The 57,671-nt window shown below is 69.9% G+C and carries 47 protein-coding genes and 3 pseudogenes (2 of these 50 running past the window's edge); 33 read left to right on the plus strand and 17 right to left on the minus strand.

The annotated features are described in order from the left end of the window. Both ACFVV1_RS01495 and ACFVV1_RS01500 read left to right on the plus strand, forming a co-directional pair. On the plus strand, window positions 1-550 hold the 3' portion of the coding sequence (locus ACFVV1_RS01495; RefSeq protein ID WP_389982763.1) for an IPT/TIG domain-containing protein. 197 nt of this gene lie to the left of the window's left edge; 550 of the gene's 747 nt are visible here — the last part of the coding sequence; its start codon lies beyond the left edge, outside the window; the stop codon is at window positions 548-550. 334 nt (window positions 551-884) lie between these two features. Beyond that, entirely contained in the window at window positions 885-1,994 is a 1,110-nt protein-coding gene (locus ACFVV1_RS01500) for an IPT/TIG domain-containing protein (RefSeq protein WP_389982765.1), read from the plus strand. 193 nt (window positions 1,995-2,187) lie between these two features. On the opposite strand, the gene ACFVV1_RS01505 is transcribed toward ACFVV1_RS01500, so the two are convergent. The 3 genes from ACFVV1_RS01505 to ACFVV1_RS01515 all read right to left on the minus strand — a co-directional run bounded on the left by ACFVV1_RS01505 (window position 2,188) and on the right by ACFVV1_RS01515 (window position 6,618). Beyond that, a complete protein-coding gene (locus ACFVV1_RS01505) occupies window positions 2,188-2,628 on the minus strand; it encodes a cation:proton antiporter (RefSeq protein WP_389983888.1) in 441 nt (146 codons plus the stop codon). 72 nt (window positions 2,629-2,700) lie between these two features. Next, a complete protein-coding gene (locus tag ACFVV1_RS01510) occupies window positions 2,701-5,334 on the minus strand; it encodes a discoidin domain-containing protein (protein ID WP_389982768.1) in 2,634 nt (877 codons plus the stop codon). 186 nt (window positions 5,335-5,520) lie between these two features. Further along, window positions 5,521-6,618, minus strand: a complete 1,098-nt coding sequence (locus tag ACFVV1_RS01515; RefSeq protein WP_389982771.1) for a threonine synthase — start codon at window positions 6,616-6,618, stop codon at window positions 5,521-5,523. On the opposite strand from ACFVV1_RS01515, the gene ACFVV1_RS01520 reads away from it, so the two are divergent. From ACFVV1_RS01520 to ACFVV1_RS01545, 6 genes are all read left to right on the plus strand, one after another. After that, a complete protein-coding gene (locus ACFVV1_RS01520; protein WP_389983891.1) occupies window positions 6,595-6,810 on the plus strand; it encodes a proprotein convertase P-domain-containing protein in 216 nt (71 codons plus the stop codon). The genes ACFVV1_RS01515 and ACFVV1_RS01520 overlap by 24 nt on opposite strands. Window positions 6,811-6,960: 150 nt before the next feature. Then, a complete protein-coding gene (locus tag ACFVV1_RS01525) occupies window positions 6,961-7,713 on the plus strand; it encodes a GntR family transcriptional regulator (protein WP_389982774.1) in 753 nt (250 codons plus the stop codon). A 297-nt stretch (window positions 7,714-8,010) separates the two neighbouring features. Then, a complete protein-coding gene (locus ACFVV1_RS01530; RefSeq protein WP_389982777.1) occupies window positions 8,011-8,193 on the plus strand; it encodes an SPOR domain-containing protein in 183 nt (60 codons plus the stop codon). A gap of 68 nt (window positions 8,194-8,261) precedes the next feature. Next, window positions 8,262-8,663 (plus strand): NUDIX domain-containing protein, encoded by a 402-nt coding sequence (locus tag ACFVV1_RS01535; RefSeq protein WP_389982780.1) that lies wholly within the window; start codon window positions 8,262-8,264, stop codon window positions 8,661-8,663. A gap of 277 nt (window positions 8,664-8,940) precedes the next feature. Beyond that, the gene (locus ACFVV1_RS01540; RefSeq protein WP_389982783.1) at window positions 8,941-9,369 is read left to right on the plus strand and encodes an ATP-binding protein; all 429 of its coding nucleotides are present in this window, start codon (window positions 8,941-8,943) and stop codon (window positions 9,367-9,369) included. A gap of 205 nt (window positions 9,370-9,574) precedes the next feature. Next, window positions 9,575-12,145, plus strand: a complete 2,571-nt coding sequence (locus ACFVV1_RS01545; RefSeq protein WP_389983894.1) for a SpoIIE family protein phosphatase — start codon at window positions 9,575-9,577, stop codon at window positions 12,143-12,145. Window positions 12,146-12,187: 42 nt separating this feature from the next. Here ACFVV1_RS01545 and ACFVV1_RS01550 read toward each other — a convergent pair. From ACFVV1_RS01550 to ACFVV1_RS01580, 7 genes and pseudogenes are all read right to left on the minus strand, one after another. Next, a pseudogene (locus tag ACFVV1_RS01550) lies at window positions 12,188-12,381 on the minus strand (PspA/IM30 family protein); the annotation flags it as partial. 163 nt (window positions 12,382-12,544) lie between these two features. After that, a pseudogene (locus ACFVV1_RS01555) lies at window positions 12,545-13,387 on the minus strand (TPM domain-containing protein); the annotation flags it as partial. 435 nt (window positions 13,388-13,822) lie between these two features. Further along, entirely contained in the window at window positions 13,823-15,313 is a 1,491-nt protein-coding gene (locus tag ACFVV1_RS01560) for a glucoamylase family protein (protein ID WP_389982786.1), read from the minus strand. A 276-nt stretch (window positions 15,314-15,589) separates the two neighbouring features. Then, on the minus strand, window positions 15,590-16,792 hold the full coding sequence (locus ACFVV1_RS01565; RefSeq protein ID WP_389982788.1) for a glycoside hydrolase family 1 protein: 1,203 nt from the start codon (window positions 16,790-16,792) through the stop codon (window positions 15,590-15,592). 89 nt (window positions 16,793-16,881) lie between these two features. Continuing rightward, window positions 16,882-17,790, minus strand: a complete 909-nt coding sequence (locus tag ACFVV1_RS01570; RefSeq protein ID WP_389982791.1) for a carbohydrate ABC transporter permease — start codon at window positions 17,788-17,790, stop codon at window positions 16,882-16,884. Next, window positions 17,787-18,779 (minus strand): carbohydrate ABC transporter permease, encoded by a 993-nt coding sequence (locus ACFVV1_RS01575; protein ID WP_389982795.1) that lies wholly within the window; start codon window positions 18,777-18,779, stop codon window positions 17,787-17,789. The genes ACFVV1_RS01570 and ACFVV1_RS01575 overlap by 4 nt, the downstream gene beginning before the upstream one ends. 5 nt (window positions 18,780-18,784) lie before the next feature. Continuing rightward, window positions 18,785-20,035 (minus strand): sugar ABC transporter substrate-binding protein, encoded by a 1,251-nt coding sequence (locus ACFVV1_RS01580; protein ID WP_389982798.1) that lies wholly within the window; start codon window positions 20,033-20,035, stop codon window positions 18,785-18,787. 263 nt (window positions 20,036-20,298) lie between these two features. On the opposite strand from ACFVV1_RS01580, the gene ACFVV1_RS01585 reads away from it, so the two are divergent. Continuing rightward, window positions 20,299-21,288 (plus strand): acetylxylan esterase, encoded by a 990-nt coding sequence (locus tag ACFVV1_RS01585; protein WP_389982801.1) that lies wholly within the window; start codon window positions 20,299-20,301, stop codon window positions 21,286-21,288. Window positions 21,289-21,635: 347 nt separating this feature from the next. Here ACFVV1_RS01585 and ACFVV1_RS01590 read toward each other — a convergent pair whose 3' ends face one another. Continuing rightward, on the minus strand, window positions 21,636-22,694 hold the full coding sequence (locus tag ACFVV1_RS01590; protein ID WP_389982804.1) for a LacI family DNA-binding transcriptional regulator: 1,059 nt from the start codon (window positions 22,692-22,694) through the stop codon (window positions 21,636-21,638). Between the two features lie 182 nt (window positions 22,695-22,876). Between ACFVV1_RS01590 and ACFVV1_RS01595 the strand changes: the two genes are divergently transcribed. Next, window positions 22,877-23,344 carry a MarR family winged helix-turn-helix transcriptional regulator gene (locus ACFVV1_RS01595; RefSeq protein WP_389982807.1) on the plus strand — a complete coding sequence of 156 codons (468 nt, stop codon included), beginning with the start codon at window positions 22,877-22,879 and terminating at the stop codon, window positions 23,342-23,344. Next, window positions 23,316-23,813, plus strand: coding sequence for an isochorismatase family protein (locus tag ACFVV1_RS01600; RefSeq protein ID WP_389983897.1), 498 nt, complete (start codon window positions 23,316-23,318; stop codon window positions 23,811-23,813). The genes ACFVV1_RS01595 and ACFVV1_RS01600 overlap by 29 nt, the downstream gene beginning before the upstream one ends. A gap of 6 nt (window positions 23,814-23,819) precedes the next feature. On the opposite strand, the gene ACFVV1_RS01605 is transcribed toward ACFVV1_RS01600, so the two are convergent. The 4 genes from ACFVV1_RS01605 to ACFVV1_RS01620 are packed head-to-tail and all read right to left on the minus strand — an operon-like array spanning window position 23,820 to window position 27,640. After that, complete coding sequence (locus ACFVV1_RS01605; RefSeq protein WP_389982810.1) at window positions 23,820-24,593, minus strand: succinate dehydrogenase/fumarate reductase iron-sulfur subunit; 774 nt, start codon at window positions 24,591-24,593, stop codon at window positions 23,820-23,822. Further along, complete coding sequence (locus ACFVV1_RS01610; RefSeq protein ID WP_389982813.1) at window positions 24,590-26,536, minus strand: fumarate reductase/succinate dehydrogenase flavoprotein subunit; 1,947 nt, start codon at window positions 26,534-26,536, stop codon at window positions 24,590-24,592. The genes ACFVV1_RS01605 and ACFVV1_RS01610 overlap by 4 nt, the downstream gene beginning before the upstream one ends. Continuing rightward, complete coding sequence (locus ACFVV1_RS01615; protein ID WP_389982816.1) at window positions 26,537-27,382, minus strand: hypothetical protein; 846 nt, start codon at window positions 27,380-27,382, stop codon at window positions 26,537-26,539. A 9-nt stretch (window positions 27,383-27,391) separates the two neighbouring features. Next, entirely contained in the window at window positions 27,392-27,640 is a 249-nt protein-coding gene (locus ACFVV1_RS01620; protein ID WP_389982819.1) for a hypothetical protein, read from the minus strand. Between the two features lie 285 nt (window positions 27,641-27,925). Here ACFVV1_RS01620 and ACFVV1_RS01625 point away from each other — a divergent pair, with 285 nt between their 5' ends. From ACFVV1_RS01625 to ACFVV1_RS01685, 13 genes are all read left to right on the plus strand, one after another. After that, the gene (locus ACFVV1_RS01625) at window positions 27,926-30,298 is read left to right on the plus strand and encodes an ABC transporter family substrate-binding protein (protein WP_389982822.1); all 2,373 of its coding nucleotides are present in this window, start codon (window positions 27,926-27,928) and stop codon (window positions 30,296-30,298) included. A 439-nt stretch (window positions 30,299-30,737) separates the two neighbouring features. Continuing rightward, window positions 30,738-32,609: a translational GTPase TypA gene (gene typA / locus ACFVV1_RS01630; protein WP_389982825.1), complete on the plus strand. Its 1,872-nt coding sequence runs from the start codon at window positions 30,738-30,740 to the stop codon at window positions 32,607-32,609. A gap of 860 nt (window positions 32,610-33,469) precedes the next feature. Continuing rightward, window positions 33,470-35,122: an ABC transporter substrate-binding protein gene (locus ACFVV1_RS01635; protein WP_389982828.1), complete on the plus strand. Its 1,653-nt coding sequence runs from the start codon at window positions 33,470-33,472 to the stop codon at window positions 35,120-35,122. 166 nt (window positions 35,123-35,288) lie between these two features. Next, window positions 35,289-36,212 carry an ABC transporter permease gene (locus tag ACFVV1_RS01640; RefSeq protein WP_389982831.1) on the plus strand — a complete coding sequence of 308 codons (924 nt, stop codon included), beginning with the start codon at window positions 35,289-35,291 and terminating at the stop codon, window positions 36,210-36,212. A gap of 31 nt (window positions 36,213-36,243) precedes the next feature. Continuing rightward, window positions 36,244-37,167, plus strand: a complete 924-nt coding sequence (locus ACFVV1_RS01645) for an ABC transporter permease (protein ID WP_389982834.1) — start codon at window positions 36,244-36,246, stop codon at window positions 37,165-37,167. A 15-nt stretch (window positions 37,168-37,182) separates the two neighbouring features. After that, complete coding sequence (locus tag ACFVV1_RS01650; RefSeq protein WP_389982837.1) at window positions 37,183-38,238, plus strand: ABC transporter ATP-binding protein; 1,056 nt, start codon at window positions 37,183-37,185, stop codon at window positions 38,236-38,238. Continuing rightward, a complete protein-coding gene (locus ACFVV1_RS01655; protein WP_389982840.1) occupies window positions 38,231-39,385 on the plus strand; it encodes an ABC transporter ATP-binding protein in 1,155 nt (384 codons plus the stop codon). The genes ACFVV1_RS01650 and ACFVV1_RS01655 overlap by 8 nt, the downstream gene beginning before the upstream one ends. Window positions 39,386-39,671: 286 nt before the next feature. Then, a complete protein-coding gene (locus tag ACFVV1_RS01660; RefSeq protein WP_389982843.1) occupies window positions 39,672-41,312 on the plus strand; it encodes an ABC transporter substrate-binding protein in 1,641 nt (546 codons plus the stop codon). A 119-nt stretch (window positions 41,313-41,431) separates the two neighbouring features. Then, window positions 41,432-42,355: an ABC transporter permease gene (locus ACFVV1_RS01665; protein WP_389982846.1), complete on the plus strand. Its 924-nt coding sequence runs from the start codon at window positions 41,432-41,434 to the stop codon at window positions 42,353-42,355. Then, window positions 42,348-43,322: an ABC transporter permease gene (locus tag ACFVV1_RS01670; protein WP_389982849.1), complete on the plus strand. Its 975-nt coding sequence runs from the start codon at window positions 42,348-42,350 to the stop codon at window positions 43,320-43,322. The genes ACFVV1_RS01665 and ACFVV1_RS01670 overlap by 8 nt, the downstream gene beginning before the upstream one ends. Before the next feature lie 13 nt (window positions 43,323-43,335). Continuing rightward, window positions 43,336-44,313 carry an ABC transporter ATP-binding protein gene (locus tag ACFVV1_RS01675; RefSeq protein WP_389982852.1) on the plus strand — a complete coding sequence of 326 codons (978 nt, stop codon included), beginning with the start codon at window positions 43,336-43,338 and terminating at the stop codon, window positions 44,311-44,313. Continuing rightward, on the plus strand, window positions 44,303-45,514 hold the full coding sequence (locus tag ACFVV1_RS01680; RefSeq protein ID WP_389982854.1) for an ABC transporter ATP-binding protein: 1,212 nt from the start codon (window positions 44,303-44,305) through the stop codon (window positions 45,512-45,514). The genes ACFVV1_RS01675 and ACFVV1_RS01680 overlap by 11 nt, the downstream gene beginning before the upstream one ends. Window positions 45,515-45,712: 198 nt before the next feature. Further along, entirely contained in the window at window positions 45,713-46,714 is a 1,002-nt protein-coding gene (locus ACFVV1_RS01685) for a hypothetical protein (protein ID WP_389982857.1), read from the plus strand. Between the two features lie 67 nt (window positions 46,715-46,781). Here the strand turns inward: ACFVV1_RS01685 and ACFVV1_RS01690 are convergent, their stop codons facing one another. Beyond that, the gene (locus ACFVV1_RS01690; protein WP_389982861.1) at window positions 46,782-48,914 is read right to left on the minus strand and encodes a prolyl oligopeptidase family serine peptidase; all 2,133 of its coding nucleotides are present in this window, start codon (window positions 48,912-48,914) and stop codon (window positions 46,782-46,784) included. A gap of 166 nt (window positions 48,915-49,080) precedes the next feature. Here ACFVV1_RS01690 and ACFVV1_RS01695 point away from each other — a divergent pair, with 166 nt between their 5' ends. The 9 genes and pseudogenes from ACFVV1_RS01695 to ACFVV1_RS01735 all read left to right on the plus strand — a co-directional run. Next, window positions 49,081-49,275 (plus strand): hypothetical protein, encoded by a 195-nt coding sequence (locus tag ACFVV1_RS01695; protein WP_093896879.1) that lies wholly within the window; start codon window positions 49,081-49,083, stop codon window positions 49,273-49,275. Between the two features lie 79 nt (window positions 49,276-49,354). Further along, entirely contained in the window at window positions 49,355-50,434 is a 1,080-nt protein-coding gene (gene mshB / locus ACFVV1_RS01700; protein WP_389982864.1) for an N-acetyl-1-D-myo-inositol-2-amino-2-deoxy-alpha-D-glucopyranoside deacetylase, read from the plus strand. Then, complete coding sequence (locus tag ACFVV1_RS01705; RefSeq protein WP_389982867.1) at window positions 50,431-50,877, plus strand: DUF6113 family protein; 447 nt, start codon at window positions 50,431-50,433, stop codon at window positions 50,875-50,877. The genes mshB and ACFVV1_RS01705 overlap by 4 nt, the downstream gene beginning before the upstream one ends. A 418-nt stretch (window positions 50,878-51,295) precedes the next feature. Beyond that, window positions 51,296-53,134: a hypothetical protein gene (locus tag ACFVV1_RS01710; protein WP_389982870.1), complete on the plus strand. Its 1,839-nt coding sequence runs from the start codon at window positions 51,296-51,298 to the stop codon at window positions 53,132-53,134. A gap of 226 nt (window positions 53,135-53,360) precedes the next feature. Further along, complete coding sequence (locus ACFVV1_RS01715; RefSeq protein ID WP_389982873.1) at window positions 53,361-54,296, plus strand: ABC transporter ATP-binding protein; 936 nt, start codon at window positions 53,361-53,363, stop codon at window positions 54,294-54,296. Beyond that, window positions 54,293-55,033: an ABC transporter permease gene (locus ACFVV1_RS01720; protein ID WP_389982876.1), complete on the plus strand. Its 741-nt coding sequence runs from the start codon at window positions 54,293-54,295 to the stop codon at window positions 55,031-55,033. The genes ACFVV1_RS01715 and ACFVV1_RS01720 overlap by 4 nt, the downstream gene beginning before the upstream one ends. Further along, the gene (locus ACFVV1_RS01725) at window positions 55,030-56,220 is read left to right on the plus strand and encodes a sensor histidine kinase (protein ID WP_389982879.1); all 1,191 of its coding nucleotides are present in this window, start codon (window positions 55,030-55,032) and stop codon (window positions 56,218-56,220) included. Before ACFVV1_RS01720 ends, ACFVV1_RS01725 begins: the two co-directional genes overlap by 4 nt. Next, window positions 56,217-56,828: a response regulator transcription factor gene (locus ACFVV1_RS01730; protein ID WP_327258801.1), complete on the plus strand. Its 612-nt coding sequence runs from the start codon at window positions 56,217-56,219 to the stop codon at window positions 56,826-56,828. The genes ACFVV1_RS01725 and ACFVV1_RS01730 overlap by 4 nt, the downstream gene beginning before the upstream one ends. A gap of 525 nt (window positions 56,829-57,353) precedes the next feature. Then, a pseudogene (locus ACFVV1_RS01735) lies at window positions 57,354-57,458 on the plus strand (DNA-binding response regulator); the annotation flags it as partial. Between the two features lie 14 nt (window positions 57,459-57,472). Here the strand turns inward: ACFVV1_RS01735 and ACFVV1_RS01740 are convergent. Then, window positions 57,473-57,671, minus strand: the end of a protein-coding gene (locus tag ACFVV1_RS01740; protein ID WP_389982882.1) for a hypothetical protein. It continues 698 nt past the right edge of the window; the window shows 199 of its 897 coding nt (coding positions 699-897); its start codon lies beyond the right edge, outside the window; the stop codon is at window positions 57,473-57,475.

The following is a 57,671-nucleotide window of genomic DNA, read 5'->3' on the forward strand; positions in this document are numbered from 1 at the left end:
CGGAACCAGCAATCCGATCCCGTTCTTCTACGTCGGCGCCCCGTTCAAGTCCGGTCTGAGCGTGAAATCGGGCGCCACCGCAGGCGGCAACACCATCATCATCAGCGGCACCGGTCTGTCCACCGCCACGGCGGTGTCCTTCGGCGCCAATACCGCCACACCGACGGTGCTGTCGGACAGCCAGATCAGTGTCGTCGTGCCCGCGGGTGCGGCAGCCGGGCCGGTGAGCGTCAGTGTGACGACCGCTGGAGGCACCAACAACGGTCTGTCGTACACGTACATCGACGTCCCGACCATCACCGCGATCACTCCGACCTCCGGACCGACGTCCGGCGGAACGGCGGTGACCATCACGGGCACCAACCTGACCTCGACGAGTCAGGTCACGTTCGACTCGGTGCCGGCACCGTTCTTTGTCATCAACGCGACGACGGTGTCCGCCTTCACCCCGTCCGGCGCCGTCGGTGCGGTCGACGTCGGTCTCTCCAACCCTGCGGGCACAGCCACGGACGTCGGCGCCTTCACCTATGTGACGGGCCCCAGCGTCTGATCCGCCACGGCTGTGGCACCGACCGTCGGCGTGGAACAGCGCCCGGCGCCGGTACCGCTCCCGGTTGCATGATGCCCGCCCCGGTCCGGCGCATTCCGCGCCCGGCCGGGCGGGTATCCCACTCGGCACCACTCGCTCGCGCCGCCCGGCCAGGAGGTCCGGGCGGCGCCCCGACTATCACATTCCGGTCTCCGTATCCCGTTCACAACGCCCCGTTCACAACGCCCCGTTCACAACGCCCCGTTTACAACACCCTGTCCACAACGCCCCGATCACATCCCGCCGATCACATCACCCTGACAGGAGAACGGCAGTGGAGCGCTCCGACAGCTCAATGCCCCACGCTACGCAACCGTCGACGGCTGCGGCGGCCCCCGCAATCACCACGAGCAGCCCTTTCTCGGGGGCCGCCGCGGGTTTTACCTACACGATCGCGACGCCCACGATCAGCTCCCTCGCCCCCAACCAGGGGTCGGCCGAGGGCGGGAACACCATCACGTTGACCGGGACCGGCTTCACCGGCGCCACCTCGGTCCGTTTCGGTACCGTGGCCGCCGCGTTCATCGCCGTCTCCGACACACAGGCCACCGCGATCGCGCCCGCCGCGCCCGTCGGCACAGTGAATGTCACGATCACCACTCCGGGTGGCACCAGCGCCGGAATCCCCTATGCGTACGTTGCCGTTCCGGTTCTGGGCAGTGTGGCTCCGGCCCAGGGGTCACTCGCGGGCGGGAACAGCGTCACCTTGTCCGGAACCGGCTTCACCGGTACGACCTCCGTTCATTTCGGCGTGAACGCGGCGACTGCGTTCACCTTCGTCTCGGCGAATCAGCTGACTGCGGTTGTCCCCGGCGGCGGCCCGGGACCGGTTGCCGTCACGGTCACCACGCCCGGGGGCACCAGCAGTCAAGCCGTCGCCTACTACTACCTCGGCGCACCGGTTCTCACCAGCGTCGTCGCCGGGTCCGGTCAGGTAGGCGGTGGCAACGGCGTGACGCTGACCGGGGCCAATCTCCTGCAGGCCACGGCGGTTCGCTTCGGCTCGACGGCGGCCACCACTTACACCATTCTCTCGGCCACGGAGATCAGAGTGACGGTGCCGCCCGGTGTCAGCGGCACCGTCCCGGTCACCGTCACCACGCCCGGTGGCACGAGCAACAGTGTGGCCTACCTGTATCTGAGTGCCCCGGTGGTCGTTGGTCTGGTACCCAACCAGGGGCCGTCGGCAGGCGGGAACACGGTGACTGTCACCGGCTCCGGACTGACATATACCACCGCAGTGCTGTTCGGGAGCGTGCCCGCCGGCTTCACCGTGGTCTCCGACACCCAGTTGACGATCACGGCGCCGCCCGGCGTGCTGGGGGCGGTCACCGTCAGGGTCGTCACCCCTGGTGGCACCAGTGCCGGCGTTCCTTACACCCGAGTCGGCTCGCCCGGCATCTGAGCGGTCCGGTCGGCTCGGCGAACCGTTTCGACGGGTATCCCGGGAGAGCCCGGCCCATGGGCAGTCGCAACCATGAGTGAAGAGTCGATACGTAACTGCCCGGCCTCCGTCGAGAGCCGACTGGCAGCCGACGGCTGCGCGCCTCGCTGCTTCCGGCCGCGCGGCTGAACCGGCGGGTACCGGGGCGTTGTTGTCAGTGTCCGTGGGGTGCGGCGGGTAACGGGGTGGGGGCGGGGGCCGGTGCGGGGGCCGGTGCATCCTTGAGCGCGGACGCCCGTCCGGTCAGCCAGAAGCCGGCTGTCTGGCTGGTCACGACCGAGACCAGGACGAGAACGACGAAGAACTCGGCGTTGATGATTCCGGCCTTCCGGGTGGCGCCGACGAGGATCACGCCCAGTGTTCCGCGTGCGTTCATCGCGAGTGCGAGGCAGCCGGAGAAGGCGGAGTCCTCGCCGGCCGGGCGGGCCGCACCCCAGACGCTCAGAGTCTTGACACCGCAGGCCGGCAGCAGGAACCGGAGGAAGAACGGGATGTCCAACTCCGGTACGAGATCGAGCCGTACGCCGACCAGGGCGGAGAACACCGGGATGAAGAACGCCTGGGCGAACTGCCTGATCCCCTCCCAGGCCCGCAGGGAGCCTGCTCGGTCTCTACTACGGCTTCGGGAGCAGGTTCCGCACCCGAAGCTGACCTCCTGTACACCTTCCTACGGCTGCGCGACCCTCAACTCCCGTACCCCCGCGGGCTTCTGTGCGTCCTCGGATGCCACCGTCAGCCGCACATGCCGGGCCACTGCTCCCGCCCGGTACGGCTGCCAGTGGGTGCCGTCGGACGAGGTCTCCAGGCGGTACGAGGAGGGGTGCACGTCGGCCCACTCCGGTTCGATCGAGGTCACCGGGGCCGCGCGCCCCAGGTCCACCGTCAGCGCGCCCGTCGCGCCGTCCGGGGACCAGGTCGTGGCCGGGCTGCCGTCCACCGCGGCGGCCGCGTACAGGCCGGGGGTCTCGGAGGTCGCCGTCGCGGGGCGGCAGCGGGCCGCGTCCGTCGTCCGGGCGAGGTCGGGGCGGCGGGTGGCGAGGGCGAGTGTGCCGGTGAGGAGGCGGGGGCCGGTGGGGGTGTGGACGGTGAAGGGGGCGCCGGAGGTCAACCGGACCGTCGTCGTCAGGGGGCCGATCGCGATGTCGTACGTACGGCCCCGGTAGCGCAGCCCCGTCAGTGTGACGCCCCTGCCCAGCTGCGGCGGCAGCAGCGGATCGAGGCGCACCCCGTCCTCCCGCAGCCGAAGGCCCGTCAGTCCGTGCGTGAAGACCTGGAGGAATCCGCCCTTCCCGGTGAGGAAGTCCTCCGCGGGGGCCCCCGACAACGGGTCCTGTGCGCCCGCCTTCGCGCCCCGGGCCTCGCTGAAGAGGGCGTACGGGCCGCGCATGAACGGGCGTACGGCGCGCTGGAGATAGGTGTACGTCGCGCAGCCGGCCGCCCCGATCGCGGCCGCGTCGATCGCATGGACCGAGTCCGTCATCGCCGGGCCGTCCGGATCGGTGCGCTCGGCGTAGTAGTCGAGCGTGGCCGCCCGGGCGCCCGGCTCCATCGGCCATTCGAGCGGGTAGATCAGCAGCACCGTGTCGGCCTGCTTGATCGTCGAGCCGTTGTAGCCCGCGTACTGGAGGAAGAGCTTCCGTTTCGGGTCGTACGGGATGCGCAGACCGTCCGCGACCCGCGTCCACTCGGGCGGTGCGGCATGCCCGAGCAACCGCGCCGCGCGGGTGGCGTTGCGCAGCGCGGTGGCCGCGACCGCGTTGGTGAAGACCCCGTCGGTGACGCCGTTGCTGTACTCGTCGGGGCCGGCGACATCCTTCACCGAGTAGCTGCCGTCGTCGTTGGCGGTGGCTCGCGAGACCCAGAAGTCGGCGATCCCCCGAAGCAACGGCCAGCCGTGCCCGGCCAGCCAGTCGCGGTCCCCGGTCGCCAGGTAGTACTGCCAGACGGCGAGCGAGACATCGCCCTGGAGGTGGATCTGGGTGAGGCAGTGCGGCGGGTCCCAGCTCTGGCACTCGGTCCAGAGGTTGCCCCTGCTCGCACTCGTCCACGGGTAGAACAACCCCCGGAATCCCAGTTTCCGGGCGTTGGTACGGGCTGCTCCGCGCGTGCGGTAGCGGTACTCGACGACCGAACGGGCCGGCTCGGGGCGGGTGGCGAGCAACCCCGGGTACATCCAGATCTCGGCGTCCCAGAACACCATGCCCGCATAGTTGTCGCTGGTCAGACCGGCCGGAGCGATGCTGTCGCGGGAGCCGGTACGGGTGGACGTGAGCAGGCCGTACTGCGCCGACCTCAGCCACTTCTGCAGTTCGGGACTGTCCGGTACGGAGATGTCGGCCGCCCAGACCCGCCGCCAGGCGGCGGCGTTCGCGGCGAGGACGGCCGACCAGCCGCGTCCGGCCGCGCGCCGGGACGCCTCGCGGGCGGTGGTGCGCGGGGCGGACGAGGTGAGCGCGGTGTCCACCCCCACGTACTTCTCGAAGGCGTATGTGCGCCCGGCGCGCACCTGGGGCGTGCTGCGGACCTGGTTCGCGCCGGGTACCTGTGGCTCCGATCCGCCGGTGCGCAGCGTCTGGACGATCGCGCCCGCCGTCCCGGTGCCCTGGGTGCGGAACGTTCCGTCGGCGTTCAGCGTGATCCGGCGTGCGCCCCGTGGGTCGACGCGGCCGGTGACGGTCGCGGTGCCGCTCCAGTGCGGTGTCATGCGCAGCCGTACGGCGCCGGTGTGCACGTCGGACCGGTCCGCGAGCACCTCGTACGTCAGGTCGGTCGCGCGCCCGTCGGCCGTGGTCCAGCGCAGCGACGTACGCACCAGGCCGCAGCGCAGGAACACGGTTTGGCGGTAGTGCGAGATCCGGCCCGGGGGAGTGCCGGAGCCGTAGGTCTCGTTGCCGACGCGTACGTCGAGGGTCGTCCAGCTCGGCAGTGCGGCGATCACCTCGCGGCCTTCGGCGAGGTCCTTGTCGCGCCCGAACAGGCCGGAGACGAAGGCGCCGTCGTAGCGCGGCGTGAACAGCGGCCAGCCGGTCCTCCTGTCCGACGCGGCGTATCCGGCGCCTGTGGCGGGCACTCGGTGGGCCAGATATCCGTTGCCGACATAGGCGTCGTAACCGTCCGCCTCGCCGAACCGGGTGGAGGCCGGCGCCCAGGCGGGGTCGGTGTCCCGGCCGCAGGATGCGGCGGCAGGCGGGAGGGAAGCGGCCGCGTGGGAGAGGGGCGGCAGCGGCGCGACCAGGGCGCTCGCGACCAGGGACGTCAGGGACGCGAGGGACGTGAGGAGACAGACGCGCGAGGGGCTCACCGTACGAAGGTATGGACGCGCGCGCCGAGCGGAGGTGCACGGCGCGCGGCGGGCGGGTGAACGGCGGGCGGGTGAACGGCGGATGAGCCCCTCGGCCGGCCCTCGGCCCGCGGTGAGCCGGCCACCGGCCCACCACCGGCCCACACTCAGCTCACCACCGGCCCCCAGCTCACCACCGGCCCGCCGTCAGCGGGCGAGGCCCGTTTTCAGGCCTGCTCCGCACAGCGGGACGACGACGCTCCGGTCCGTCCAGTCGCCGACCGCCGCCCAGCAGACGACGCCCGTCGTCTCCACGTAGAACCCGCGGGCGGCCAGGTCCAGCTGTGCCGAGCGGATCTGATCCTCGGTCACCGTGAGGAAGGTGCCGCCCGACTCCCGTACCGCGGCCAGGATCGCCCGGGCGCGCGGCGGGCGGGGGATGGCGATGCCCTCGGCGAGGGTGGGGGCGGGCGCGCCGGCCGGGGCGCCCGGCAGATCGTCCGCGTCCGCGCGGAAGGCCGCGGCCAGTGGGGACACGGCCTCGGCCTGTACGGCGATCAGCGCCGGGCGTCGGTTGATCAGCCCCTGGGCGTGGAGCTCGGCGGTGGCCAGCGCCGCGCCGAGCAGGAGGGTGCCGTTGCCGACCGGTACGGCGATGGCGTCCGGGAGGCGGCCGCCGAGGTCCTCCCACAGCTCGTACACGTAGGTCTTCGTGCCGTGCAGGAAATACGGGTTGAAGACGTGCGAGGCGTAGAAGGTGCCGGGGACGTCGGCGGCGTCACGGGCGGCCGACGCGGTGGCCTCGCGGTCGCCGGGGACGATCTCCAGGCGGGCGCCGTGGGCCCGGATCTGCTCGGTCTTCTTCGGTGACGTGCCCTCGGGGACGTACACCGTGCAGGGGAGCGATGCCCGGGCGCAGTACGCGGCGACGGCCGTGCCCGCGTTGCCGCTGCTGTCCGCGACGACCCGCTCCGGCGAGAGACGGCGGGCCAGTTCGGCGAGCATCACGGCGCCGCGGTCCTTGAAGGAGAGCGTCGGCATCAGGAAGTCGAGCTTGGCCGACACCGTGCCGGTGAGCGGGACGAGCGGGGTGCGGCCCTCGCCGAGCGTGGTCGTCGGCGCGGCGAGGGGCAGCGCCTCTTCGTAACGCCACAGTGAATTGACGCGGCCGGTCAAGGAGTTGAGCGAGAGTGGCCCGGCCACCTCGAAGTCGAGGTCCCATGGGCCGCGGCAGACCGGGCAGCACCAGGTGAGGGCGGTGGTTTCGGCGCGGGTGCCGTCCTGCGGACAGAGATACGTGGCCATGCCCGTCAGCATGTCAGGCGTGGGGCGGCCGAATGGCGATGGTATGGCACACATCAACGCACCCTTGTGGTCTCGGTGAACGCCTCGTGGGAGGTGGCCAACGGCACCTGGAAGCTGCGGGTCGACCACAACGCGGCGGCCGGCCCCGGGAAGATCAACTCCTGGGCCCTGCAGTTCTGGTCGCAGTTCTGATGACGGCTCGGTTCTCTTTGGGGCTCGGCGGCGGGTCATGCATGAGGTCGTGACGAATCATCACTTCGAGTGAAACTCTGGCCCGTGCTTGCGGTGCACAACCGACGGTTGTCAGGCTGTTGCAGACTGTCAACCTGTTGGGAGTGGCCTGTGGCTTTCGGTGAGCAGCCCGCCTATCTGCGTGTTGCAAGCGATCTCAGAGAGAAGATCGTCAACGGTTCGCTGCCGCCGCATACGCGCTTGCCCTCGCAGGCGCGTATCCGCGAGGAGTACGGAGTCTCGGACACCGTCGCGCTGGAGGCACGCAAGGTGCTGATGGCCGAGGGTCTGGTCGAGGGGCGCTCCGGGTCCGGTACCTATGTGCGCGAGCGCCCGGTCCCTCGCCGGATCGCCCGCTCCGGCTACCGGTCCGGGGCCGGGGCCGGTCCGTTCCGTCAGGAGCAGACGGCGGAGGGGGTGTGCGGGACGTGGGAGTCCCGCAGCGAGCAGGAGGGCGCGAGCGGCGAGATCGCCGAGCGCCTCGGCATCGAACCGGGCGACCGGGTGATGCGTACGAGATACACCTTCCGGGAGGCCGGGGAGCCGATGATGCTCTCCACCTCCTGGGAGCCGCTCGCCGTGACGGGGCGTACGCCGGTGATGCTGCCGGAGGAGGGCCCGCTGGGCGGCTGCGGGGTGGTCGAGCGGATGGCCGCGATCGATGTCGTCGTGGACAACGTGGCCGAGCAGGTCGGCGCGCGCCCGGGGCTGGCGGAGGAGCTCCTGGCGCTCGGCGGTGTTCCGGGCCATGTGGTGATGGTGATCGAGCGGACGTATTACGCGTCGGGTCGCCCGGTCGAGACCGCGGACGTGGTGGTGCCCGCCGATCGCTTCCGGATCGCCTACCACCTTCCGGTCCGGTGACCGACAGGCACAGGGCGTTGCCCGGCGCCCGTGACGCCAGGTCGACCCCCTGCCGGGCCCCATGACAGATGGGCTGTCGCCGACCGTCATGGCTTGTCATGTCCCGTTCCTAAGGGGGCGCATCCAGCCGGGTGCGCCCCCTTCTTCATGGCCGGATCGGTATCTCTTTGTGTAATTACGTATTCGTTGAGTGAAGGTCAGGCGTAGGGTCGGGCATATGCGTACTGCGGTTTCCTGGGGATCCTTAGAGACGTACATGCCGTTCGAGGGAGGGGCGCAATGCTCGGGAGGGGCGCGATGACCGACAGCGGTGCCGAGCTCCCCTGGCTGGTGATAAGGGAGGACGACAACGGCAATCGCTACCGCGTCGGCAGATATGCCACGCAGGGCGAGGCCCGGAAGATCGCCGACAAGCTCGACGCCCACGGCCACAAGCAGCTCTACTGGGTGGAGCGCAACGGGCAGAGCGCCCGGCCGTAGGGCGCCGGGCCGCGCCCGTCCGGCTAAGGTCCTGCCTGACGTGGGTTCCAGACGGCGAAGGCGGAGTGATGTCGGTCCTGATCGACACGGTGGCGTGGGTGCGCGTGGAGGGCGGCAGGATTCTCTGCGCACGGCCACGGGGGAAGGACGTCTTCTACATCCCCGGTGGCAAGCGGGAGGGCGCGGAAAGCGATCTCGAAACCCTGCTCCGCGAGATCAAGGAGGAGCTGACGGTGCTCCTCGAACCGCGCACCGCGGTACACGTGGGTACCTACGAGGCCGGGGCGCCCGATCTGCCGAGCGGCGCTGTGGTGCGTATGAGTTGCTACACGGCGGACTACGAGGGGACGTTGGCGGTGAGCAGCGAGATCGAGGAGATGGCCTGGTTCTCGTACGTGGACCGACCGCTGGTTCCGCCGGTTGATCAGCTGCTCTTCGACGACCTCAAGGCGGCGGGCGAGCTGAACTGAGTCGGGCCCGACCGTCGTTGTGCCTCGCTGAGGCGTGTCCGTCCGGGGGTGCCGCGCTCACGGTGCGCCCCTCCGGTGCCGAGCACTGCCCGCGTGGATGGCTGCGGCGCGCGCCGATGGCCTCGTGCGCCCCTCTCTCTGTGTACATCTGTTCGTGTGCGCACCCATACACCCGTACGCCCCACGTGTCGATCGCGGTGGTAGTTCGTCCTGAATATCGGGTATGTGCTGATTAACCCCCGTAAAACAGGACGCTCTCCGTTGCTGGTCTTGGGAAGTGGTCGGCGTGATCGACACAGAAGGCGATTGCGCCGAGTGGACCTTTCCGGCTGTGCCGGGCGCGGTGCGTTCCGCGCGGCATGCCGTCCATGAGGCGTTGCGCGGCTGGGGGCTCGACGACGCCGTCGGGGACGTGACGGTTCTGCTGGTCAGCGAGTTGGTGACCAATTCCATGCAGTACACGACGGGCCCCATCGGTGTGCGGCTGCAACGCCCTCATCTCAACGGTGACGCCCCCGCCGCCCACCCCGGACTGCTCGTGGAAGTCTCCGATCCGCTTCCGGATCCGCCCACCGAACGCAGTGCCGGACCCGATGACGAGGGCGGCAGAGGACTGCAGCTGGTGGCCTGTTCCGCGCGCCGCTGGGGGACCCGACGGGGAAAGAGCGGCAAGACGGTGTGGTTCGAGCTGTCCCTGCCTGGTTAGGAGTGGGGTGGGACGCACAGCGATCACCGGAGGTCGGTCCGGAGGCCGGGCAGAACCTGGCCGAAAGGGACTGAGACCGTGCTGTGATCGTGAACGCCGTGTCGGTTGGGACCATAGTGCTGAATACTGCGGGCAGGACCGGTCCGGTGTGTGAGCTGGAGGGGACGGTCGCGTGAGCGAAATACCTGGGACAACGGGCGACATTGTGTGGCAGAGCAGCCCGCCTGGCTCGATCTACGACTACATCAGGGTCGCCTCCTTCTCGATCGGCCCCGATGGCCTGATCGAGCAGTGGAGCCGCCGGGCAGCCGGTCTCTTCGGCATTGCCGTGGACAAAGCGGTGGGCATGGATCCGGTCGAGGTGTTCATGCCTGCCGAACTGCGCACGGACGGCCACCGCCGGATCGGCGAGATCCTCGACGGCAAGGAGTGGACGGGCCTCGTCCCCTTCCGGATACCGGGCGACGACCCGGTGCACGGGCTCGCCGAGATCTATGTGATGCCGAGCGAGACCGGGACCGGGGAACGGGCCGCGCTCTGCATCGTCGTGGACGTCCGCGCGCTGCGTCACATCGAGACGGACCTCGCCGCGTCGCAGGCGATATTCGGTCAATCTCCCTTCGGTTTCGTGCTGTTCGGTATGGACCTCACGGTCATCCGCGCCAACGAGCGCTTCGCCACCGTCTTCGGCGGCCGGGCCGCCGACCACCGCGGCCGTACGGTCGACGACTATCTCTCCCGCCCCGAGGCGGACCGGCTCACCGCCACGCTGAAGCGCGTCCTGGAGACCGGCTCGTCCGTCACCGACCTCCAGCTCGTCGGTACCGCGCCCGGTGACACCGAGAGCCGCCACTGGTCGATGAACCTCTACCGCGTGCACAGCGGATCGGGCCGGCCCATCGGCATCGCCGGACTGGCCACCGATGTGACCCGACGGCACATGGCCGCCCGCGAGGCGGCCAGCGCCCGCCGCAACCTCGCGCTGCTCAACGAGGCCAGTGTCCGCATCGGCAACTCCCTCGACCTGGAGACCACGGCCCGCGAACTTCTCGACGTCGCCGTGCCCGGCTTCTGCGACCTCGCCTCCGTCGACCTCTACCAGGGGCTGGTCACCGGCGACGACGCGCCGCCCGGCCGCTGGGACTCGCTCCGGCAGGAGTCCGTCGGCGGTTCCGCCGAACTGCGCCGCGTCGCCGCCGCCAGCGCCGTGTCGGACGGCCTTCCCGCCGCCGTCACCGCCACTGCCACGGACACCGCCGCATCCGGCATGTGCACCGGTCAGCCCGCACTCGGCGCCGTACACCGCTTCTCGTACAACTCGCCCTGTGCCATCGCCCTGCGCACCGGCCGTGTCGAGGATGTGCCCGGCGACGACCGGGGCTTCGTCCAGTCCACGCTCGCCGTACCGATGGTGGCCCACGACGCGGTGGTCGGCCTCGTCCAGTTCGCCCGCACCAAGGGCAGCGAACCCTTCGGCGAGCGGGACCGGGCCCTGGCCACCGAACTCGCCGCCCGAGCCGCGGTCTGCATCGACAACGCCCGCCTCTACCGGCGCGAACACGAACGCGCCCTGATCCTCCAGCGCAGCCTCCTGCCACCCGGCGACCCCGTCGCCGCGGGCCTCGACATCGCCTGCCGCTACCTCCCCGGCAACACGGCCACCGAGGTCGGCGGCGACTGGTTCGATGTGATCGAACTGCCCGGCCACCGCACCGCCCTCGTCGTCGGCGACGTCATGGGCCGCGGACTGCGCGCCGCCGTGGCCATGGGCGAACTGCGCACCGCCGTACGGACCCTGGCCCTGCTGGACCTGGAACCCGCCGAGGTGCTCTCCGCGCTCGACGAGGTCGCCCGCGGGCTCGGCACACCCGGCGGCGGCACCCCCTCGTCCTCGGGCGGCGGCGCCCAGTGGCCCTCGCGGGCCGCCCACAAGTCCCGCGAGGCGGACCTCTCCGAGGTGTACCTGGCGACCTGCGTGTACGCGGTCTACGACCCGGTCACCCGGCGGTGCACCTTCGCCAACGCCGGTCATCTCCCCCCGGCCGTAGTCGAGCCCGGCGAACCGGCCATGCTGCTCGACGTCCCGCCCGGGATGCCGCTCGGCGTCGGCGGCGAGCCCTTCGAGGAGGTCGAGGTCGAACTGAAGGAGGGCGCCCTGCTCGCCCTCTACACCGACGGCCTCGTCGAGTCCCGCGACCATCCGCTCGACGAGGGACTGGACGCCCTGCGCGGCGCGCTCGTCGAACCGGACCGGCCGCTCGAAGACGTCTGCGACCACGTGCTGACCACCCTCGACACCCGGCACGGCGAGGACGACATCGCCCTGCTCATGGCCCGCATCCGGGGGCTGCCGGTGGACGCCGTCGGGGACTGGCGGCTGCCCCGCGAACCCCGCTCCGTCGGCCGCGCCCGCGAACTGGCCCGTGGCCAACTGCTGGCCTGGGACCTCGACGAGCTGGTGGACACCACCGAACTCCTGGTCAGCGAACTGGTCACCAACGCCCTGCGGTACGGGGAGGGCGAGATCCGGCTCAGGCTGCTGCGCGACCGTACGCTCGTCTGCGAGGTATGGGACGCGGGCCTCGTCCAGCCGCGGCGACGGCGGGCGCGCGACACCGACGAGGGCGGGCGCGGGCTCCAGCTGGTCGGTCTGCTGAGCGTGGCCTGGGGGTCCAGGCGGACACCGCGCGGCAAGACCGTCTGGTTCGAACTGGCGCTGCCCGACGGGGAGCCGGCCGCCGAGCCCACGGTCGAGCAGCTGCTGAGCATGTTCTGAGAGGGAGGGCTCAAAAGGCCGGCGGGACCGCCGTCATGACGCTTATTTCAGGGCGGCGAGCCGGGCCTCGACCTCGGCGCTGTCGCCCAGGGCGTCCAGCTGCTCGAACCGGGCGTCCAGGGACGACGCGGCGAGCTCCTGTCGGCCCAGCGCCCTCGCCTCCTCGCGCCGCACCTTGTCCTCGAACCGGCTGAGCTCACTGGTCGGTCGAGTACGTCGATGTTCTCGACGGAGTCCACTCCCCGATCTTCGCGGGGAATCCCGGCCTTCGTGCCGGGCGGGAATGTGATCCTTGGTCCGAAGCCGCGGAGTCACTACGGGCCGGGCTGGTCCGTCGCGAGGCCGCACCGGCTTGGCGAGAAGCCCCGTCATTCACGGCGGGGAGGAGTCACCATCCGGTTCTGCGCCTCGCTCCGTGTCTTCAGAGCCCAGTTCCTCCTCGCTGGTGCGGACCGCGTCATCGGTGTCCACCAGCGTCTCCTTCGCCCGGGCATCGAGCTCCGGCAGCGGAGTCGGCTGCCGCGGTCCGCCCGGTCCCGCGGAACCCCGTCCCCAGCCGGTCGCACCGGGCGTGGTGCGGGTCGTGGCCCGCTTCCTGCGCCGGGTGTACGCATAGCCGGCGACCGCTGCCGCCCCGCCGACGACGACCACCGGCAGAATCAGATCCCCGGCGCTCGTCCCGCCGGAACTCCCGGTTCCGGGATCGGGGGCGCCGGGCGTGAGCGTCGGCGTGGGCACGGCCTTGCCGGCCAGTACGGCGGAGTAGCCGTTCGCGACGCCGATCGCCGCGCCGGCCCAGTCGTGATCCCTGAGCGCGGGCTCGACGGCCGTGCTCGCCACGTCCTGGAGCTGGGCGGTGGTGAGGCGTGAGCCCTGGTCGACGGTGTAGGCGTACTGCCGGACGTGGGTGGCGACGGCGAGCAGGACGTCGTCGCGGCCGAGGCCGTTCCGGTCGGCCGTCGCATCGGCCCAGCTCTGCGCGGACCGGCCGGAGAAGTCCCGTACGTACACGACGAAGAGCTGGACGCGGCGTTCGTCGTACAGCCGGTCGAGTGCTGCCGCGACCTGGTCCTTGCGCTCGCCGAGCGCCCCCACCCGGTCGGTGATCTGCCCGTCCCGGGACAGGGTGACGGGATCGTCGGCGCGAGCAACCAGCGCGGCGGGCAGGGCCAGCCAGCACACCGCCAACAGCACGGTGGGAAGGGCCCGGCCCGGTATCCGGGTACGGCTCACGAGCGGCATCACGTTTGTGAGGCTATGTCCACCCTCAGTGACCCGCGACCCGGCGACCGGGCGCGGAACCAGGGGAGCGGAACAGGGCGTGGAACGGGGGCGATGCCGTTCCTACTGCGACCGCACGCCGCGGGACTCAGGGGGTACGGACGTGCGGAAGCGGATGACGGGCGTGATCCGGGCGGTACGGGGCCGGGCGGCCCCGTACCGCCCGGTCCGGCCGGCGCGGGCTGTGGCGGACCCGGCCGCGGCGGATCGCGCCGGGCCTCGTCCTGGTGATCGTGGTCCCGGCCCTCACCGCCGGGGTCGCGCTGCGGATCGGAGACCCGGGCGACGGCACCCGCACCCGACTTCGCGGCGTTCGCGGCGCGGGAGGGCGACCGGGCGGCGTACCGGAAGGGCTGGAACCGACCCGGCCCCTCGGGCACGCCGCCGCGCGGCCGATCAGATGGAGAAGCGCTCCTTGGCGAGCAACGGACGCACCTTCGACTGGAATCCGCCGGTCCGGAACGGCCGTTGCAGCAGGCCGGGGCGGATCGCCTGGGCCAGTGCGGCGGCGATCATGCCCTGGTCGAGGGCGAGCATGTAGTCACTGACCCGGCCGGTGCCGACGTTGACGGAGTCCCGGAACCCGTATCCGTCGTGGTAGGCGCCGAAGTCGCGGTCGAGTGCCCGCAGGTTGGCGACCGCCTCGTCCGGCGCGTAGGGCAGGGCGAGGAAGGAGGCGTGCGGGGTGACGACACCGTTGGTGAACGCCGAGGCGGGCGGCAGCGGCGCGCCGTCCTCGGTGTACGTCCGGTCGGTGTTGGAGGCGTATCCGTCGACCTGCATGCCGATCGCGTCGACGCCGTACTCCTGGTACCCGCCCTCGGGGATGTTGGCGGGGGAGAAGCCCCAGTACCCGTACTCCGCTTCCTCCATGCCGTGCTCGATCTGGCTGCGGACGTAGCGCGCGTGCGTGAGGCCCCAGGACCGCGGCGACCACTCCGGCTCCGGCACGAACAGCGGCACCATCAGGGCCTCGAACATCGAACCGCCCCAGGTGGGCACGATCTTCCGGCCGCGGTGCGTGTAGTGCCCCTGCCAGACCCGTACACCGTCCATGGCGACGTAGCTGCCCCCGGGGTGCTGCTCCTGCCCGTGCTCGGGGAGCATCGTGCGCAGCATGTGCCAGTAGTGGTCGGAGGGCAGCGAGCCATCCGCGATGCCGAGGTAACTGGCCATGCGCGGCTCGGTGTTGAGCGCGCCGTAGTGGTGGCCGGTGGGCTCCTCGGTGTCGGTCCAGAATCCGCCGCGCAGCTGGCCGGGGCCGGCGACGGGGTCGGCCGGGTCGTACGGCGTGTAGTAGTAGGACCAGTCGGCGGTGGCCAGGATGCGGGCGATGCGGGGGCGGAGCGCCGGTGCGGCGTCGGCGGCGATGCGCAGGCCGGTGACCAGCCAGGCGTTGTCGACGGAGGAGAGGAACGGGCGTACCGGGTCGCCGGTGCCGGGCCACTGGGTCAGGACCGAACCGTCGTGCGCGTCGTACCAGTTGAGCCAGAAGCCGTGATGGCGCTCCAGCTTCTCGACGGCCCGGACGGTGTGCTCCAGCCTGCGTTCCATCGTGGTGTCACTGATCACGCCGAGCCCGGCCGCGGCGACCGTCGACCAGAGGCCGCAGCCGATGTTGGTGGGCGAGGTCTGGCGCGACCGGACGGGGGTGCCGGAGCCGCTGACGTCGATCTTGTCGGTGGCGAGACCGAAGTCGGTCGTCATCGCCTCGATCGAGCGGTACGTATCGCGGAACCAGCGCATGAGCAGTGGTGTGCCCGCGCCTTGCGCGGGCTGCGAGGACTGCGTGAGCTGTGCGGCGCCTGCGGAAGGCACGGCCACGGCTCCGAGGGACAGGGCGGCAGCCCCTGTTCCCGCGGCGGTGAGAAATGTGCGACGGTCCATCAGAATCCCTCGAAGAAGAGCCACCGACTGTGGGCGGTGGGCGGATTTCGTTCGTCGGTCGTAACTGAAGGGCGGGGCGCCGTGTCGCGTACGACACCCGCGTGGGCGCCGCACACGGGCGGGGCTGGATACGTGCGGCGCCCACGCGGGCGATGGGCCTGCCCGGCGGATCAGGGCCGGACAGGGCCCGGCTGTACGGGAACCGGCGTCCGTCAGGTATCGCCGGTTCCCGTACGGGCGGGAGCGGTCAGGTCGCTCCCGGTCGGGGGGCCGACGTCAGTCGGCGATGCGCGGCAGCGCGCGCGTGCGGCCCATCTCGCCCAGCCAGACGGCGGACGGCTTGGGCAGGCGCTCGAAGGTCTCCGGGTCCCAGCCGATCAGGCCGAAGGTCGGCTTGTAGGAGCCCCACTCGTAGTTGTCGAGCGCGCTCCAGGCCAGGTAGCCCTGGATGTTCAGGCCGTCCTGGAGCGCGGACGCGACCTCGTTCAGCGCGCCGGTGTAGTAGTCGACGCGGCGGCTGTCGTCGTCGGTCGCGATGCCGTTCTCGGTCACGATCAGCGGCACGTCGTTGCCGAGGACCTCGGCGGTGTGGCGCAGCGCGTGGCCGACCGCGGAGGGGTAGTACTCCCACTGCGTGAGGGTGCGCTCGACGCCGTCGGCCGTGGGTATGGGGCCCTCGGGGCCGATCTCGGTCCGGGTGTAGGACTGCACGCCGATCCAGTCGTCGCCGCGGGCGGCCTCGATGAAGACGTCCTCGCGGGGGTAGCGGTAGGCCGCCGTGACCTCCTCGGCGCCGGGCCGGGCCTGGTAGACCTGGTTGGCGATGGTCCAGCCGACCTGGATGCCGGCGTCGATCGCCCGGACCTCCTTGACGGCCGCGTGGTGCGCGGCGATGACGGCCTCGGTGGTCTCGTCGTCGGGCGTCGGCAGACCGGCGGGCGGGAAGCTGTTGTCGCCGCGCTTGGCCTGGCCGGCCATGACGGCGATCATGTTCGGCTCGTTGATCGTGCAGACGTGGCTGACGCCCTCGGCGATCACCGGTGCGCAGGCGGCGACGTAGCGGGCGAAGAGCTCGGTCGCGCCGTCGGCGGTCCAGCCGCCGCGCGCCTCGAACCACTGCGGCACGGTGAAGTGGTGCAGCGTGATCATGGGGCGCAGGCCGCGCTCGATGGCGCCCTCGACCATGCGGCGGTAGTGGGCGAGCTCGGCGTGGGAGAAGCGGCCCTCGGCCGGCTCGATGCGGGCCCACTCGATGGAGAACCGGTAGTCGGTGAAGCCGAGACCGGCCAGCGTGTCCATGTCCTCGTGCCAGCGGTGGTAGCTGTCGCAGGCGTCCAGGCTCGGCTCCTGGATGTGGGTGCCCGCGGCGTGCTCCTTGACCCACCAGTCGCTGTTGGTGTTGTTGCCCTCGATCTGGTGGGCGGCCGTGGAGGCGCCCCACAGGAAGCCTTCGGGGAACGGGACCTGGGTGTGAGTCATCGCAAACTGTCTTTCTGGTGCGTGAAGGGGTGTGGCCGACGGGGTGCGGGGTGCGGCCTCGTACGTTTCGGGTGGGGCGGCCGGGTGGGCTACTTCATGCCCGCCGTGGCGATGCCCTGGGTGAAGTGCCGCTGGAGCGCGATGAAGACGACCAGGACCGGCAGCACGATCAGGAAGGACCCGGCCATCAGCATGCCGTTGGATCCGCCCGCCTTGTTGGGGTCGGTGGCGAAGGTGGCCAGCGCGACCGGAAGGGTGTACTTGTCGGGGTCGTTGGTCGCGATGAGCGGCCAGACGAAGTTGTTCCAGGAGCCCAGGAACGTGAAGATCGAGAGGGTCGCCAGGGCGGGCTTCACCAGCGGCATCACGATCCGCCAGAAGATGTACCACTCACCGGCGCCGTCCATCCGGGCGGCTTCCAGCAGCTCGTCCGGGATCGACTGCATGAACTGCCGCATCAGGAAGACACCGAAGGCTCCGGCGGCGAACGGCAGCACCAGACCCGCGTACGAGTCGATCAGGTGCAACTTGCTCATCAGCACGAACAGCGGCAGCAGCATCAGGTTGCCGGGCACCATCAGGGCGCCGAGGACCAGACCGAAGATCTTGTTGCGTCCGGCGAAGTTCAGCTTGGCCAGGGCGTACCCGAGCATCGAGCAGAACACCAGGTTCGAGACGGTGACCAGCACCGCCACGATCACCGAGTTCATGAAGTACAGCGGCAGATCGAGCTTGTCGAGCAGGTTCCGGAAGTTGTCCAGCGTCCACTCGGTCGGGATCCATACCGGCGGGCTCGCGGTCAGCTCCTGCGACGTCTTGAACGCCGAGAGGGCCATCCACAGGAACGGCGCCGACATGATCAGCAGACCGAGGGAGAGCAGGACGTAGACGAGGACGCGCTTCGGGTTGCGGGCCTTCTTCGCGCCGGGCTCCGGTGCGTCCTGGGGCTTCTTCGCCGGCGCCGTCGAGACGGCGCCCGGTGCACTGGTGGCGCTCATTTCGTGTTGTCCTTCAGCAGTCGGAGCTGCAGCACCGTGATGCCCATGATCACTACGAAGAGGACATACGCCATGGCACTCGCATAGCCCATGTGGAAGAAGTTGAAGCCCTCGCGGTACATGTTCAGCGAGACGGTGAGCGTGGAGTCCGAGGGACCGCCCTGGGTCATCACGAACGGCTCCTCGAAGACATTGAGGTAGCCGATGGTGGTGATCACCGTGGCGTAGAGCAGCGTGGGCCGCAGCAGGGGCACGGTGATGCCCTTGAACTCCTGCCAGACACCGGCGCCGTCCAGCCGCGCGGCTTCCCGCACTTCGGTGGGAATGGCCTGCAGGCCGGCGATGAAGAGCACCATGACCGTGCCGAGGTTGCGCCAGACCGCCATCGCGATCATCGAGGGCATGGCGAGCGTCTCGGAGCCCAGGAAGTCGGGCGAGGTGAGGCCCACTTCGGAGAAGAGCCCCGCGATGAGCCCGTCGCTCGGGTCGAGCACGAACCGCCAGACCACGGCGACCGCGACGATGGTCGTGACCACCGGTGCGTAGAAGCCGACGCGGAAGAAGGTCCGCGCCCGGTCGATGCCGTTGTTCGCCAGTACGGCGACTGCCAGCCCGAGGAAGATCGTCAGCGGGACGCCGATCACCACGAAGTACGCCGTGTTGAACAGCGACTTGAGGAACTTGTCGTCGCTGAAGAGATTGACGTAGTTCTCGAAGCCGATGAAGTTCGCGTCCAGCGGGCGCGTGACATTGCGCAGCCCGAAGTCGGTGAAGCTCATCACCAGCGTCGCGAGGATCGGGAACGCCATGAAGACGAGGAAGAGGACGAGGAAGGGGGTGGAGAACAGCCAGCCGGCCAGGTTCTGCACGCCCATCGACGACTTCTTGCCACCCCGGCGGCCTGCGGGCCCGGTGGCCGGGGACTCGGCGGTCCCCGGCCCGGCCTGCACCGTGGCCGACTCCGCGGCCTTTGAGGTCATGGTGCGCATGACTCCTACTTCACGAGGCCTTCGATTTCGGACTGGGCCGTCTTGAGCGCGTCCTCGGCGGACGCCTTGCCCTGGGTGACCTTGGCGATGGCCTGGTCGACCTTGTCGGTGATCTCGGTCCAGTTGGACAGCGAGGGGGAGGACTTGGCCGTGTCCATCTGCTTCTTGAAGACCTGGAGGTCGGCGTCGGCGGCGAGGTCGCCGGAGGTCCAGGCGGCGGTGTTGGCCGGCAGGTCCTTGGTGCGCTTGTACCAGTCGGCCTGGCCCTTGGTGTCCGTCAGGTACTTGATGAACTCGGTGGCGGCGGCCTTGTGCTTGCTGTCCTTGGAGACGACCAGGGAGGAACCGCCCGCCATGGAGACGGAGGCCTTGTCGGCGGGCACATTGGCCACCGCCCACTTGCCCTTGAGCTGCGGCTGGCCCTCGTTCAGCAGGGTGACGTGCCAGGGGCCGCCGAAGAACATCGGGACGCGGCCGTTGCCGAAGTCCTTCACCACGTCGTAGCCGGGCTGCACGGACTTGTTGGAGAGCCCCTTGTCGAAGTACGAGCCGTACTCCTTGAGCGCCTTGACGGCCTCGGGGCTGTCGATGACGACCTCGCCCTTGTCGTTGACGATCTCGCCGCCGGCCGAGTACAGGAAGGAGTAGAAGTTCTGCACCGTGTCCAGGCCGCTCGGCTGGATGGACAGGCCCCACTTGGTTCCGGCCTTCTTCTGGTAGGCCGAGGCGAGGTCCTGCATCTCCTTCCAGTTGGTCGGAGCCTTGGTGATGCCGGTCTTCTCGGCCAGGTCGGTGCGGTAGTAGAGGACGCGGGTGTCGACGTACCACGGCACGCCGTACGCCTTCCCGTCCACCTCGCCCTGCTGCCAGCCGGAGTGGAAGAAGTCCTTCTCGTCGAACGTCTTGGTGTCGACCGGCTCCAGAACGCCGAGCTCGGCGAACTCGCCCATGTAGCTGCCGCCCATCTGCGCCACGTCCGGCAGGGTGCCGGCGGCGGCCGCGGAGACCAGCTTCTGGTGGGCGACGTCCCAGCCGACCGGGGTCACCTTCACGGTCACGTTCGGGTTGGCCTTGGTGTACTCCTTGGCCACATCCGCGAGCTTCTCGCCCTCGGCCCCCATGGCCCAGACGGTGAGCGTCTGCTTCTTGTCCGCGGCGACGCTGTCGCCACCGGAACTGCCGCACGCGGTGATACCGAAAGTGAGCGCGGCTGCGACTGCGATACCGATCGAGGCGTTTCTGGCGGTGCGGGGCATGGAGGGCTCCTCCTCGAGCAATCCGGATGTATGCGCTGCCTGTAAGCGCATACATCACTCTGCGGCAGGCGTTCGGGAATCCGCAAGAGGGTGCTAGGTCACACTCGTGCAACGTGCTGGACATCTGAATGTTCAACTTGGCACGGTAAGCGTGACGTTTGTGGAATTGGGAACGATGTGACCTATTTCGCGTGGTTGATCCGCGGGATCGGTGGTCTGTACCGGCATGGGCGGGGCGCTGCGCGGGCGATATTGTCGTGATCATGGCTTCTTTCGCGCACGACTTCCCCTTCGATCCGGCTTACGGGCGCACGCTCGACGACCTGCTGCACATCCCCGCGCCCGCTGCCCCGGACGACTTCGACGCCTTCTGGCGGGGCAGGTACGAGGAGGCCCGCGAGGTCGCCACGGAGCCGGAGCTCGGCCCGCTGGAGGAGGAGCGCGACGGTGTACGGATGCACGGCGTGACGTTCACGTCGGTGGGCGGGGTGCGGCTCGGGGGCTGGGTCGCGCTGCCCGCCGAGGGGAGCGCGGAGTACGGATTCGTCATCGGGCACGGTTACGGAGGCCGGCAGGAGCCGGGCCCCGACGTGCCGCTGCCGTTGCCCCGGGCGGCGGCGATCCTGCCGTGCGTACGGGGCATGGGGGCGCGGGGACTGCACCCCGGCATCCCGGACGTGGCCGACGCGCACGTACTCCACGGCATCGAATCGCGCGACACCTACGTCATCGGCGACTGCGTGGCGGACCTGTGGTGCGCGGCGTCGGCGCTGCATGAACTGGTACCGGAACTGGCTCCGGGGGCGGGCGCCCCGCTCCTCGGATACCTCGGGGAGAGCTTCGGCGGCGGGCTCGGCGCGCTGGCCCTGCCCTGGGACGGCCGGTTCGGGGCCGCGCAGCTGACGGTGCCGACCTTCGGCAACCATCCGCTGCGGCTCACCCTGCCGTGCGTAGGGAGCGGGGAGGCGGTGCGGGGCCATCGCCGGGAGCACCCCGGGGTCACCGAGGTGCTGCGGTACTTCGACGCCGCCACGGCCGCGACGCGGCTGGAGCTGCCCACGCTGGTGGCCGCGGCGCTCTTCGATCCCTCGGTGCCGCCGCCGGGGCAGTTCGCCGTGCACAACGCGCTGGCGGGTGAGCGCGAGCTGCGGGTGCTGAGCGCGGGGCACTTCGAGCACGAGGGGCTGGCGGCGGAGACGGAGGGGCTGCGGGCGGCCCGGCGGGACTTTTTCGAGGCGCGGCTGGGGCGGTGAGGCGGGGCGGGGGCCGGGGTTGCGGCGCTTGCTGCCCGTGGCATCGCACGTCAGAGCCCGTCCCACGCGCGATCGGCGCTGCGAGCGGGGCGAGGGCCTGCGTGCCGGGCTGTGCTGATCGCCGCCGCTCAGCGGGCCGCGGCCTACTCGTCGCGAGCCACCCGGGCGTGATCCGTCACCACCCGCCGGAACAGGTCGTGCCCGGTGCGCCCGCTGTGGCCTTCCAGGGGCCGATTCCGGCGCAAGCACCGGTGGGTTCGTCCTCGGGCCGGCTCGAACGGCGAGGGTTTCGTCTCAGAGGCCGGGCGGGCTCAACGTGCCGGGCGGGTCTGGGCGCGCCGTCCTCGTCAGCCGCAGCCGCAGCTCGCGCGTTGGATCACCGACACCGGAAGCATGAGCGACACCGGCTCGCGCCCGCTGTTGCCCAGGCGCTGTACCAGCAACTCGACGGCCTGCTCGCCGAGTTGGCGGATCGGCTGGCGTACGGTCGTCAGTGGCGGGCGTACGAGCCGGCTCAGCGGAATCCCGTCGAACCCGGTCACGGCGATGTCCTCCGGGACCCGGATCCCGCGCCGCTCCAGTGCGCGCAGCGCGCCCACGGCCATCTGGTCATTGGCGAACAGCATCGCCTGCGGCTGTTCCCCGTCCCGGTCGAGCAGGACCTCCGTGACCCGGAGGCCCTCGGCCTGGGTCATCATCGTGGCCCGCACGGCCGGTGCGTCCGGCACCGGAAGCCCTGCGTCGCGGCACGCCTCCTGGAAGCCCACGAACCGGGCCTCGGCGTCCGGGGACTTCGCCTCCCCGCCGATGAAGGCGAGGCGGCGCAGCCCGTGGTCCTCGATCAGGTGCCGAGTGAGAGCGCGCTGCCCGTCGGCGTTGGCGACGACGATGTGGTCGAGATGATCGATGCCGCGCGGGCCCGCCAGCATGACCACCGGCAGCCGCCGCGAGATCACTTCGAGGTCGGCGGTGGGGACGGTGCCGGCCAGGACCGCGAAGCCGTCCACCCGGCCTGCCACGTTTGCGACGAGACTCTCCGGACCGCCCTTGAGCGAGGCGGCGATCAGCAGGGCGTAGCCGTGCTGTCGGGCCGCGCGCTCCATGCCCCGGATGATCTGGTCGGAGTAGAGCATGAAGGCGTGGTCGTCGTCCTCGTCGGTCGCCGCCGCCTCGTTCTCGGTGTCCGGGTCCGAGTAGTCGGGGAAGCAGAGGCCGAGCACGCCGGTGCTGCGGCTGGCGAGTCCGCGCGCGCTGCCGCTCGGTACGTAGCCCAGTTCGCGGGCCGCCTCCAGGACCCGCTCGCGGGTCTGGGCGCGTACTGAATCGGGGGTGCGGTAGACCCGCGAGACCGTGGCAATGGAGACGCCCGACCGCTCGGCGACGTCGTACACCGTTGGGGCGCTCACTCGACCGACCGTCCGCTTCTTCTTCCGTACCCAAGCACCTGCTGTTGCACGTACCACCCTCTTTTGAAAGCGCATTCACCCTAGATCGCGGGCCGCGTGACGAGCAAGACCGGCACGGTTCCTGGCTGAAAAATAGACAGGGAACCTTGCAAGGTGCACTGTGCATCTTCTACGCTCGAGCCATGCCGGAACCGACCGAAGCCGTGCCCGCCGACCCTCACGTCGAGCTGAGCGCCGAGCAGCTGGCGACACAGCTCACCGCCGTGGTCGGCCGGCTGATCCGGCGGCTGCGCACCACCTCGTCGGACAGCCTGCTCACGCCGACGCAGCGCTCGGTGCTCGCCGGACTGGAGAGTGAGGGGCCGGCCACCACGGCCGCGCTGGCTCGTGCCGAGTACGTGCGTCCACAGTCCATGCGGCTGACTCTCGGCGCACTGGAGAGCCAGGGGCTCGTCGAGCGGGCACCCGATCCGGCCGACGGCCGGAAGTCGGTGATGTCGATCACGGAGACCGGACTCACGACGCTCGCCGCGGTCCGGGCCGCCAAGCACAGCTGGCTCGCCGAGGCCATCGCCGCTGAGCTCGACGGGGCCGAACGCCGCACGGTCGCCGAGGCCGCCGATCTGCTCGACCGACTGGTCGGGAAGTGACCGGCCGACCACCCGGCCGGGCGACACCCCGGAAGTGATACGGGAGGCGGCGCCGCCTCCCGTACCCGCACCGGTGACGGTATTCGCCCGCGGCGCCCCCGGCCGCGCCGAGACGCCCAGGCACTCCGGCAGGCCCGCCGCCGACTGGGCCGAGATCATCCCCGAGCTCGGCCCGCGCGAAGGCGACATCGTCGTCACCAAGCAGCAGTGGGGCGCCTTCTACGGCACCGACCTCGACCTCCAGCTGCGCCGCCTCGGCGTCACTCAGGTCGTCGTCACCGGCATCGCGACCACCATCGGCGTCGAGTCCACCGCCCGCTCCGCCCACGAGTACGGCTACCGCGTGACCGTCGCCACGGACGCGGTCACCGACATGAACGCCGGTGCCCACCGCAACAGCGTCGAGAAGATCTTCCCGAGGCTCGGCGAGACGGACGCCACCGAGGCGATCGCCAAGCTGCTCGGCTGAGCGGGATCAGGGAGTCTCCCGTCGTCGGATCTTGTTCCCCAGCCACACCAGCGGGTCGTATGTGCGGTCCACGGCCCGTTCCTTCAGGGGGATCAGCGCATTGTCAGTGATCTTGATGTGTTCGGGGCACACCTCGGTACAGCACTTCGTGATGTTGCAGTAGCCGAGCCCGTGCTCCTCCTGGGCCGTGGCCTTCCGGTCGAGTCCCGACTCGGCGGCGGCGTCCAGGGGGTGCATGTCCAGCTCGGCGATCCGCATCAGGAAGCGCGGTCCGGCGAACGCCGCCTTGTTCTCCTCGTGGTCGCGCACCACATGGCAGGTGTCCTGGCACAGGAAGCACTCGATGCACTTGCGGAACTCCTGCGAGCGGTCCACGTCGACCTGCTGCATCCGGTAGTCGCCCGCCTTCACCCCCTTCGGGGGTACGAAGGCGGGCACTTCCCGTGCCTTGGCGTAGTTGAACGTCACATCCGTCACCAGATCGCGGACGACCGGGAAGGCCCGCAGCGGGGTGACGGTGATCGTCTCCTCGCGGCCGAACACCGACATGCGTGTCATGCACATCAGCCGCGGCCTGCCGTTGATCTCCGCGCTGCACGAACCGCACTTGCCCGCCTTGCAGTTCCAGCGCACCGCCAGATCGCCCGCCTGGGTGGACTGGATCCGGTGGATGATGTCGAGGACGACCTCGCCGTCGTTCACCTCGACCTCGAAGTCCTCCAGGTCACCGCCGTCCGGGTCCCCGCGCCACACCCTGAACTGCGCCTTGTAGCTGCTCACTCGTACAGCTCCTCTTCGGCCAGGTACTTGACCAGCTCCTCCTTCTCGAAGAGGGAGAGCAGATCCGGACGGATGGGTTCGGTCGTCTTCCGTACGAGTTCGATCCGGCCGCCCGACGCGCCTTCGGTGGCCTCGTCGGCCAGCCGGCACAGCAGATTGGCCGGGCGCCAGGAACGTTCCATCGTCGGGCAGTCCTCGCGGGTGTGGCCGCCCCGGCTCTCCGTGCGCTCCAGTGCGGCCCGGGCGACGCACTCGCTGACCAGCAGCATGTTCCGCAGGTCCAGGGCGAGGTGCCAGCCGGGGTTGAACTGCCGGTGCCCCTCGACGGCGGCGCGCCGGGCCCGTACCCGCAGCGTGGCCAGCTTCTCCAGGGCCTGTTCCATCTCGGGCGCCCGCCGGATGATGCCGACCAGGTCGTTCATCGTCTGCTGGAGTTCCTGGTGGAGGGTGTACGGATTCTCCGCGGGCTCCTCGGGCCCCTCGGCCGTGACCGGTCCCTCGGCCGCACCCGGCTCCCCGGCGCTGAACGGACGCAGGGCCTCCGCCGCCGCCGCGTCGATCTGCTCCTCGTCCACCACCGGCGGGGTACCGATGGCGTTCGCGTACTCGGCGGCGTGCAGCCCGGCCCGCCGCCCGAAGACCAGCAGATCGGAGAGGGAGTTCCCGCCGAGCCGGTTGGAGCCGTGCATGCCGCCCGCGACCTCGCCCGCCGCGTACAGTCCGGGCACGGCCGCGGCGGCCGCGGTGTCGGAGTCGACGGCGATCCCGCCCATCACGTAGTGACAGGTCGGGCCGACCTCCATCGCCTCCGCCGTGATGTCGACGTCCGCCAGCTCCTTGAACTGGTGGTACATCGAGGGCAGCCGGCGCCGGATCGCCTCCGCGGGCATCCGGGTCGACACGTCCAGGAACACCCCGCCGTGCGGTGAGCCCCGGCCCGCCTTCACCTCGGAGTTGATGGCCCGGGCGACCTCGTCGCGCGGCAGCAGCTCGGGCGGGCGGCGGTTGTGGTCCGGGTCCTCGTACCAGCGGTCGCCCTCCTCCTCCGACTGCGCGTACTTCTCCTTGAACACATCGGGGACGTAGCCGAACATGAACCGCTTGCCCTCGGAGTTGCGCAGCACCCCGCCGTCCCCGCGCACCGACTCGGTGACGAGGATGCCCTTCACGGACGGCGGCCAGACCATGCCGGTCGGATGGAACTGCACGAACTCCATGTTCAGCAGCGGTGCGCCCGCCAGCAGGGCGAGGGCGTGGCCGTCGCCGGTGTACTCCCAGGAGTTCGACGTCACCTTGAAGGATTTGCCGATGCCGCCGGTGGCGAGGACGACCGCGGGGGCTTCGAGCACGAAGAAGCGGCCGGACTCGCGCTCGTAGCAGAAGGTGCCGGAGACCTGTTGCCCATCCTTGAGGACGCGGGTGACGGTGCACTCCTGGAAGACCTTCAACCGGGCTTCGTAGTCGCCGTGTTCGCGGTAGTCCTCCTGTTGCAGCGAGACGATCTTCTGCTGGAGGGTGCGGATCAGTTCGAGGCCGGTACGGTCCCCGACGTGCGCGAGCCGCGGGTACTCATGGCCGCCGAAGTTGCGCTGGGAGATCTTCCCCTCCGGCGTACGGTCGAAGAGCGCACCCCAGGTCTCCAGCTCCCAGACCCGGTCGGGTGCCTCCTTGGCATGCAGCTCCGCCATCCGCCACTGGTTGAGGAACTTCCCGCCGCGCATGGTGTCGCGGAAGTGCACCTGCCAGTTGTCCCCGGAGTTCACATTGCCCATGGACGCGGCGATTCCGCCCTCCGCCATGACCGTGTGCGCCTTGCCGAAGAGCGATTTGCAGATGACCGCGGTACGGGCCCCGCGCTCCCGCGCCTCGATGGCGGCGCGCAGCCCGGCGCCTCCGGCACCGACCACGACGACGTCCCACTGTTGCCGTTCGAGCTCTGTCATTCAGAAGAACCTCGGATCGTCGAAGGCGCCGGAGGCGACGAGATAGACATAGAAGTCGGCGAGCGCCACGCTGATCAGGGAGGCCCAGGCGAGCAGCATGTGCCGGGCGTTCAGCCGGCCCACCCAGCCCCACAGCCGGTAGCGCACGGGGTGCTTGGAGAAGTGCCGCAGCCGGCCGCCGATGATGTGGCGGCAGGAGTGGCAGGACAGCGTGTACGCCCAGATCAGGGTGATGTTGGCCAGGAAGATCAGCGAGCCGAGGCCCATGTGGCCCCAGGCATAGTGCTCGTCGCGGAAGGAGAGCACGGTGTCGTACGTGAGGATCCCGGCGACCGGCACCGCGGCGTAGAAGAAATACCGGTGGATGTTCTGCATGATCAGCGGGAAGCGGGTCTCGCCGGTGTACGTGGTGTGCGGCTCGGCGACCGCGCAGGCCGGGGGCGATGCCCAGAAGCCCCGGTAGTAGGCCTTGCGGTAGTAGTAGCAGGTCAGCCGGAAGCCGAGCGGGAAGATCAGGATCAGCAGTGCGGGGGAGAGGCCCCACCAGTTGCCGAAGAGTTCCCAGTTCGGGCCGTGCCGCATGGGGGCGCAGTTCTCCGCCAGGCAGGGCGAGTAGAACGGCGACACATAGGGGGCGGCGTAGTAGTCGGCGTTCGAGAAGGCCCGCCACGTCGAGTAGACGATGAAGGCGAGGAGCCCCCCGGTGGTCGTCGCGGGAGCCAGCCACCAGCGGTCGGTGCGCAGGTGGCGGGCGGTGATGGCGGCCCGGGAGGCGTGGTGGACGCCCGCCGCGCCCTTCGGGTGAGGTGGTTGCGTACCTGTTCCTGTTTCCGTACCGGTGGCCAAGGAACTCTCCTAGGGGGCGTGCCGGCCCCGGACGCCCAGACCTTCGTCGTCCGAGTCCGTCCACAGGGTGGCGTCGTACGGCGTTTCGCTGATCGTGATGACGCCGTCGACGGGGCCGGTGCGGTCGGCGGCTTCGAGCGGCGCCGGCCCGGCTTCCGTCGCGCGCAGCCGCGCGAGACTCCGCTCCAGCCGGCCGACGGTGCGGACCAGGTCGTCGAGACAGTGCTGAACGACCGTCAATTCTTCGTGCAGTGACATGACTTGCTCTCACTTCCGCGGTCGCGGTTGGTCATGTTCATGCGCCTGAGAGTGTCGCGCGTCACACCCCCGTTGGGAAGGGTGCGGGCCCTTCCGGTCTCCCGGGCCCGCTCCGCCGCACGGGTGAGGTTCGAGAGGCGCTGCGCCGTGTCTGCGCCGCCTCTCGCGCGGGTGCGCCTTCAGTGGAGGGACGGAATCGGTGTGATCAACTGCATATGTCACTAAAAATCACAATCCGGTCCGCCCCGGTGCGGGTGGGCCGGGCCGGCCTCGGAGGTATCAGCCATGTCCCACGTCGGCGTCCCGCGGGGGACGGCCCGAAAGCGCCGCTCGCTCGCGCTCCTCACGACGGGTGTGCTGACGCTCCCCGTGCTGGCCGGCTGCACCTCCGACGACAGCGGCACCACCGCCGCCGCAGCCCCGCAGGACATCGCGGTCGCGGCCCGGAACACGGTCGCGGCGGGCGGAACGGCCACCTGGGCGATCGACGCCGTGCCCGCCACCCTCAACGCCTTCCAGGCCGACGCCGACGGCTCCACCACCCGCATCACCGGTGCCCTGCTGCCGACGCTCTTCCCGCTGGACGCCCGGGGCAGGCCCCGGCTCGACCCGGACTATCTGAAGTCCGCGAAGGTGGTCGAGCGCGAGCCCAGGCAGGTGGTGCTCTACCGGCTCAACCAGCGGGCGGTGTGGAGCGACGGCCGGGCGGTCGAGGCGTCGGACTTCGTCGCCCAGTGGCGGGCACTGAACGGCAAGGACTCGGCGTACTGGACCGCCCGCAACGCCGGCTACGAGCGGATCGAGAAGATCGAGCGCGGCGCCGACGCGCAGGAGGTACGGGTCACCTTCGCCAAGCCGTACGCGGACTGGCGCTCGCTCTTCTCCCCGCTGTACCCGAAGGAGGTGACCGGCACCCCGGGCGCCTTCAACGACGGCGCGCGGACCACCCTCAAGGCCACTGCGGGACCGTTCCGGCTGCGCGGCGTGGACCCGAAGACCGGCGAGGTCACCCTGGAGCGCAATCCGCGCTGGTGGGGGAGCCCGGCCAAGCTCGACACGCTGGTCTTCCGGGCCGTCAAGCCGCAGGACCGCACGCAGGCGCTGACCGAGGGGAAGGTCGACGTCGCGGACATCGACGCCGCGGCGGCGCACCGCATCGTGCAGGCGGGCCGCGACAAGGGCGGGAACGGGCAGCCGCTGGCCCAGGGCCCCGGCTCCGGGACCGGCCCGGCCGCCGCACTGCGCTCCTGGGCCGAGGCACACGGCTCGGACGAGAAGGCGGCGGCGACCGCGCAGGCGGCCAGGGAGAAGAACCGGGCAGCCGCCGAGGCGTACGCGGCCGAGCAGGGCAAGCTGCGCGCGTACGTGGTCCGCAAGTCGCTGGAGCCCGCCTACACCCAGCTCGCGATGAACGGCGAGTCCGGGCCGCTCGCCGACGACCGGGTACGCCGGGCGGTCGCCCGGGCCCTGAACCGCCAGGAGCTCGTCGACGCCGTACTCAAACCCCTCGGCCTGCCCGCCACACCGCTCGGCAGCCACGTGGCCCTGGCCGGGCAGCCGGCGTACAAGGACAGCAGCGGCGCACTCGGCGGGCACAACACCGACGAGGCGCGGGCGCTGCTGGCCGACGCGGGCTGGACGCGGGAGGGCGCGGTCAAGAAGCCGGACGGCACCAAGGCGGGCAGCGAGGCCGGGAAGAAGGGAGCGAAGGACAAGGACGCCGCCGCCGGGAAGGGTGACAAGGACGACAAGGCGGCCACGCCCGAGAAGCAGGGCAAGCCCGACGACGACAAGCCGGTCACCGACACCGACAGCGGGAGCAAGCCCGACGACAACAAGCCCGGTGACAACAGGTCCGGTGACCGCGCCGGGTCGCGCAACGCCCCCCAGGTCCTCGCCCCCGCCTCCGCCGCCGCGTTCCACAGCGCCGCCCTGCTGCGCCAGGCCGGACGCCTGGCCGGGACCGGCACCTCCGAGGACGCTCCCGCCCAGGTCACCGGCCAGGACCAGCGGCCGGGCGGCGCCACCGGTGCGTACGCCCCCGCGGGCACCGCGGCCCCCGCCCAGGCCCCCGACGCTCGCCGCGGCCCGCTCGGCAAGGACGGCAAGACGCTGACCCTGCGCTTCGTCCTGCCGTCCGGTCCCGGCTCGGAGCCGCTGCGTGCCGTCGGGGACAAGATCTCGGCGATGCTCGATTCGATCGGCATCGGTACGTCGATCACCAAGGTCGCCGACGACAGCTACTTCAAGGACCACATCGCCTCCGGCGACTACGACCTGGCCCTGTACTCCTGGCCCGCCACTGCCTACCCGGCGACCGACGACCGCCCGATCTTCGCCAAGCCGGTACCCGCCACCGACGGCTCGCTGCTGGTCGAGCAGAACTACACCCGCGTCGGTACGGACCACATCGACCAGCTCTTCGACCAGGCGGCCGCGGAGCTCGACGAGGGGGCCGCCCGGGATCTGATGAAGCAGGCGGACGCCCGGATCTGGGCCGCCGCCGGATCGATTCCGCTTTACCAGCGCCCGCAGCTCGTGGCGACGAACAGAAAGCTGGCGAACGTCGGCGCCTTCGGCTTCGGGGCACCCCACTACCAGGACATCGGCTTCAAGAAGCCGCAGGCCGCCGGAGCCCCGGCAGGCAAGAAGAAGTAGCAGGTCAGAACGGCACCGGAAGCTCAGAACTGGCTCAAGTCCCTTGCCCGCCGGACTCCCCGGCGGGCAAGGTCGGATACAACCCGGACCCGAGCCGATTGCCCCCACACGCCCCCCCACGGGACCTTGCGGAGCCCCACGGATCCCCCCACGGATCCCTCCGCATCCCCCTTTTTCCCGCCCTCGGCAGCCCCTTTTCACACCCTGCGCACCCACCCCGCGCAGTCCGGACACCGAGGCGGGTACCGAGGTAAGGACTGCCGAATTCCGGTTGAAGAGTGGTTGAAGAGCGGTCTCGCGGATCGGGCCGGGAAGCCCCCGACGCGCCAGCCCCGTACCATGGGGGGTAGCCGTGGCGCGTCCGCCCGGCGGGCGTACGAGGACCCGAGAGCGACTGAGACGCCTGATCCCACGATCCGAGAGAAGCGCAAGCCACCCAATGCCCACGCGCCACGACATCCGTAACGTAGCCATCGTCGCCCACGTCGACCACGGCAAGACCACGCTGGTCGACGCCATGCTCAGGCAGGCCGGCGCCTTTGCCGCGCACGCCGCCGAGAACCTCGACGAACGCATGATGGACTCGAACGACCTGGAGCGTGAGAAGGGCATCACGATCCTGGCCAAGAACACGGCCGTGAAGTACCACCCCAAGGATGGCGGCGACGTCATCACGATCAACATCATCGACACCCCCGGCCACGCCGACTTCGGCGGTGAGGTCGAGCGAGGCCTGTCGATGGTGGACGCGGTCGTGCTGCTGGTCGACGCCTCCGAGGGCCCGCTGCCGCAGACCCGGTTCGTGCTCCGCAAGGCGCTGACGGCCAAGCTGCCGGTCATCCTCTGCATCAACAAGACGGACCGTCCGGACTCCCGGATCGCCGAGGTCATCGACGAGACGTACGACCTCTTCCTGGACCTGGACGCCGACGAGGACCAGATCGAGTTCCCGATCGTCTACGCCTGTGCCCGTGACGGCGTCGCCTCGCTGACCAAGCCGGAGGACGGCACCGTCCCGCCGGACAGCGACAGCCTGGAGCCGTTCTTCAGCACGATCCTCTCCGCGGTCCCGGCCCCGGAGTACGACGAGGACGCGCCCCTCCAGGCCCACGTCACCAACCTGGACGCCGACAACTTCCTCGGCCGTATCGCGCTGTGCCGTGTCGAGCAGGGCGAGCTGCGCAAGGGCCAGACCGTTGCGTGGATCAAGCGCGACGGCACGATGTCCAACGTGCGCATCACCGAGCTGATGATGACCGAGGCGCTCACCCGTAAGCCCGCCGAGAAGGCCGGTCCGGGCGACATCTGCGCGATCGCCGGTATCCCGGACATCATGATCGGCGAGACCCTGGCCGACCCCGAGAACCCGATCGCGCTGCCGCTGATCACGGTCGACGAGCCGGCCATCTCGATGACCATCGGTGCGAACACCTCGCCGCTGGTCGGCAAGGGCGGCAAGGGCCACAAGGTCACCGCCCGGCAGATCAAGGACCGTCTGGACCGGGAGCTCGTCGGTAACGTCTCGCTCCGTGTCCTGGACACCGAGCGCCCCGACGCCTGGGAGGTCCAGGGCCGCGGTGAGCTCGCCCTGGCCATCCTCATCGAGACCATGCGCCGGGAGGGCTTCGAGCTCACCGTCGGCAAGCCGCAGGTGGTCACCAAGCAGGTCGACGGCAAGACGCACGAGCCGATCGAGCGCATGACGATCGACTCGCCGGAGGAGCACCTCGGCGCCATCACGCAGCTCATGGCGACGCGTAAGGGCCGCATGGAGACGATGACGAACCACGGTTCGGGCTGGGTCCGCATGGAGTGGATCGTCCCGTCCCGCGGGCTCATCGGCTTCCGTACGGAGTTCCTGACCCAGACCCGTGGCACGGGCATCGCGCACTCCCTCTTCGAGGGCCACGAGCCGTGGTTCGGCGACCTGCGCACCCGTCACAACGGCTCGCTGGTGGCGGACCGCGCGGGCGTCGTGACGCCGTTCGCGATGGTCAACCTCCAGGAGCGCGGTGTCATCTTCACCGAGGCCACCACCGAGGTCTACGAGGGCATGATCATCGGCGAGAACTCGCGCGCCGACGACATGGACGTGAACATCACCAAGGAGAAGAAGCTCACCAACATGCGTGCGGCTTCCGCGGACACCACGGAGAACGTGGTGCCCGCCCGCAAGCTGTCGCTCGAGCAGTCGCTGGAGTTCTGCCGCGACGACGAGTGCATCGAGGTGACCCCGGAGACGGTCCGTATCCGCAAGGTCGTCCTGGATCAGAAGGAGCGCGGCCGCGCCGCTTCGCGCGCCAAGCGCTGACCCGCGCACCCGCGCCCGTTCACCTGAGGCCCGGCCTCCCGCACACCGTGCGGGAGGCCGGGCCTTTGTGATGAGGCTCCGTCCGAAATCAGCGATTCATGCCGGGCGGCAAGAGGACGTACAGCCGCACCGTCACCCACAAGAAGACGCTGACCGCCACCGGGGCCGCCACCGGGGCCGTCGCCGGCGGAGCGTCAGCGGGCTTCTCGGTGGGCAAGGTGCTCGCGAAGCCTCGACGCACATGTCGAGGGCAGCTATACGCACGCCGAGGGCCGCACCACGGCCAAGGGCATCATGGTGACGGATCAGCTCGCAAAGAAGGGCCGGTACCGGCTCTACGCGGGTAGACTCCAGGTGCGGGATATGCGTCGCCGCCCAGGACGTGAAAGCGGGGGGTCAGTGCGCCCAAGACTCTCGCCGGCAGGTCGGTCGAGCAGGTGTCCCGTTGTCCGCGCGCACGCGGACGGCGGGGCGCTTCCGTGCTTCCGCGGCCGGTGACGTGAGCGTGCCGCCCCTCGGATGCGCAACACGTATTTGTGAGCTGAGCGTCCGATTATCGGGTGTCGCTCTCCGGAACATGTATTAACGGTCCGTTTCGGGGGTGTCTGTCTGGGATCGCTTTGTCCGTATTTCGGGTCTACGCGTGCGATTGATGTTGTCAAAACGAGACCCTTTAAGTGTGGTTTACAGCCCCGCCGTACTTAATAGTTGGCTCGATGAGCTCGGGTCAATGGGTCACGCACTGTGGGGAGTGCCGACTCACGAGCACACTCGGGTACTTGGGTGTCATTGCCGTCAGGGGTGTCGGCGAACGGCCAAGACCCTTCTTGTAGATCAGTGGACTCATGAGGAGGAAACCCATGCGTGGTGCCAAGAGCGCCAAGTGGGTCGCGGGAGCGGCAATCATCGCCCTGGCTGCGACCGCTTGTGGTGGCGGGGACGACGGCAAGAAGGACAACGCCGGTAAGGGGGCAGGCGGCGGCACGTTCCGTCTCGGCATCACCGAGCCGGTCTCCATCGACCCGGTGAACGCCCAGGAGTCCGAGGGCATGGTCGTCGCCCGGGCTCTCTTCGCCCAGCTGTACGACGTCTCCACGGACGGCAAGCTCATCCCGAAGCTCGCCGAGTCCGGCACGTCCGAGGACGGCAAGTCCTGGACGTTCAAGATCAAGGCCGGCACGAAGTTCACCAACGGTGAGGTCGTCGACGCCGAGTCGTTCATCCGCGGCTGGACCCGTGTCGCCGCGAAGGCCTCGGCCTCCGACGTCTCGTACCACATGGCCGGCATCAAGGGCTACGACGACCTGAAGGGCGGCAAGAGCGACACGTTCGCAGGCCTGTCCGCTCCGGACGCCAACACCCTCAAGGTCGAGCTGACCGAGCCGGACTTCGAGTTCGACAAGAAGACCGCCCACGCGGCCTTCAGCCCGGTCCCGAAGGTCGCCGGCGCCGGTGACAACAAGTCGTTCAACGACGCCCCGATCGGCAACGGCGCCTTCAAGATGCAGGGCTCCTGGCAGCACAACGGCTCGATCACCCTCGTCCGCAACGACGACTACGGCCTGACCAAGGCCAAGCTGGACAAGGTCGAGTTCAAGATCCTGAACCCGGCCAACGGCGCCCAGCTCGAGTACACGGGCTTCCAGTCGGGCCAGTTCGACTACGCCCGTATGCCCACCCCGCAGCTCCCGGTCGCCAAGGCCAAGTACGAGCCGCAGGGCCAGTGGTACTCGGCCGAGTTCTCCGGCATCAACTACCTGGTCGCGTTCAACCAGTCCAAGCCGCTGGACAACGCCGACGCGCGCAAGGCGATCTCGTACGCGATCGACCGCGAGGCCATCGCCAAGTCCGTCTTCCAGGGCATGATGAAGCCGGCCACCGCGTTCCTCCCGCCGTCCTTCGCCGACACCTACCAGGCCGGTGTCTGCACCTCCTGCCTGAAGCAGGACAAGGCCAAGGCCAAGGAGCTCGCCGCGAAGGGCGGCCTGAAGCCGGGTACGACCATCAACTTCGGCTACAACACCGGCGCCGGCCACGAGGAGTGGGTGCAGGCCATCGCGGCTCAGCTGAAGGACGTCCTCGGCGTCAAGGTCAAGCTGGACGGCAAGCCGTTCAAGGAGGCCCTGGCCGCTCAGCAGGAGAAGAGCGCCAACGGTCTGTGGCGTTCCGCGTGGACCGCCGACTACCCGACCGCGGACAACTTCCTCTCCCCGCTGCTGAGCACCGCCGGCATCGGTGAGGACAAGGCGACCGGCAAGGCGCAGGGCGACAACCGTGGCCGCCACTCGAACCCGGCGTTCGACAAGCTGCTCGACCAGGCCCGCTCCGAGAAGGACGCCACCAAGCGTGCCGACCTGTACAAGCAGGCCGAGAAGATCGCCATCGACACCGACCAGGGTGTCATTCCGCTGTGGCAGCGCAGTGGGTACCGTCTGGTGAACAACAAGAAGTTCGACAACATCAAGATGGACTTCTTCGAGGACCCGACTCTCGCAGAGATCTCTGCCAAGTAAGAGCCTCCTGCAGTAGGTAGGCGAAGGCCGTGGAGTCGGAGTAACTTCTTCGGTTTCCACGGCCTTCGCTCCGTCCCGGGCGCACCCCCTACCAGCGCCCGGCAGCGGCCGCTCTCCCGATCGGATGACGCCGCCCACCCCACGCTCAGTATGTGAAGGAGGCATCGTGGGCAGATATGTGATCCGCCGGCTCGGGCAGATGATCGTCGTCCTCTTCGGTGCGACCGTTGTTCTCTTCTGCTGCCTGTTCATCCTGCCCGGCGACCCCGTGGGTTCGCTCGGTGGCGACAAGGCTCGCGACCCGGCCGTCGTGGCCCAACTCCGGGAGCGCTACGGTCTCGATGACCCGCTGCCGGTGCAGTACGGCCACTTCGTCCAGAACCTGGCCAAGGGCGACCTCGGTGAGGACTTCACCCAGCGCCGCCCGGTGACCGAGATCCTGAAGCCGAAGCTCGCGAACACCGCCGAGCTGGCTGTCACGGCCATCCTCATCGACATCGCGATCGGCGTCTTCGCCGGTCTGATTGCCGCGTTGTTCAGATATTCGTTCTGGGACGTGTTGATCACTCTGCTGACCACGCTGGCCGTCGGATTCCCCTCCTTCATCATCGGCATGGTGCTGCAGAAGTTCTTCGTGGTGGACCTCCAGTGGTTCCCATTGATCTCCGACGGCTCCTTCAACTCCCTGATCCTGCCCGCCTTCACACTGGCGATCCTCGACGCGGCACTGGTGGCGAGACTCATGCGCGGCACCATGCTCGAGGTGCTGCGGGCCGACTACGTCAAGACGGCCGTCGCCAAGGGTCTGCCCCGGCGGACGGTGCTCGTCAAGCATGTGATGCGCAACTCGATCATCCCGGTCGTCACCTACCTGGGCATCTCCTTCGGCGGCCTGCTCGGTGGTGCGCTCATCACCGAGGCGATCTTCAACTGGGACGGCATCGGGCTGGCGCTGGTCCAGGCGGTTCAGCAGCAGAACAACCCGATCATCATCGGCGTGGTGACCTTCGGTGTCGCCGTGTTCGTTCTGCTCAACCTGATCGTCGACCTCTTGTACGCGGTCCTCGACCCGCGCATCCGTCTCGCCTGATCCCAGGCAGCCCGTTCTAGGAGTCACACCCATGACTGAGCTCACCAAGAGCACAGCGGAGGCGGGGACCGCTCAGAAGGCGGCCGCTCCGGCCGAGGCCGAGCCGGCGATCGCTCGCGTCACCCAGTGGGGCGAGATCCGCCACCGCTTCCTGGCCAACAAGCTGGCCGTGGTCGGCCTGGTGCTGGTCGGCCTGCTGTTCCTGACCGCCGCGTTCGCACCGCTGCTCGCGCCGTTCGACCCGCTGGCGCAGGACCTCAACAACACCCTGCAGTCGCCGGGCAACGGGCACCTGCTCGGTACCGACGCGCTCGGCCGCGACCAGCTGTCGCGCATCATCTACGGCGCCCGCATCGCCGTGGTGATCGGTCTCGCCTCGATTTTCCTGGCGTGCCTGATCGGCATGATCGTCGGCTCCCTCGCCGGGTACTTCGGCAAGGCCACCGACTCGGTGCTGATGCGCATCGCGGACGTCTTCTTCGCCTTCCCGCTGCTGATCGGCGCCATCGTCATCATCATCGCGATGGGCCGCGGCGTCGCCCCGGTGATCATCTCGCTGGGAATCTTCACCTGGCCGACGGTCTCCCGACTGCTGCGCAGCTCGATCCTGTCGGTCCGCGAGGCCGACTTCGTGCTCGCCGCCCGCGCTCTGGGCGCCAGCACCTCGCGGATCATCATCCGGCACATCATTCCCAACTCCATCGCCGCGGTGATGGCGTACGCCGCCTTCAGTGTCGGCAGCGCGATCGTGGCGGAGGCGGCGCTGTCCTTCCTGGGCGTCGGTGTCAGTCCCGAAGTCGCCGAGTGGGGCAACATGCTGGCCTCGGCCCGCGATTTCCTCGGGGTCAAGGACTACCTGTGGGTCTACCCGTCGATCGCCGTGGTCCTCACGGTCCTTGGTTTCGTTTTCGTCGGCGACGGGCTGCGTGACGCCCTTGACCCGAAGCTGCGCTGAGAGGGCGGCACCACTATGACTACTTCACACGTCACCGCGGAAGTGCCGAACCAGCGCTCCGGCGACACCGAGACCCCTGTGCTCGAAGTGCGCGACCTGCACGTCGAGTTCAAGACCCGCGAGGGCATCGTCAAGGCCGTCAACGGCGTCAACTACGATGTCCGGGCCGGTGAGACGCTCGCCGTGCTCGGCGAGTCCGGCTCCGGCAAGTCCGTGACCGCGCAGGCGATCATGGGCATCCTCGACTCGCCCCCCGGGCGGGTCGCCAAGGGCGAGATCCTCTTCAAGGGGCAGGACATCCTCCAGCTCCCGGAGAGCGAGCGGCGCAAGCTGCGCGGCCCGAAGATGGCGATGATCTTCCAGGACGCGCTCTCCGCGCTGAACCCGGTCTACTCGGTCGGCAACCAGCTGAGCGAGATGTTCCGGGTCCACCAGGGCATGTCCAAGAAGGACGCCAAGGCCAAGGCCATCGAGCTGATGGACCGGGTGAAGATCCCGGCCGCCAGGAGCCGGGTCAACGACTACCCGCACCAGTTCTCCGGCGGTATGCGCCAGCGCATCATGATCGCCATGGCGCTGGCCCTGGAGCCCGACCTGATCATCGCGGACGAGCCCACCACGGCGCTCGACGTGACGGTCCAGGCGCAGGTCATGGAACTGCTGGCGGACCTTCAGCGCGAGTACAACATGGGCCTGATTCTGATCACCCACGACCTCGGCGTCGTCGCCGACGTCGCGGACAAGATCGCGGTCATGTACGCGGGCCGGATCGTCGAGCAGTCCCCGATCCACGAGCTGTACAAGCGCCCCGCGCACCCGTACACCCGCGGCCTGCTCGACTCGATCCCGCGGCTCGACCAGAAGGGCCACGAGCTCTACGCGATCAAGGGCCTGCCGCCCAACCTGTTGAAGACGCCCTCCGGTTGCGCCTTCAACCCGCGCTGCCCCAAGGCGCAGGACATCTGCCGCACCGACGTCCCGGCCCTGCTGCCGGTGACCGAGCCGGACGGCACCGAGCTGGTCGGCCGCGGCAGCGCCTGCCACTTCTGGAAGGAGCAGATCCATGGCTGAGCCCAGCAAGAAGGACGCCGCCGTGGACGACGCCCTCCCCAACGTCACCGAGGTGGAGACGGTCGACGCCGCCACGGAGGCGGAGGCCGTGGCCGCCCTCGAAGCGAAGGTGGACCGCGGGGAGCCGATCCTGCAGGTGCGCAACCTGGTCAAGCACTTCCCGCTGACCCAGGGCATCCTGTTCAAGAAGCAGATCGGCGCGGTCAAGGCCGTCGACGGGATCTCCTTCGACCTGTACCAGGGCGAGACGCTCGGCATCGTGGGTGAGTCCGGCTGTGGCAAGTCCACGGTCGCCAAGCTCCTGATGCTCCTGGAGACCGCCACCTCCGGCGAGGTCTTCTACAAGGGCCAGGACATCACCAAGCTGTCCGGCAAGGCCCTCAAGGCCGTCCGCCGCAACATCCAGATGGTGTTCCAGGACCCGTACACCTCCCTCAACCCCCGTATGACGGTGGGCGACATCATCGGGGAGCCGTACGAGATCCACCCGGAGGTGGCGCCGAAGGGCGACCGGCGCCGCAGGGTCCAGGAGCTGCTGGACGTCGTCGGGCTCAACCCGGAGTACATCAACCGGTACCCGCACCAGTTCTCCGGCGGCCAGCGCCAGCGCATCGGCATCGCCCGCGGCCTCGCGCTCAACCCGGAGATCATCATCTGCGACGAGCCGGTCTCCGCGCTCGACGTGTCGGTGCAGGCGCAGGTCATCAACCTGATGGAGAAGCTCCAGGACGAGTTCAACCTGTCCTACCTCTTTATCGCGCACGACCTGTCGATCGTCCGGCACATCTCCGACCGGGTCGGTGTCATGTACCTCGGCAAGATGGCCGAGATCGGTACGGACACGGAGATCTACGACCACCCGACGCACCCCTACACCCAGGCGCTGCTGTCGGCGGTCCCGGTCCCCGACCCGGAGGCCCGCGAGGGCCGCGAGCGGATCATCCTCACCGGTGAGGTCCCCTCGCCGGCGAACCCGCCCTCGGGCTGCCGCTTCCGCACGCGCTGCTGGAAGGCCGAGGACAAGTGCGCCACGGAGATGCCGCTGCTGGCGGTCCCTGAGCGCTTCAGGAGCTCGGACACACCGGCCGCGCACGAGTCGGCATGCCACTTCGCCGAGGAGAAGGACATCGTCGGCGCGGCTTCGTAGGACGTCACGTGTGACACGGAAGGCCCGGAACCTGTCAAGGTTCCGGGCCTTTTGCCGTCCCGGGCGGGCGCGGCCGGGGGCCGCTGTCTCGCGCACCTATGACGGTACGTCGGTGTCCGCTCGCGACGGGCTACTTGTACTGGACGGCCCACCGGCTGCTGTTTTGTATGTCAAGTCCATGTCAGCTCTCGCGACGCGCCCGAATAGGTGGAGTAAATGTGCGTAATTTCAGCTATGGGGTGATATTTGACTCCAAGTGAGACGGAGAACTACGAGGAGGCACTCCATGCGCGGAGCCACACAGGCCAAGTGGGCCGCATGCGCGGTGGCCGTCGCCCTGGCGGCGACGGCATGTGGCGGCGGGGGCGGCAGCGGCGGTGGTGGCGGTGGCGGTGGGGCCAACGGAATCGTGAGTTCCTCCTGGGGCGACCCGCAGAACCCGCTGGAGCCCGCGAACACCAACGAGGTGCAGGGCGGCAAGGTCCTCGACATGATCTTCCGGGGGCTCAAGAGGTACGACCCGAAGACCGGCGCGGCCACGAACATGCTCGCCGAGAAGATCGACACCAAGGACAACCAGAACTTCACGGTCACCGTGAAGGACGGCTGGACCTTCAGCAACGGCGAGAAGATCACCGCGAAGTCGTTCGTGGACGCCTGGAATTACGGCGCCCTGCTGAAGAACAATCAGAAGAACGCGTACTTCTTCGGTTACATCGACGGATACGACAAGGTCCACCCGGCCACCGGCAGCGCTTCCGCGAACACGCTCGCCGGCCTCAAGCTCGTCAACGACAAGACCTTCATGGTCAAGCTGGCGCAGAAGTTCTCGCTGTGGCCCGACACCCTCGGCTACCCGGCCTTCGCCCCGCTGCCCAAGGCCTTCTTCACCGACCACGCCGCCTGGCTGTCCAAGCCGATCGGCAACGGTCCGTACGCCATCGACACGTACACCAAGGGCTCGTCGATGAACCTGCGCAAGTGGGACGAGTACCCCGGGGACGACAAGGCGCAGAACGGTGGCATCGACCTCAAGGTCTACACCGACAACAACACCGCCTACACCGATCTGACGGCCGGCAACCTCGACCTCGTCGACGACGTACCCGCCTCGCAGCTGAAGAACGTCAAGGCGGATCTCGGCGACCGGTACATCAACACCCCGGCCGGCATCATCCAGACCATCGCCTTCCCCTTCTACGAGAAGAAGTGGGACACCCCCGGCGGCATCAAGGTCCGCCAGGGCCTGTCGATGGCGATCAACCGCGAACAGATCACCAGCCAGATCTTCCGGAAGACCCGCACCCCTGCCTCCGACTGGACCTCCCCGGTCCTCGGCGCGGAGGGCGGCTTCAAGAAGGGGCTGTGCGGCGCGCCCTGCGAGTACAACGCGGCGAACGCCAAGAAGCTGATCCAGGAGGGCGGCGGCATCCCCGGGAGCCAGCTCAAGATCTCGTACAACGCGGACACCGGCTCCCACAAGGAGTGGGTCGACGCCGTCTGCAACAGCATCAACAAGGTGATGGGCAACAACAAGGCGTGCGTCGGCGGCCCGGTCGGCACCTTCGCCGACTTCCGCAGCCAGGTCTCCCATCAGAAGCTGACCGGCGCCTGGCGGGCCGGCTGGCAGATGGACTACCCGCTGATCCAGAACTTCCTGCAGCCGGTGTACTACACCGACGCCTCGTCCAACGACGGCAAGTGGAGCAGCAAGAAGTTCGACGGCCTCGTCAACAAGGCCAACGCCGAGTCCGACAAGGCCAAGGCCGTCTCGACCTTCCAGGACGCGGAGAAGGTCCTGGTCGAGCAGATGCCCGTCATCCCGCTCTGGTACCAGAACGGCAGCGCCGGGTACTCGGACCGGGTCACCAAGGTGTCGCTGAACCAGTTCAGCGTCCCGGTGTACGAGCGGATCAAGGTCAAGTGACCCGTTGAGGCCGGGTGGCCGGTGCCGGGAACGAACGCACCGGCCACCCGGCTTCCTCGTCCCCTCGACGCGTCACTCCCCAGCCCGAGCCTCCGCCCCCACGACCCCCGGAGCCCTTCATGGGACGTTATGTGATCCGGCGGCTGCTGCAGATGATCCCGGTCTTCTTCGGCGCCACGCTGTTGATCTTCCTCATGGTGAACGTGATGGGCGACCCCATCGCGGGCCTCTGCGGCGAACGCCAGTGCGATCCGGCGACCGCAGCCCGACTCCGCTCGGAATTCGGCCTCGACAAGCCGGTCTGGCAGCAATACGCCACCTACATGGGCAACGTCTTCACCGGCGACTTCGGCACCGCGTTCAACGGGCAGAAGGTCACCGAGCTGATGGCCGGCGCCTTCCCCGTCACCATCCGGCTCACCGTCGTCGCGATCGTCTTCGAAGTCGTCATCGGCATCAGCTTCGGCGTCGTCACCGGTCTGCGCCGGGGCCGCCCCGTCGACACCACCGTGCTCATCCTCACCCTGGTCGTCATCTCCGTCCCGACCTTCGTCACCGGTCTGCTGCTCCAGCTCCTCCTCGGAGTGGAGTGGGGCGTCATCAAGCCGTCCGTCTCCCCGGAGGCGCCCTTCAACGAACTCCTCGTCCCGGGACTCGTCCTCGCCTCGGTCTCCCTGGCGTACGTCACCCGCCTCACCCGGACCTCGATCGCCGAGAACGCCCGCGCCGACTACGTCCGTACCGCCGTCGCCAAGGGACTGCCCAGGCGCCGCGTCGTCATCCGGCATCTGCTGCGCAACTCGCTGATCCCCGTCGTCACCTTCATCGGTACGGACGTGGGCGCCCTGATGGGCGGAGCGATCGTCACGGAGCGGATCTTCAACATCCATGGCGTCGGCTACCAGCTCTACCAGGGCATCCTGCGTCAGAACTCCCAGACCGTCGTCGGGTTCGTCACCATTCTGGTCCTCGTGTTCCTGGCGGCGAACCTGATCGTCGACCTGCTGTACGCCGTACTCGACCCGAGGATCCGCTATGCCTGAGCAGACACCGGACGAGGCGATCTCACCGGCCGGCGCGGGAGGCGTCATGGACCTTGCCCTGGAGAAGGGCGCGACCCTCGAGAAGACGCCGGGCGGCCCCGAGGGCACCGGCCCCGCCGAGAAGCCGCGCAGTCTGTGGTCCGACGCCTGGCGGGACCTGCGCCGCAACCCGGTCTTCATCATCTCCGCCCTGATCATCCTCTTCCTGGTGATCATCTCGATCTGGCCGTCGCTGATCGCCGACCAGGACCCCCTGAACTGCAACCTGGGCAAGGCCCAGGAGGGCTCCCAGCCCGGCCACCCCTTCGGCTTCGACGGACAGGGCTGCGACGTCTACACCCGTACCGTCTACGGCGCCAGGAACTCCGTCACCGTCGGCGTCTGCGCCACCCTGGGCGTCACCCTGCTCGGCGGCTTCCTCGGCGGCCTGGCCGGATTCTTCGGCGGCTGGTGGGACTCCGTGCTCTCCCGCCTCACCGATGTCTTCTTCGGCATCCCCGTCGTCCTCGGCGGCCTGGTCTTCCTCTCCGTCGTCACCAGCTCCACCGTCTGGCCGGTGATCGGCTTCATCGTGCTGCTGGGCTGGCCGCAGATCGCCCGCATCGCCCGGGGCTCCGTGATCACCACCAAACAGAACGACTACGTACAGGCGGCACGCGCGCTCGGCGCCTCCCACACGCGGATGCTGCTGCGCCACATCACCCCGAACGCCGTCGCGCCGGTGATCGTCGTCGCGACCATCGCGCTCGGTACGTACATCTCGCTGGAGGCGACCCTCTCGTTCCTCGGCGTCGGCCTGAAACCGCCGGCCGTCTCCTGGGGCATCGACATCTCCGCCGCGTCCCAGTACATCCGCAACGCCCCGCACATGCTGCTCTGGCCCGCCGGAGCGCTGGCGATCACCGTGCTCGCGTTCATCATGCTCGGCGACGCGGTGCGCGACGCCCTCGATCCCAAGCTGCGCTGAGGAGCCCGCTGCGATGTTGCTCGAAGTGCGCGATCTGCACGTGGAGTTCCATACCCGCGACGGGGTGGCCAAAGCCGTCAACGGGGTCGACTGCTCGGTGGCCGAGGGCGAGACGCTGGCCGTCCTCGGCGAATCCGGCTCCGGCAAGTCGGTCACCGCACAGGCCGTCATGGGCATCCTCGACATGCCCCCCGGGAAGATCAGCGGCGGCGAGATCCTCTTCAAGGACCGCGATCTGCTGAAGATGAAGAAGGACGAGCGCCGGAAGATCCGCGGCCAGGAGATGGCCATGATCTTCCAGGACGCCCTCTCCTCCCTCAACCCCGTGCTCAGCGTGGGGGAGCAGCTCGGCGAGATGTTCGTCGTGCACCGCGGAATGTCCCACAAGGACGCCAAGCGGAAGGCCGTCGAACTGATGGACCGGGTCCGCATCCCGGCCGCGAAGGAACGCGTCGGGAACTATCCGCACCAGTTCTCCGGCGGCATGCGCCAGCGCATCATGATCGCGATGGCGATGGCGCTGGAACCCTCGCTGATCATCGCCGACGAACCCACCACGGCCCTCGACGTGACCGTCCAGGCCCAGGTGATGGACCTGCTCGCCGAGCTCCAGCGCGAACTGAACATGGGCCTGATCCTGATCACCCACGACCTCGGCGTGGTCGCGGACGTCGCCGACTACATCGCCGTGATGTACGCGGGCCGGATCGTCGAGACCGCCCCTGTCCACGAGATCTACCGGGCACCCGCCCACCCGTACACCAAGGGCCTGCTCCAGTCGATCCCGCGCCTGGACCAGAAGGGCCAGGAGCTGTACGCGATCAAGGGCCTGCCGCCCAACCTGCTGCACATCCCGCCCGGCTGCGCCTTCCATCCGCGCTGCCCGATGGCCCAGGAGATCTGCCGGGGTGAGGTACCGCCGCTGTTCGAGGTGGCCGAAAACCGCGAGAGCGCCTGCTATTTCTGGAAGGAGACGCTCGATGCACGCTGAACCGGGGAGCACCCGCGCGGGCGGCGAACCCATTCTGGAGGTCCGCGATCTCGTCAAGTACTACCCGCTGACCCAGGGCATCCTGATCAAGAAGCAGATCGGCGCCGTCAAGGCGGTCGACGGGGTCTCCTTCGACCTGGCGGCGGGCGAGACGCTCGGCATCGTGGGGGAGTCGGGCTGCGGCAAGTCGACCGTGGCCAGGATGCTGGTCCATCTGGAGCAGCCGACGGCCGGTGCGATCAAGTACAAGGGCGAGGACATCACCAAGCTGTCGGGGCGCGCGCTGAAGGCCGTGCGCCGCAACATCCAGATGGTGTTCCAGGACCCGTACACCTCGCTCAACCCGCGGATGACCGTCGGCGACATCATCGGGGAGCCGTACGAGATCCACTCCGAGGTGGCCCCGAAGGGCGACCGGCGCCGCAGGGTCCAGGACCTGCTGGACGTCGTCGGGCTCAACCCGGAGTACATCAACCGCTATCCGCACCAGTTCTCCGGCGGCCAGCGCCAGCGCATCGGCATCGCCCGCGGTCTGGCCCTGAACCCCGAGATCATCGTCGCCGACGAACCCGTCTCCGCCCTCGACGTCTCCGTGCAGGCGCAGGTCGTCAACCTGCTGGACCGGCTCCAGGCCGAGTTCGGACTGAGTTATGTCTTCATCGCGCACGACCTGTCGATCGTCCGGCACATCTCCGACCGGGTCGGCGTGATGTACCTGGGCCGGATCGTCGAGATCGGCACCGACGAGCAGATCTACGACCACCCCACGCATCCGTACACCCAGGCGCTGCTGTCCGCCGTCCCGGTGCCGGACCCGATGGCGCGCGAGCACCGGGAGCGGATCATCCTGTACGGCGACGTCCCCTCTCCCGCCAACCCGCCCTCTGGGTGCCGTTTCCGCACCCGCTGCTGGAAGGCGCAGGAGCGGTGCGAACTGGAGGTGCCGCTGCTGGCGGTTCCGGCGGTCTTCCGGCTGACGGACACCCCGGCCAAGCACGACTCGGCGTGCCACTTCGCGGAGGAGAAGCAGGTGGTGCCGCCGGAGGGGCTGCCGGAGGCGCCGGGGGAGCTGCCGGGAGAGTCGCCGGAGGAACTGCCGGGGGAGGCCGACGCGGCGGAGAAGGAGGGCGAGGCGGGCTCCTCGGGCGCCGTGGGGCAGGAGGACGGGCCTTCGCCGTCCGGGAGCAGCCGGGCCGTCTGACCGCGGACGCGTTGACGCGTGGGCAACTCGGCCGTCCCACCTCCGACACACGAACGCGCCACGATGGTCGTCGTACGGCCGTGCGGGTGCCGTGAACCGGCCGGGGGGCCGTCAAGTCCCCCCGGCCGGTTGCCCGTTCAGGCACCGTCCGGGCGACCCTCTTGTCCGGCGGGCGGCGGCCGGGGGAGTATCGCTCGTGTGATACTCACGCGCGGAGCAAGGATCACCGGCGCCGTCCTCTGTGCCCTGCTCGCGGTGGTCGTCGCGGGCTGGCTCGTACGGGATCTCCAGGCCGTCGACGATCCGGGGCGGTTGTGGAAGTACTGGGCGGGCTACTACGAGATGCGGCCGACCGTGCCGCCCACCACCTCGGCCGACGACGTGATGCTGCTCGTGGCGTATGTGGTCGCCGCCGTCGTGGCCCTGCGGTCCTCGGTGGCCGGAACCGTGCTGGTCGCCACCGGAGTGGTCACCCTCGCCATGCGGCTCCCCGGACTCTGGAACATCGGTGAGTCCCGGACGGCCGCCGCGTACTCCGACGACCTCCGCACCCGCGCCCTCGTCTGTGCCTTCGTGGCCCTCGCGGCGGGCATCGCGCTGATCATCACCGCGGGGGCCGGGCGCAGACCGCCGCGCGACTTCTCCGAGGCCACCCCGGGCCGTCCGGGCCAGGGCGCCGGGGTGACCGCCTTTCTGCTGCTGGGAGCCGCCGGAGCGGTCGTGATCGCCTGGGAGATCCGCCAGGCCGTGCGGTTCCCCGAGATCTACCCCGACTGGTACCTGGGCGGGAACCGGGCGATGCAGGCGCTGACCGACCCTCCGCCGGGCTGGAGCAGTGCGCTCGTCGCGCTGCTCTGTCTGTACGCGGGGACGAGCGCGCTCTGCCGGGCCGTGCACGCGCGGCCGTTCGGCATGATCGCGGCCGGTGCGCTGCTGTCCGCCGGCGTGCTGGGACTGGCCCGCGCCGTGCACTACGACTTCCTCGATCACTTCGGCGATCTGCCGGCCGAGGAGCAACTCACCGTACTGACCTGGTTCTTCGAAGTCGTCGCCGGAGCGGTGGTGCTCATCGTGCTGGCCCGGCGGGGCACCGCGGACGCCCCCGCCCAGCCCCACCAGGGCTATGGGCAGGGGTACGGCTATCCGCGGCCCGGCGTCTTCGGCCCGCCGCCCCCGTCCCAGCCGCCGCCGGGCTGGTGACGGATGCGGCAGTCGGTCCATCGACTGCCGCCCGCCGGCCGACGCCTGCCGGGGCGTCCTGATCAGATCACTTGTACAGTCCCAACGACCGCTTCAGGAAGTCCACTTGGAGCAGCAGCAGATTCTCGGCCACCTGCTCCTGCGGCGTCATGTGCGTCACCCCGCTGAGCGGCAGCACCTCGTGCGGGCGCCCCGCCGAGAGCAGCGCCGACGACAGCTTGAGCGAGTGCGCGACCACCACGTTGTCGTCCGCCAGACCATGGATGATCAACATCGGCCGGACCTGGTCCGCGGCCCCGGAGAGCCCCTCGTCCGTCAGCACCGAGTTGCGCGCGTACACCTCCGGCTGCTTCGCCGGGTCGCCGAGGTAGCGCTCGGTGTAGTGGGTGTCGTACAGCCGCTGGTCGGTCACCGGAGCGCCCACCACCGCCGCGTGGAAGACATCCGGCCGCCGCAGCACGGCCAGCGCCGCCAGATATCCGCCGAACGACCAGCCGCGGATCGCCACCTTGCCGAGATCCAGCGGGAACCGCCCGGCCAGCGCGTGCAGCGCCTCGATCTGGTCGTCCACGGTGAGGACGAGATCGTCCTTGACGGCCTTCTCCCAGCCCGGTGAACGCCCCGGCGTGCCACGGCCGTCCGCGACGACCACCGCGAAACCCTGATCGGCGAACCACTGTGACGTCAGATGCGGATTGTGGGCGGCGAGCACCCGCCGGCCGTGCGGTCCGCCGTACGGATCCATGAGGACCGGAAGCGGACCGTCCGATTCCTTGTACCCGTCGGGGAGCAGCACGGCGCACGGAATTCGCCGTGCGCCCCCTTCGGTGAGGAGCACTCGTGCCGACAGGACCGGCTCCTCCGCGAAGCTCGCCACGGTGGCGATCCGCTTGCCGCCCCGGAGCACCTCGGCGCGGGCCCCCGGCCGTTCCAGGGACTGGGAGACCAGCACCGTCACCCCACCCGCGCGGACCGCCGAATGCACCCCCGCCCCTGCGGAGATCCGCTCGATGCCCAGTTCGTTGACCCGGTAGACATGGCTCTCGCCGATCTCCGGCTCCGCGGCCTCCTCGCCCGCCGACGCCGACACGAGGACATCCGAATCACCGATGTCCAGGACCGCCTGGAGCTGCAACTGCGCCCCGGTCAGCAGCCGGTCGCCGACCGCGAGCACCCGCGCCCCGCCCTCGTCCGCGATCCGCACGAGCCGCCCGTCCGGCGCCCAGGCGGGCACGCCGGGGAAGATTTCCAGCCAGACCGGGTCCTCGTCGACATGCACCGTCCGCGTCGTACCGGTCTCCGTGTCCACCGCGAGGAACAGCTGGCTCTGCTGGTCACGGGCCTGTACGAGGAGCAGCGGAGCGCCTTCCGACGACCAGTGCACCTGGGCCAGATACGGATGGCGCGCCCGGTCCCAGACCACTTCGGTCCGGCTGCCGTCCAGGCCCGTCACGAAGAGCCGCACCTCGGCGTTGGGCGTCCCCGCCGCCGGGTAGGCGACCTCGGCGGGCCTGCGGTCCGGGTGCGCGGGATCCGCGATCCACCACCGCTGTACGGGGCTGTCGTCGACCCGGGCGACCAGCATCCGGTCCGACTCCGGCGACCACCAGAAGCCCCGCGAGCGCTGCATCTCCTCGGCCGCGATGAACTCCGCCAGACCGTACGAGACGTTCTCCCCCTCCGGCTCCGCGAGCGCCCGGTCCCCGTCGCCGTCGGCGCCCACGACGCGCAGCGCGCCCTTGGACACGTACGCGATGTGCCGCCCGTCCGGCGAGGGCCGCGGGTCGATCACCGGACCGGGCACCGGCAGCGCCCGCGCCGTACCCGCCCGCAACTCCGCGACGTACACCTTCCCGGAGAGCGCGAACGCGGCCAACTCGGCCGCCGCGTCCACCGCGTAGCCGACGATCCCCGAGGAGCCCTCACGGCTGCGCTCGCGCCGGGCCCGCTCCTGCGCCGACAGCCGCTCCGCCGAACCGCCCAGCAGCGTCCCGGGATCGGCGACGACACGCTCCTTCGGTGCCCCGCCCGCCGGCAGGTCCAGCACCCACAGCCGGCCCGCCCGGTCCGTGCCCGAGCCCGACCGAAGGAAGATCACCCGTTCACCGTCGGGTGAAACGGTGAACGCACGGGGAGCGCCGAGGGTGAATCGCATGGTCCTGGCGTGCTGGCGGGGAAACGAGATCTTCTGCGAAGTCATGGGCTCGAACCTAGTCCCCGACCGCCCGGTCGTGCGCCCCTCGTGCTGCTGTGCCCCGATCAATGCGGTGCCACGGATAGTTATGATCCGTAGCGCTTGGTGGGTATGAACCTGCTGGCTCCATGTGTGCTGCCCGTCCCGACCGTACTGATGGAGGTGAACCGCCGTGGCACTCTCGATTTCGGCGGTGGTGCTGCTGGCGATCGTCGTCTTCCTGCTGATCCGGAAATCCGGACTGAAGGGCGGACATGCGGTGGTCTGCGCGCTGCTCGGTTTCTATCTGGCCAGCTCGTCCATTGCGCCCAGCATCTCGAACCTGACCACGAATGTGGCCGGCATGATCGGCAGCCTCAAGTTCTGAGCCCCGGTTACGCGTCCCGGTTCGTCGTCGGCCGGTGTGCGGTCAGGGTCTGAGGCGCCCGGCTCGTAGGGTGGTCCCTATGACGGACCATCCCGCCCGGCGTCTGCTTCTGGTGCACGCGCACCCCGACGACGAGTCGATCAACAACGGCGCCACCATGGCCAAGTACGCGGCCGAGGGTGCCCAGGTGACCCTGGTGACCTGCACACTCGGCGAGGAGGGCGAGATCATCCCGCCCGCCCTCGCCCCTCTCGCGGCGGACCGGGAGGACACCCTGGGCCCCTACCGCCGGGGTGAACTCGCCGCGGCGATGAAGGAGCTCGGGGTCACCGACCACCGCCTCCTCGGCGGCCCCGGCCGCTTCCGCGACTCCGGAATGATGGGCGCCGAGCAGAACCACCGCCCCGGCGCCTTCTGGGACGCGGACGTGGACGACGCCGCCGGGTACCTCGTGGAGGTGATCCGTTCGGTCCGCCCGCAGGTCCTCGTGACGTACGACACCGACGGCGGCTACGGGCACCCCGACCACATCCAGGCGCACCGCGTCGCGATGCGGGCGGCGGAGCTGGCCGCCGACCCGGCGTACCGCCCCGGACCGGACGCCCCGCACACCATCGCCAAGATCTACTGGAACCGGGTGCCGCGCTCGGTCGCCGAAGAGGGCTTCGCGCGCCTGCGGGCGACGGCGCCGGACGCCTTCCCGGGGATCGCCGCCCTCGACGACGTACCGGGTGTGGTCGACGACACGAGGATCACCGCGGGGATCGACGGCTCGGCCCACGCGGCCGCCAAGAGCGCCGCGATGCGGGCCCATGCCACCCAGATCGTCGTGGACGGGCCCTTCTTCGCTCTCTCCAACGACCTCGGCCAGCCCGTCTTCACCACCGAGTACTACGAGTTGGTACGCGGCGCCTCCGGGGCCCCTCAAGGGGCCCGCGAGGACGACCTGTTCGCCGGACTGCCGGAAGCAGACGTACCGGGAGCAGACGTACTGGAAGCGGATGCGCCGGGAGCAGATGTACCGGAAGCGGACGTACCAGAAGTGGATGTAGCAGGAGCAGATGTACTGAAAGCGGATGTACCGGAAGCAGGCGTAGCAGGAGCCGACGTACCGGAAGCGGACGTGCCGGGAGCCGGCGTATCGGGAGCTGGGCGATGAGCGACGGCAAGCAGCGCGCACCGCGCACCGGCCCGCCCGCCAGGAACACCGCGGCCACCGGCCTCGCCGCGCCCCTCAATCCCGGGCGGATCGCCGCCTATGTGGGCCTCGCCGTCCTCGGCGCGCTCGTCGGGATCGCCGGGGCACTGGTCCAAGCAGCCTGGTTCCCCGCCGGATTGCTGCTCGCGCTGGCCGCGTGCGCCGGACTGTTCTACGGCGGACGCTGCGTCTTCGGCACCCAGCTCGGCGCCCTGGCCCCGGCCGCGGGCTGGCTGATTTCGGTCATTGTGCTGCTCGGCGGACGACCGGAAGGTGACTATGTCTTCGGCGATGAACTGGGCCTCACCCTCTTCATGCTGGGCGGGATGGCCGTTGCTGTGATCTGTGCCACGATGTCGCGGTCGCCGCGAACGGACGCCGACAGCGGCCGACCTGGCAAGTAATGTGCCACGTCCGATCCCGTAATGCCCCTTGTCCGTCCGGCGGTCGCGCAGTCGTTTCCCCCGGTCGCGGAATGTCTGTCGGCGGCGGCCAGTAAGGTGGTTCGCGCGCCGAGCCGTCCCCTGGCCTGCGGCATGGGGGAAGTACGGGCGGCGGAGCCAATCGGGAGAACCTGCTTTGAGTCGTGAAACTGACAGTTCGTCCTCCGGGCCTCAGAGGCGTGGAGGAGCCGCGTACCCCTCGGGGACGCCGCCGTACGGATCCCGCCAGTATCCGTCGCTGCACCCTTCGCAGGACGCCCCGGAGGGGGCCCCGGAGCCTGCGGATCCGCCTCGGTCCGAAGAACCGAGGACCGAGACGACGCTGACGACGCGCATCCGGATCAACATCCCGGGCTCGCGTCCCATCCCGCCCGTCGTCATGCGTACGCCCATGGCCGACGCCGACGCCACCGAAGCCGAGCGCACGAGCAGCATCCCGCGCCCCGCCTCGCCCGGGCCGAGCGGCGCGTCGGACGCGGCCGACACCGCACCGGCCGCCGAGGCACGGCCCGGCTCGGCGAGGGCGGAACCGGCTGCCGAGAAGCCGGCCAGGGAGAAGAACGGCGGCGACTGGTTCGCCCCGCGCAAAGCCCCCACGAACACCTCGGTCGTCGGCTCCGGCGCGCCCGGTGGCGCCGACGGCCCCAAGGGCGCCGCGCCCACCCCGCCCCGCGCCGACCTGCCGTACTTCTCGGACGGTCCGCAGCGCACCGGCGAGCAGGACCCGCCCCGCCCCGGCAGCGCCCTCGACGAGCTCAGCCCCCGCGCATCCGGCGGCCCGCGCCCCACGCCCAACCTCGGCGTGCGTACGCCCGGACCCTCCGGACCGACCACGGGCGTCACCGGTACGTCGTCCCTGACCCCGAACCTCGACGGGGCGGTCGGCTTCGACACGGCGGGCCCCGGGGGTTCCGCGGGCCCGCAGGGTCAGGGTCCCGGCGCCCCCGGTGGCGTGCCTCCGCGGATGTCCGACGACACTGCGGTGCTGACGCCCCAGTCGCCGGGCCCGGCCTCCGCCGGCCGGGGCGGCAACGTCTCGGGTGACACGCTCACCAGCGGCATCCCCGTCGTCCCGCCGGAGCACCGCTCGCCGTTCCCGCCCCCGTCCCCGTTCGTGGGCGCGGGCGGCCCCGGCGGTGGACGTCCCGACCTGACGCCCGGTCTCGCGGACGACGCGATGGGCACCGGTCCGGCCGGGCCCGGCGGTCCCGCCACCCCGTCGCCCGCCCCCGCCGCGCGCCCCGCCCCGGCGGCCCCGCCCGCGAAGAAGAAGGGCCGCTCCAAGCTGGTCCTCCTCTGCGCCGGTGTCGTCGGTCTGCTCGGTGTCGCGTACGGCGCCGGGCTGCTGATGAACCACTCCGACGTTCCCAAGGGCACCACGGTCCTCGGTGTCGACATCGGCGGCGGCACGAAGGAGGAGGGCGTCGCGAAGCTGGACACCGCCCTCGGCAAGCGCGCCGAGGCCCCCCTCCAGCTGTCCGTGGACGGCAGGAAGACCGAGCTCGCACCGGACAAGGCGGGGCTCGGCCTGGACAGCCAGGAGACCGTGCGCTCGGCCGCGGGCAGCGACTACAACCCGCTCTCCGTCATCGGCTCCCTCTTCGGCAGCAAGCGCGTCGTCGACCCGGTGATCCCGGTGGACGAGGAGAAGCTCGGGGTCGCGCTGACGGATCTGGCGGGCGTCTCCGGCTCGGCCAACGACGGCACGATCCGCTTCGAACCGGGCAAGGCCGTCGCCGTACCCGGCAAGGCGGGCAAGGCGCTGGACGTCAACCAGTCGCTGATCTCGGTGCGTGACGCGTACCGGGCCCAGGTGGAGACCGGCCGGACGGCCACCGTCCAACTGCCCGTCACCAGCCGCGAACCCACCATCAGCCAGGCCGAACTGGACCGGGCGATGAAGGAATTCGCGCAGCCCGCGATGTCCGGCCTGATCACCATCAAGGCCGGTCCCAAGCAGATCCAGTTCGGCCCGGCCAAGTCGCTGCCGAAGATCCTGACGATGGTGCCGGTCAAGGGCCGGCTGGTCGAGCACTACGACAAGAAGGCCATCGACACCCTCTGTGAAGGCGTCTTCGACGGCGTCATGATCACCAAGGGTGATGGCAAGAAGCACCAGCTCAGTGCGGACGACGTGGCGGCCGCCATGCAGACCGCACTGGTCGGCAGGACCCCCGTCGAGCGGACCGTCACGATCGACCTCGGCGGCAACGGATAACCGCACCCGCACACCCGTACACCGCCCCGCCCCCGTCCGGACCCCCGGCCGGGGGCGGCGCCGTGTCCGGGCCGGCGTACGGCCCACAGGGACTTCGGACGCCGGCCCGCCCCGCCCGCCACACCCACCGGCGTCCGGCGTCACGCGCTCCGCATGACATCTGTCATTCCGTTTCCACGACCCGCGGCCCTGCCGGGCCCACCCCCCGCTCCGCCACGCTGGACGCATGACAACGACAGCCCCCGAGACCACCGGAGCCAAGACCGCCGTGGTCCGCTTCGACCGGGTCAGCAAGGCGTACGGAGCGGTGCGCGCCGTCGACGGACTCACCCTCGATCTGCACCCCGGCGAGACCGTGGCGCTCCTCGGCCCCAACGGTGCCGGAAAGTCCTCCACCCTGGATCTGCTGCTCGGCCTGCGCACCGCGGACTCCGGTTCGGTCCGGGTCTTCGGCACCACCCCGCAGGGCGCCATCGCCGCGGGCCGCGTCGGAGCGATGCTGCAGAGCGGCGGCCTGATGGAGGACGTCACGGTCGGGGAACTCGTCCGCCTCGCCTGCGATCTGCACCCCAGGCCCTACCCGGTGGGCGAGGTGCTGTCCCGCGCCGGTATCGCGCAGATCGCCGACCGCATGGTCAACAAGCTCTCCGGCGGCCAGGAGCAGCGCGTACGGTTCGCGCTCGCCACCGCCGGGGCCAACGACCTGATCGTCCTCGACGAGCCGACCACCGGCATGGACGTCACGGCCCGCCAGGCCTTCTGGGCCACGATGCGCGAGCAGGCCGAGCAGGGCCGCACCGTCCTGTTCGCCACCCACTACCTCGAAGAGGCCGACGCGATCGCCGACCGCGTCCTCGTCCTCCACAAGGGCCGGCTGCTGGCCGACGGCACCGCCGCCGAGATCAAGGCGAAGGCCGGGGCCCGCCGGATCTCCTTCGAGGTGGAGGGCCCGGTCGACGAGGCGGCCCTGCGCGGACTGCCGTTCCTCGCCACGCTCGACATCACCGGCAACCGGGTCCGTATCCAGTCGCACAACGCCGACGCGACCGTCCACGCGGTCTACGGGCTCGGCCTCTACCCGCGCGAACTCGAAGTCGCGGGACTCGGCCTGGAGCAGGCCTTCGTCGCCATCACCGAGGCCGAGGAGGCCAGGACCCAGTGAACACTCTCATCAGGCTCGAAGTGACCCGCACCCTGCGGAACAAGAAGTTCATGTTCTTCTCGGTCATCTACCCGTCGGTGATCTACCTACTGATCTCCGGCACCCGGAACACCACGGACAAGGTCCCGGACAGCGACCTCACCTTCCAGGCCTTCTTCATGGTCTCGATGGCCTCCTTCGGCGCGCTGACCGCCGTCCTCATGGGCAACAGCGAACGCATCGCCAAGGAGCGCGAGAAGGGCTGGGTCCGCCAGCTCCGGCTCACCGCACTGCCCAGCCGCGGCTACGTCCTGGCGAAGATCGCCGGCGCGGCGATGGTCACCCTGCCCTGCATCGTGGTCGTGTTCCTGGTCGCCGCCACCGTCAAGCACGTACGGCTGGACACCTGGCAGTGGTTCGCGCTGGCCGGGGTCATCTGGGCCGGTTCGCTGGTCTTCGCCGCGCTCGGGGTCGCCATCGGCTACGTCGCCAGCGGTGACGCGGTCCGCCCGATCACGATGATCATCTACTTCGGGCTCTCCATCCTCGGCGGTCTGTGGATGCCCAGCGTGACCTTCCCGCAGTGGCTCCAGAACATTTCCGAATGGCTGCCCACACACGCGTACGCTTCTCTCGGCCAGGCGATCGAAATGGGCGGGTCGCCGCACGGCAAGGACGTTGCCATCCTCTGCGTCTACTTCCTGGTCTTCGCGGGCGGAGCGGCCTGGCTCTACCGGAAGGACACCCTGAAGGCGTGAACGACGAGGAGGAGTACGTGGGGGTCGGGCGCCCGCCGACGGGCCGCCGGCAGGTCTGGATCAAGCTGCTCTGGATCGGTATCTGGCTCGCGTTCATGAGCGCCCCGGTCAAGGACCTGGCCGACGGCCACCACACCCCGTGGGGCACCGCGCTGGGCGTACTCGGTCTGCTGGTCTTCGTCGGCACCTATCTGGTGCTGCTCTTCCGCCATACGTCGAAGGCCCTCGACCGGCGCGTCGTCCAGTCCTCGATCGCCTTCCTCGGCGCCCTCGCCATCACTCTCTTCCTGACGCTCGGCACCGCGTGGCTGGTCCTCTTCGTGTACGTGGCGGTCTCCGTCGGCGCCACGCTGCCGCTGCGGACCGCCCGCTGGCTGATCCCCGCGGTCGTCGCCGTCCTGGTCCTCCTCGGCCTCACCGACGACCACCCCCGCGAGATCATCACCGCCCTGGTCTTCCCCGCGCTCCTCGGCGGCTTCGCGATGACCGGCGTACGGCAGATGATCCGTACGACGATCCAGCTCCGCGAGGCCCGCGCGACCGTCGCCCAGCTCGCCGCCAACGAGGAGCGGCTGCGGCTCGCCCGCGACCTGCACGACCTGCTCGGCCACTCGCTCTCGCTCATCACGCTCAAGAGCGAACTGGCCGGGCGGATGCTCCCCGACCACCCGGAGCAGGCCGCCGCGCAGGTCGCGGACATCGAACGGGTCAGCCGCCAGGCCCTGGTCGACGTACGCAGCGCCGTCACCGGCTACCGCCGTCCGACCCTCCCCGGCGAACTGGCCGGCGCCCGTACCGCACTCGCCGCCGCGGGCATCACCGCCGACGTCCCCGCCGAGGCTCCCGAGGACGTCCCCGAGAAGCCGGAGGAGGTGCTCGCCTGGGCACTGCGTGAAGCCGTCACCAATGTCGTACGCCACAGCGGCGCCCGGCACTGCACCGTCACCCTCATCCCGCGCCAGACCCTCGACGGCCGGGTCCTCGAACTCACCGTCGCGGACGACGGCGTCGGCGCTTCGGGCACGGAACCGGGCAACGGCCTCACCGGCATCACCGAACGCCTCGCCACGGTCGACGGCACGCTGATCGCCCCGGCCGGCAGCTCCCGCTCCGGGTCCGGGTCCGGTAAAGGCTTCACCCTCACCCTGACCGTTCCCCTCGGATCCGGCCTAGGATCCACGGAATGAGCATGATCAGACTCCTCCTCGCCGAGGACCAGTCCATGGTGCGCGAGGCCCTCGCGGCACTCCTCGGCCTGGAACCCGACATCGAGGTGGTGGCCCAGGTCGCCCGCGGGGACGAGGTGCTCGCCGCGGCCCACGAGCACCGCATCGACGTGGCGCTCCTGGACATCGAGATGCCGGGCATGACGGGCATCGACGCGGCAGCGGCCCTGCGGCGCGAACTCCCGGCCGTGAAGGTCGTCGTCGTCACCACCTTCGGCCGCCCCGGCTACCTGCGCCGCGCCATGGAGTCGGGCGCCGACGCCTTCCTGGTGAAGGACGCCCCGGCCGCCCAACTGGCCTCGGCGGTACGGAAGGTGCTCGCCGGGGAGCGCGTCATCGACCCCACCCTCGCGGCCGCCGCGCTCGCCGACGGGGCGAACCCCCTCACCGACCGCGAACGCGATGTGCTGCGCACGGCGGCGGACGGCTCCACGAACGCGGAGATAGCGGCCGCGCTCCACCTCTCACAGGGCACGGTCCGCAACTACCTCTCGATGGCGATCCAGAAACTGGCGGTCCGCAACCGCGCGGAGGCGGTCCGCATCGCCCGAGAGAAGGGCTGGCTGTAACGCCGCGGCGGGGCCCGGGTGCCGCGCAGGCCGGTGCGTGCGGACCTCCGCCCGAAGCACCCATGACCGCGAACCGCGCGAGGTGCCGGCCTGCGACTCCGAGCAACGGGTCGTGGCCAGCGGTTCGCCGCCGATGCGGCGGCGGGCTTCCGTCCGTCATTCGTCCTGCCCGGCCGGCACCGCGCCGACCGGGCGGGGAACCTCAGCCGACTACCGGGCTACGGCACTTTTTCGGCGTGCCCGGGTACCGGAGCCGACTGCATCCGGTGCGAATACGCAACCGAGTTAAGATCACCTCCGTGCCCGGCCCCGACGGCATGCTCCACGCGGCGGCCTGCGTCATCACCGTCGATGGGAAGAAGGTCGCGGACAACCAGGGTGGCAAATCCGACAAGATGTGTCAGTACAAGGTGAAGTGAGGCTCCCCGGACGGGCTTGACGCCACCGGCCGGCCGGTCCGGACCAGGCCGAACACGACGTGACGCCACGAGTAGCCCCCGGCCATCGCTTCGCCGCACGCGCCGCTTCTCGCAGGGGACGGTCCGCGACTGCCGCGCCATGGCACCCCAGAAGACGGCGGCCCGCAATCGGGCGGAGGCGGTCCGGTTCGCCCGCGAGAAGGGCCGGCTCCAGGGCCTGTCCGTTCAGCGGCGTGGGCGGGCGAGCCGGCCGGGCATCCCCGCACGCACGGCTGCCGCACTGCGCAGGGTGGCCGCAGCCGTCGATTCCCGCTGAGGTGCCGCGCTCTGGCACGAACCGCACAACTCCTCGTCTCCCACCGGGGTGAAGAGCAGCGGCTGTACGTGAGGCCCGGCGCATTCCCGCATGTGGGACAGGCGGGAC

The organism is Streptomyces sp. NPDC058092 (assembly GCF_042884935.1).
Lineage (GTDB): Bacteria > Actinomycetota > Actinomycetes > Streptomycetales > Streptomycetaceae > Streptomyces.

Excerpts from the sequence above, each read along its gene's own strand:
- ACFVV1_RS01500 (WP_389982765.1), top strand. The coding sequence starts at position 885 with ATGCCCCACGCTACGCAACCGTCGACGGCTGCGGCGGCCCCCGCAATC.
- ACFVV1_RS01515 (WP_389982771.1), bottom strand. The coding sequence starts at position 6,618 with ATGGCCACGTATCTCTGTCCGCAGGACGGCACCCGCGCCGAAACCACC.
- ACFVV1_RS01530 (WP_389982777.1), top strand. The coding sequence starts at position 8,011 with ATGACCGACAGCGGTGCCGAGCTCCCCTGGCTGGTGATAAGGGAGGAC.
- ACFVV1_RS01535 (WP_389982780.1), top strand. The coding sequence starts at position 8,262 with ATGTCGGTCCTGATCGACACGGTGGCGTGGGTGCGCGTGGAGGGCGGC.
- ACFVV1_RS01560 (WP_389982786.1), bottom strand. The coding sequence starts at position 15,313 with ATGGACCGTCGCACATTTCTCACCGCCGCGGGAACAGGGGCTGCCGCC.
- ACFVV1_RS01565 (WP_389982788.1), bottom strand. The coding sequence starts at position 16,792 with ATGACTCACACCCAGGTCCCGTTCCCCGAAGGCTTCCTGTGGGGCGCC.
- ACFVV1_RS01570 (WP_389982791.1), bottom strand. The coding sequence starts at position 17,790 with ATGAGCGCCACCAGTGCACCGGGCGCCGTCTCGACGGCGCCGGCGAAG.
- ACFVV1_RS01575 (WP_389982795.1), bottom strand. The coding sequence starts at position 18,779 with ATGCGCACCATGACCTCAAAGGCCGCGGAGTCGGCCACGGTGCAGGCC.
- ACFVV1_RS01580 (WP_389982798.1), bottom strand. The coding sequence starts at position 20,035 with ATGCCCCGCACCGCCAGAAACGCCTCGATCGGTATCGCAGTCGCAGCC.
- ACFVV1_RS01585 (WP_389982801.1), top strand. The coding sequence starts at position 20,299 with ATGGCTTCTTTCGCGCACGACTTCCCCTTCGATCCGGCTTACGGGCGC.
- ACFVV1_RS01595 (WP_389982807.1), top strand. The coding sequence starts at position 22,877 with ATGCCGGAACCGACCGAAGCCGTGCCCGCCGACCCTCACGTCGAGCTG.
- ACFVV1_RS01610 (WP_389982813.1), bottom strand. The coding sequence starts at position 26,536 with ATGACAGAGCTCGAACGGCAACAGTGGGACGTCGTCGTGGTCGGTGCC.
- ACFVV1_RS01620 (WP_389982819.1), bottom strand. The coding sequence starts at position 27,640 with ATGTCACTGCACGAAGAATTGACGGTCGTTCAGCACTGTCTCGACGAC.
- ACFVV1_RS01625 (WP_389982822.1), top strand. The coding sequence starts at position 27,926 with ATGTCCCACGTCGGCGTCCCGCGGGGGACGGCCCGAAAGCGCCGCTCG.
- typA (WP_389982825.1), top strand. The coding sequence starts at position 30,738 with ATGCCCACGCGCCACGACATCCGTAACGTAGCCATCGTCGCCCACGTC.
- ACFVV1_RS01635 (WP_389982828.1), top strand. The coding sequence starts at position 33,470 with ATGCGTGGTGCCAAGAGCGCCAAGTGGGTCGCGGGAGCGGCAATCATC.
- ACFVV1_RS01645 (WP_389982834.1), top strand. The coding sequence starts at position 36,244 with ATGACTGAGCTCACCAAGAGCACAGCGGAGGCGGGGACCGCTCAGAAG.
- ACFVV1_RS01650 (WP_389982837.1), top strand. The coding sequence starts at position 37,183 with ATGACTACTTCACACGTCACCGCGGAAGTGCCGAACCAGCGCTCCGGC.
- ACFVV1_RS01655 (WP_389982840.1), top strand. The coding sequence starts at position 38,231 with ATGGCTGAGCCCAGCAAGAAGGACGCCGCCGTGGACGACGCCCTCCCC.
- ACFVV1_RS01660 (WP_389982843.1), top strand. The coding sequence starts at position 39,672 with ATGCGCGGAGCCACACAGGCCAAGTGGGCCGCATGCGCGGTGGCCGTC.
- ACFVV1_RS01665 (WP_389982846.1), top strand. The coding sequence starts at position 41,432 with ATGGGACGTTATGTGATCCGGCGGCTGCTGCAGATGATCCCGGTCTTC.
- ACFVV1_RS01670 (WP_389982849.1), top strand. The coding sequence starts at position 42,348 with ATGCCTGAGCAGACACCGGACGAGGCGATCTCACCGGCCGGCGCGGGA.
- ACFVV1_RS01675 (WP_389982852.1), top strand. The coding sequence starts at position 43,336 with ATGTTGCTCGAAGTGCGCGATCTGCACGTGGAGTTCCATACCCGCGAC.
- ACFVV1_RS01680 (WP_389982854.1), top strand. The coding sequence starts at position 44,303 with ATGCACGCTGAACCGGGGAGCACCCGCGCGGGCGGCGAACCCATTCTG.
- ACFVV1_RS01690 (WP_389982861.1), bottom strand. The coding sequence starts at position 48,914 with ATGACTTCGCAGAAGATCTCGTTTCCCCGCCAGCACGCCAGGACCATG.
- mshB (WP_389982864.1), top strand. The coding sequence starts at position 49,355 with ATGACGGACCATCCCGCCCGGCGTCTGCTTCTGGTGCACGCGCACCCC.
- ACFVV1_RS01705 (WP_389982867.1), top strand. The coding sequence starts at position 50,431 with ATGAGCGACGGCAAGCAGCGCGCACCGCGCACCGGCCCGCCCGCCAGG.
- ACFVV1_RS01710 (WP_389982870.1), top strand. The coding sequence starts at position 51,296 with ATGCGTACGCCCATGGCCGACGCCGACGCCACCGAAGCCGAGCGCACG.
- ACFVV1_RS01715 (WP_389982873.1), top strand. The coding sequence starts at position 53,361 with ATGACAACGACAGCCCCCGAGACCACCGGAGCCAAGACCGCCGTGGTC.
- ACFVV1_RS01730 (WP_327258801.1), top strand. The coding sequence starts at position 56,217 with ATGAGCATGATCAGACTCCTCCTCGCCGAGGACCAGTCCATGGTGCGC.